General features: G+C 56.9%; 65 protein-coding genes and 1 tRNA gene (1 of these 66 running past the window's edge). 26 read left to right on the forward strand and 40 right to left on the reverse strand.

All coding sequences use genetic code 11. The annotated features are described in order from the left end of the window. Positions 1 to 210, forward strand: a 210-nt coding sequence (locus KDX30_RS19690) for a hypothetical protein (RefSeq protein WP_231677258.1), incomplete at its 5' end; no start/stop codon positions are given. A 49-nt stretch (positions 211 to 259) separates the two neighbouring features. On the opposite strand, the gene KDX30_RS19695 is transcribed toward KDX30_RS19690, so the two are convergent. The 4 genes from KDX30_RS19695 to KDX30_RS19710 are packed head-to-tail and all read right to left on the reverse strand — an operon-like array spanning position 260 to position 4237. Beyond that, a complete protein-coding gene (locus KDX30_RS19695; RefSeq protein WP_122706055.1) occupies positions 260 to 1261 on the reverse strand; it encodes a lysylphosphatidylglycerol synthase domain-containing protein in 1002 nt (333 codons plus the stop codon). Then, a complete protein-coding gene (gene clsB, locus KDX30_RS19700) occupies positions 1258 to 2541 on the reverse strand; it encodes a cardiolipin synthase ClsB (protein WP_099267273.1) in 1284 nt (427 codons plus the stop codon). The genes KDX30_RS19695 and clsB overlap by 4 nt, the downstream gene beginning before the upstream one ends. Then, on the reverse strand, positions 2538 to 3323 hold the full coding sequence (locus KDX30_RS19705) for an endonuclease/exonuclease/phosphatase family protein (protein WP_027898860.1): 786 nt from the start codon (positions 3321 to 3323) through the stop codon (positions 2538 to 2540). Before KDX30_RS19705 ends, clsB begins: the two co-directional genes overlap by 4 nt. Continuing rightward, a complete protein-coding gene (locus KDX30_RS19710) occupies positions 3320 to 4237 on the reverse strand; it encodes a DUF72 domain-containing protein (protein WP_231677259.1) in 918 nt (305 codons plus the stop codon). The genes KDX30_RS19705 and KDX30_RS19710 overlap by 4 nt, the downstream gene beginning before the upstream one ends. Positions 4238 to 4732: 495 nt before the next feature. Between KDX30_RS19710 and KDX30_RS19715 the strand changes: the two genes are divergently transcribed. The 3 genes from KDX30_RS19715 (at position 4733) to KDX30_RS19725 (ending at position 8363) form a co-directional block, all read left to right on the forward strand. After that, entirely contained in the window at positions 4733 to 5272 is a 540-nt protein-coding gene (locus KDX30_RS19715; protein ID WP_231677260.1) for a cytochrome b, read from the forward strand. A 211-nt stretch (positions 5273 to 5483) separates the two neighbouring features. Further along, positions 5484 to 7649, forward strand: coding sequence for an outer membrane assembly lipoprotein YfiO (locus KDX30_RS19720; protein ID WP_231677261.1), 2166 nt, complete (start codon positions 5484 to 5486; stop codon positions 7647 to 7649). A 6-nt stretch (positions 7650 to 7655) separates the two neighbouring features. After that, positions 7656 to 8363 carry a DUF3142 domain-containing protein gene (locus tag KDX30_RS19725; RefSeq protein ID WP_231677262.1) on the forward strand — a complete coding sequence of 236 codons (708 nt, stop codon included), beginning with the start codon at positions 7656 to 7658 and terminating at the stop codon, positions 8361 to 8363. Here KDX30_RS19725 and KDX30_RS19730 read toward each other — a convergent pair whose 3' ends face one another. Both KDX30_RS19730 and KDX30_RS19735 read right to left on the reverse strand, forming a co-directional pair. Then, on the reverse strand, positions 8364 to 8921 hold the full coding sequence (locus KDX30_RS19730) for a cysteine hydrolase family protein (RefSeq protein WP_231677263.1): 558 nt from the start codon (positions 8919 to 8921) through the stop codon (positions 8364 to 8366). It lies immediately after the preceding gene. A gap of 24 nt (positions 8922 to 8945) precedes the next feature. Continuing rightward, the gene (locus KDX30_RS19735; RefSeq protein WP_231677264.1) at positions 8946 to 9869 is read right to left on the reverse strand and encodes a LysR family transcriptional regulator; all 924 of its coding nucleotides are present in this window, start codon (positions 9867 to 9869) and stop codon (positions 8946 to 8948) included. Between the two features lie 119 nt (positions 9870 to 9988). Here KDX30_RS19735 and KDX30_RS19740 point away from each other — a divergent pair, with 119 nt between their 5' ends. Further along, the gene (locus KDX30_RS19740) at positions 9989 to 10738 is read left to right on the forward strand and encodes a 3-oxoacyl-ACP reductase family protein (protein WP_231677265.1); all 750 of its coding nucleotides are present in this window, start codon (positions 9989 to 9991) and stop codon (positions 10736 to 10738) included. Between the two features lie 278 nt (positions 10739 to 11016). On the opposite strand, the gene KDX30_RS19745 is transcribed toward KDX30_RS19740, so the two are convergent. Together KDX30_RS19745 and KDX30_RS19750 are read right to left on the reverse strand one after the other, a co-directional pair. Further along, positions 11017 to 11613, reverse strand: coding sequence for a DUF6338 family protein (locus KDX30_RS19745; RefSeq protein WP_231677266.1), 597 nt, complete (start codon positions 11611 to 11613; stop codon positions 11017 to 11019). 2043 nt (positions 11614 to 13656) lie between these two features. Beyond that, complete coding sequence (locus tag KDX30_RS19750) at positions 13657 to 14364, reverse strand: SOS response-associated peptidase (RefSeq protein WP_231677267.1); 708 nt, start codon at positions 14362 to 14364, stop codon at positions 13657 to 13659. A gap of 98 nt (positions 14365 to 14462) precedes the next feature. On the opposite strand from KDX30_RS19750, the gene KDX30_RS19755 reads away from it, so the two are divergent. Both KDX30_RS19755 and KDX30_RS19760 read left to right on the forward strand, forming a co-directional pair. Next, on the forward strand, positions 14463 to 14894 hold the full coding sequence (locus KDX30_RS19755; RefSeq protein WP_231677268.1) for a LexA family protein: 432 nt from the start codon (positions 14463 to 14465) through the stop codon (positions 14892 to 14894). Then, positions 14881 to 16161, forward strand: a complete 1281-nt coding sequence (locus KDX30_RS19760; protein ID WP_231677269.1) for a Y-family DNA polymerase — start codon at positions 14881 to 14883, stop codon at positions 16159 to 16161. The genes KDX30_RS19755 and KDX30_RS19760 overlap by 14 nt, the downstream gene beginning before the upstream one ends. Positions 16162 to 16221: 60 nt before the next feature. Here KDX30_RS19760 and KDX30_RS19765 read toward each other — a convergent pair whose 3' ends face one another. The 25 genes from KDX30_RS19765 to KDX30_RS19880 form a co-directional block, all read right to left on the reverse strand. Next, entirely contained in the window at positions 16222 to 17571 is a 1350-nt protein-coding gene (locus KDX30_RS19765) for a hypothetical protein (protein ID WP_231677270.1), read from the reverse strand. 42 nt (positions 17572 to 17613) lie between these two features. Beyond that, positions 17614 to 18591: a hypothetical protein gene (locus KDX30_RS19770; protein WP_231677271.1), complete on the reverse strand. Its 978-nt coding sequence runs from the start codon at positions 18589 to 18591 to the stop codon at positions 17614 to 17616. Continuing rightward, positions 18564 to 19274 carry a hypothetical protein gene (locus tag KDX30_RS19775; protein ID WP_231677272.1) on the reverse strand — a complete coding sequence of 237 codons (711 nt, stop codon included), beginning with the start codon at positions 19272 to 19274 and terminating at the stop codon, positions 18564 to 18566. The genes KDX30_RS19770 and KDX30_RS19775 overlap by 28 nt, the downstream gene beginning before the upstream one ends. Then, a complete protein-coding gene (locus KDX30_RS19780) occupies positions 19271 to 19804 on the reverse strand; it encodes a baseplate complex protein (RefSeq protein ID WP_231677273.1) in 534 nt (177 codons plus the stop codon). Before KDX30_RS19780 ends, KDX30_RS19775 begins: the two co-directional genes overlap by 4 nt. Then, on the reverse strand, positions 19801 to 20703 hold the full coding sequence (locus KDX30_RS19785; RefSeq protein ID WP_231677308.1) for a hypothetical protein: 903 nt from the start codon (positions 20701 to 20703) through the stop codon (positions 19801 to 19803). The genes KDX30_RS19780 and KDX30_RS19785 overlap by 4 nt, the downstream gene beginning before the upstream one ends. 20 nt (positions 20704 to 20723) lie before the next feature. Beyond that, positions 20724 to 21296: a DUF4376 domain-containing protein gene (locus tag KDX30_RS19790; RefSeq protein WP_231677274.1), complete on the reverse strand. Its 573-nt coding sequence runs from the start codon at positions 21294 to 21296 to the stop codon at positions 20724 to 20726. A 2-nt stretch (positions 21297 to 21298) separates the two neighbouring features. After that, positions 21299 to 22900, reverse strand: a complete 1602-nt coding sequence (locus KDX30_RS19795; protein ID WP_231677275.1) for a phage tail-collar fiber domain-containing protein — start codon at positions 22898 to 22900, stop codon at positions 21299 to 21301. Positions 22901 to 22908: 8 nt separating this feature from the next. Then, positions 22909 to 23433, reverse strand: a complete 525-nt coding sequence (locus tag KDX30_RS19800) for a phage tail protein (protein WP_231677276.1) — start codon at positions 23431 to 23433, stop codon at positions 22909 to 22911. Next, complete coding sequence (locus KDX30_RS19805; RefSeq protein WP_231677277.1) at positions 23426 to 24601, reverse strand: baseplate J/gp47 family protein; 1176 nt, start codon at positions 24599 to 24601, stop codon at positions 23426 to 23428. Before KDX30_RS19805 ends, KDX30_RS19800 begins: the two co-directional genes overlap by 8 nt. Then, the gene (locus KDX30_RS19810) at positions 24598 to 24915 is read right to left on the reverse strand and encodes a DUF2590 family protein (RefSeq protein WP_231677278.1); all 318 of its coding nucleotides are present in this window, start codon (positions 24913 to 24915) and stop codon (positions 24598 to 24600) included. The genes KDX30_RS19805 and KDX30_RS19810 overlap by 4 nt, the downstream gene beginning before the upstream one ends. Continuing rightward, positions 24912 to 26912: a phage tail tape measure protein gene (locus KDX30_RS19815; RefSeq protein ID WP_231677279.1), complete on the reverse strand. Its 2001-nt coding sequence runs from the start codon at positions 26910 to 26912 to the stop codon at positions 24912 to 24914. The genes KDX30_RS19810 and KDX30_RS19815 overlap by 4 nt, the downstream gene beginning before the upstream one ends. 6 nt (positions 26913 to 26918) lie before the next feature. Beyond that, positions 26919 to 27059 carry a DUF6890 family protein gene (locus KDX30_RS29870; RefSeq protein WP_406643956.1) on the reverse strand — a complete coding sequence of 47 codons (141 nt, stop codon included), beginning with the start codon at positions 27057 to 27059 and terminating at the stop codon, positions 26919 to 26921. Between the two features lie 23 nt (positions 27060 to 27082). Beyond that, the gene (locus KDX30_RS19820) at positions 27083 to 27373 is read right to left on the reverse strand and encodes a putative phage tail assembly chaperone (protein ID WP_231677280.1); all 291 of its coding nucleotides are present in this window, start codon (positions 27371 to 27373) and stop codon (positions 27083 to 27085) included. Between the two features lie 32 nt (positions 27374 to 27405). Next, positions 27406 to 27891, reverse strand: coding sequence for a lysis system i-spanin subunit Rz (locus KDX30_RS19825; RefSeq protein ID WP_231677281.1), 486 nt, complete (start codon positions 27889 to 27891; stop codon positions 27406 to 27408). Next, on the reverse strand, positions 27888 to 28415 hold the full coding sequence (locus tag KDX30_RS19830) for a lysozyme (RefSeq protein WP_231677282.1): 528 nt from the start codon (positions 28413 to 28415) through the stop codon (positions 27888 to 27890). Before KDX30_RS19830 ends, KDX30_RS19825 begins: the two co-directional genes overlap by 4 nt. Beyond that, positions 28412 to 28618, reverse strand: a complete 207-nt coding sequence (locus tag KDX30_RS19835) for a hypothetical protein (protein ID WP_231677283.1) — start codon at positions 28616 to 28618, stop codon at positions 28412 to 28414. The genes KDX30_RS19830 and KDX30_RS19835 overlap by 4 nt, the downstream gene beginning before the upstream one ends. Further along, positions 28615 to 28827, reverse strand: coding sequence for a TraR/DksA family transcriptional regulator (locus KDX30_RS19840; protein WP_231677284.1), 213 nt, complete (start codon positions 28825 to 28827; stop codon positions 28615 to 28617). Before KDX30_RS19840 ends, KDX30_RS19835 begins: the two co-directional genes overlap by 4 nt. Continuing rightward, positions 28827 to 29279, reverse strand: a complete 453-nt coding sequence (locus KDX30_RS19845) for a DUF2597 family protein (protein ID WP_231677285.1) — start codon at positions 29277 to 29279, stop codon at positions 28827 to 28829. Before KDX30_RS19845 ends, KDX30_RS19840 begins: the two co-directional genes overlap by 1 nt. Positions 29280 to 29285: 6 nt before the next feature. Further along, on the reverse strand, positions 29286 to 30395 hold the full coding sequence (locus KDX30_RS19850; protein WP_231677286.1) for a DUF2586 domain-containing protein: 1110 nt from the start codon (positions 30393 to 30395) through the stop codon (positions 29286 to 29288). 11 nt (positions 30396 to 30406) lie between these two features. Beyond that, on the reverse strand, positions 30407 to 31087 hold the full coding sequence (locus tag KDX30_RS19855) for a phage virion morphogenesis protein (protein WP_231677287.1): 681 nt from the start codon (positions 31085 to 31087) through the stop codon (positions 30407 to 30409). Next, on the reverse strand, positions 31077 to 31520 hold the full coding sequence (locus KDX30_RS19860) for a phage tail protein (protein WP_231677288.1): 444 nt from the start codon (positions 31518 to 31520) through the stop codon (positions 31077 to 31079). Before KDX30_RS19860 ends, KDX30_RS19855 begins: the two co-directional genes overlap by 11 nt. Continuing rightward, positions 31517 to 31978, reverse strand: a complete 462-nt coding sequence (locus KDX30_RS19865; protein WP_231677289.1) for a head completion/stabilization protein — start codon at positions 31976 to 31978, stop codon at positions 31517 to 31519. Before KDX30_RS19865 ends, KDX30_RS19860 begins: the two co-directional genes overlap by 4 nt. 98 nt (positions 31979 to 32076) lie before the next feature. Then, complete coding sequence (gpM, locus tag KDX30_RS19870) at positions 32077 to 32802, reverse strand: phage terminase small subunit (RefSeq protein ID WP_231677290.1); 726 nt, start codon at positions 32800 to 32802, stop codon at positions 32077 to 32079. Continuing rightward, positions 32799 to 33821, reverse strand: coding sequence for a phage major capsid protein, P2 family (locus KDX30_RS19875; protein ID WP_231677291.1), 1023 nt, complete (start codon positions 33819 to 33821; stop codon positions 32799 to 32801). The genes gpM and KDX30_RS19875 overlap by 4 nt, the downstream gene beginning before the upstream one ends. A gap of 1 nt (position 33822) precedes the next feature. Continuing rightward, positions 33823 to 34740 carry a GPO family capsid scaffolding protein gene (locus KDX30_RS19880; protein ID WP_231677292.1) on the reverse strand — a complete coding sequence of 306 codons (918 nt, stop codon included), beginning with the start codon at positions 34738 to 34740 and terminating at the stop codon, positions 33823 to 33825. 164 nt (positions 34741 to 34904) lie between these two features. On the opposite strand from KDX30_RS19880, the gene KDX30_RS19885 reads away from it, so the two are divergent. The 3 genes from KDX30_RS19885 to KDX30_RS19895 all read left to right on the forward strand — a co-directional run bounded on the left by KDX30_RS19885 (position 34905) and on the right by KDX30_RS19895 (position 38075). Then, the gene (locus KDX30_RS19885) at positions 34905 to 36968 is read left to right on the forward strand and encodes a terminase large subunit domain-containing protein (RefSeq protein WP_231677293.1); all 2064 of its coding nucleotides are present in this window, start codon (positions 34905 to 34907) and stop codon (positions 36966 to 36968) included. After that, positions 36880 to 37719, forward strand: coding sequence for a phage portal protein (locus tag KDX30_RS19890; protein ID WP_231677309.1), 840 nt, complete (start codon positions 36880 to 36882; stop codon positions 37717 to 37719). The genes KDX30_RS19885 and KDX30_RS19890 overlap by 89 nt, the downstream gene beginning before the upstream one ends. 107 nt (positions 37720 to 37826) lie before the next feature. After that, entirely contained in the window at positions 37827 to 38075 is a 249-nt protein-coding gene (locus KDX30_RS19895) for an ogr/Delta-like zinc finger family protein (protein ID WP_231677294.1), read from the forward strand. Positions 38076 to 38137: 62 nt separating this feature from the next. On the opposite strand, the gene KDX30_RS19900 is transcribed toward KDX30_RS19895, so the two are convergent. Together KDX30_RS19900 and KDX30_RS19905 are read right to left on the reverse strand one after the other, a co-directional pair. Further along, the gene (locus KDX30_RS19900) at positions 38138 to 38314 is read right to left on the reverse strand and encodes a hypothetical protein (RefSeq protein WP_231677295.1); all 177 of its coding nucleotides are present in this window, start codon (positions 38312 to 38314) and stop codon (positions 38138 to 38140) included. 98 nt (positions 38315 to 38412) lie between these two features. Continuing rightward, positions 38413 to 38760 carry a helix-turn-helix domain-containing protein gene (locus KDX30_RS19905; RefSeq protein ID WP_231677310.1) on the reverse strand — a complete coding sequence of 116 codons (348 nt, stop codon included), beginning with the start codon at positions 38758 to 38760 and terminating at the stop codon, positions 38413 to 38415. Positions 38761 to 38852: 92 nt separating this feature from the next. Between KDX30_RS19905 and KDX30_RS19910 the strand changes: the two genes are divergently transcribed. The 9 genes from KDX30_RS19910 (at position 38853) to KDX30_RS19950 (ending at position 45315) form a co-directional block, all read left to right on the forward strand. Beyond that, entirely contained in the window at positions 38853 to 39053 is a 201-nt protein-coding gene (locus KDX30_RS19910; RefSeq protein ID WP_231677296.1) for a DNA-binding protein, read from the forward strand. Positions 39054 to 39082: 29 nt separating this feature from the next. After that, positions 39083 to 39562, forward strand: a complete 480-nt coding sequence (locus tag KDX30_RS19915; protein ID WP_319946092.1) for a YmfL family putative regulatory protein — start codon at positions 39083 to 39085, stop codon at positions 39560 to 39562. Then, on the forward strand, positions 39559 to 39924 hold the full coding sequence (locus tag KDX30_RS19920; RefSeq protein ID WP_231677298.1) for a hypothetical protein: 366 nt from the start codon (positions 39559 to 39561) through the stop codon (positions 39922 to 39924). Before KDX30_RS19915 ends, KDX30_RS19920 begins: the two co-directional genes overlap by 4 nt. 74 nt (positions 39925 to 39998) lie before the next feature. Continuing rightward, on the forward strand, positions 39999 to 40238 hold the full coding sequence (locus KDX30_RS19925) for a hypothetical protein (RefSeq protein WP_231677299.1): 240 nt from the start codon (positions 39999 to 40001) through the stop codon (positions 40236 to 40238). Continuing rightward, the gene (locus tag KDX30_RS19930) at positions 40235 to 42928 is read left to right on the forward strand and encodes a toprim domain-containing protein (RefSeq protein ID WP_231677300.1); all 2694 of its coding nucleotides are present in this window, start codon (positions 40235 to 40237) and stop codon (positions 42926 to 42928) included. Before KDX30_RS19925 ends, KDX30_RS19930 begins: the two co-directional genes overlap by 4 nt. Before the next feature lie 15 nt (positions 42929 to 42943). Next, the gene (locus tag KDX30_RS19935; protein ID WP_231677301.1) at positions 42944 to 43237 is read left to right on the forward strand and encodes a hypothetical protein; all 294 of its coding nucleotides are present in this window, start codon (positions 42944 to 42946) and stop codon (positions 43235 to 43237) included. A 98-nt stretch (positions 43238 to 43335) separates the two neighbouring features. Then, positions 43336 to 43593, forward strand: a complete 258-nt coding sequence (locus tag KDX30_RS19940) for a hypothetical protein (RefSeq protein ID WP_231677302.1) — start codon at positions 43336 to 43338, stop codon at positions 43591 to 43593. Next, the gene (locus KDX30_RS19945) at positions 43586 to 43897 is read left to right on the forward strand and encodes an Arc family DNA-binding protein (RefSeq protein WP_319946093.1); all 312 of its coding nucleotides are present in this window, start codon (positions 43586 to 43588) and stop codon (positions 43895 to 43897) included. The genes KDX30_RS19940 and KDX30_RS19945 overlap by 8 nt, the downstream gene beginning before the upstream one ends. Before the next feature lie 254 nt (positions 43898 to 44151). Then, entirely contained in the window at positions 44152 to 45315 is a 1164-nt protein-coding gene (locus KDX30_RS19950; protein WP_231677303.1) for an Arm DNA-binding domain-containing protein, read from the forward strand. Positions 45316 to 45429: 114 nt separating this feature from the next. Here KDX30_RS19950 and KDX30_RS19955 read toward each other — a convergent pair. Further along, positions 45430 to 45519: transfer RNA gene (locus tag KDX30_RS19955), tRNA-Ser, on the reverse strand. Between the two features lie 225 nt (positions 45520 to 45744). Between KDX30_RS19955 and KDX30_RS19960 the strand changes: the two genes are divergently transcribed. The 5 genes from KDX30_RS19960 (at position 45745) to KDX30_RS19980 (ending at position 48926) form a co-directional block, all read left to right on the forward strand. Then, on the forward strand, positions 45745 to 45933 hold the full coding sequence (locus tag KDX30_RS19960; protein WP_027898867.1) for a hypothetical protein: 189 nt from the start codon (positions 45745 to 45747) through the stop codon (positions 45931 to 45933). Positions 45934 to 46069: 136 nt separating this feature from the next. Beyond that, positions 46070 to 46363 (forward strand): DUF6388 family protein, encoded by a 294-nt coding sequence (locus tag KDX30_RS19965; RefSeq protein WP_027898868.1) that lies wholly within the window; start codon positions 46070 to 46072, stop codon positions 46361 to 46363. Between the two features lie 7 nt (positions 46364 to 46370). Continuing rightward, complete coding sequence (locus KDX30_RS19970; RefSeq protein WP_231677304.1) at positions 46371 to 47033, forward strand: class I SAM-dependent methyltransferase; 663 nt, start codon at positions 46371 to 46373, stop codon at positions 47031 to 47033. A 110-nt stretch (positions 47034 to 47143) separates the two neighbouring features. Continuing rightward, positions 47144 to 47836: a crotonase/enoyl-CoA hydratase family protein gene (locus tag KDX30_RS19975; RefSeq protein WP_122395614.1), complete on the forward strand. Its 693-nt coding sequence runs from the start codon at positions 47144 to 47146 to the stop codon at positions 47834 to 47836. Positions 47837 to 47954: 118 nt separating this feature from the next. Then, positions 47955 to 48926, forward strand: a complete 972-nt coding sequence (locus KDX30_RS19980) for a magnesium and cobalt transport protein CorA (protein WP_099267286.1) — start codon at positions 47955 to 47957, stop codon at positions 48924 to 48926. 402 nt (positions 48927 to 49328) lie between these two features. Here KDX30_RS19980 and KDX30_RS19985 read toward each other — a convergent pair whose 3' ends face one another. Then, entirely contained in the window at positions 49329 to 50048 is a 720-nt protein-coding gene (locus tag KDX30_RS19985; protein WP_231677305.1) for an amidotransferase, read from the reverse strand. Positions 50049 to 50762: 714 nt separating this feature from the next. Here KDX30_RS19985 and KDX30_RS19990 point away from each other — a divergent pair. Together KDX30_RS19990 and KDX30_RS19995 are read left to right on the forward strand one after the other, a co-directional pair. Next, positions 50763 to 51134: a rhodanese-like domain-containing protein gene (locus KDX30_RS19990; protein WP_099267288.1), complete on the forward strand. Its 372-nt coding sequence runs from the start codon at positions 50763 to 50765 to the stop codon at positions 51132 to 51134. Between the two features lie 4 nt (positions 51135 to 51138). Then, positions 51139 to 51954 carry a cytochrome c gene (locus KDX30_RS19995; protein ID WP_231677306.1) on the forward strand — a complete coding sequence of 272 codons (816 nt, stop codon included), beginning with the start codon at positions 51139 to 51141 and terminating at the stop codon, positions 51952 to 51954. Between the two features lie 129 nt (positions 51955 to 52083). Here the strand turns inward: KDX30_RS19995 and KDX30_RS20000 are convergent, their stop codons facing one another. The 3 genes in view from KDX30_RS20000 to KDX30_RS20010 are tightly spaced (at most 12 nt apart) and all read right to left on the reverse strand, a layout consistent with a single transcriptional unit that may run on beyond the window. After that, a complete protein-coding gene (locus KDX30_RS20000; protein ID WP_027898875.1) occupies positions 52084 to 52902 on the reverse strand; it encodes a transglutaminase family protein in 819 nt (272 codons plus the stop codon). Beyond that, on the reverse strand, positions 52899 to 53858 hold the full coding sequence (locus KDX30_RS20005) for an alpha-E domain-containing protein (RefSeq protein ID WP_027898876.1): 960 nt from the start codon (positions 53856 to 53858) through the stop codon (positions 52899 to 52901). Before KDX30_RS20005 ends, KDX30_RS20000 begins: the two co-directional genes overlap by 4 nt. Positions 53859 to 53870: 12 nt before the next feature. Then, positions 53871 to 54779, reverse strand: partial view of a circularly permuted type 2 ATP-grasp protein gene (locus KDX30_RS20010; protein ID WP_231677307.1) — the 3' portion only. It continues 501 nt past the right edge of the window; the window shows 909 of its 1410 coding nt (coding positions 502-1410); its start codon lies off the right edge, out of view; its stop codon occupies positions 53871 to 53873.

The raw sequence follows: 54779 nt of genomic DNA on the forward strand, positions 1-54779 counted from the left end.
TTAAACCACGCCGGCCGGAATTCGACATTGCTGCGTGGGGCAAACCGGCAGGGATGCCGGTTTAGCCGCCTCAGGCCATGGATGGCCGGTGGCGGCGGCACCACGCAGCAATGTCGGATTACGGGTATGCCGAGCGACAGCGAGGCACCCAGTGGTGGGGGCAAGAGCGTTTTGCTTACTTTTGCGCTTCTCAAAAGTGAGGCGCTGTAAAAGCGCAACCAATAGAAGCCGTTACCTAAATAATGGATATGTACACAAATCAGGCCCCACCTTCAGCCTGATTCCTCTCCCCCATCTTCTTGCTACGCTTCTCCAGCACCAGATAAACCACAACCGCAATAACCAGCGGCAGCAGAAAGTAAATCGCCCGGTAGCCAATCAGCGCCGCTAGCAAGGTGCCTTTCGAGAACTCATCCTGCAACAAGGTCATGAAGACCGTTTCCAGCACCCCAAGCCCCGCCGGGATATGCGTGATCACACCAGCGATGCTGCTGATCAACAACACCCCAAGGATGGCTGGATAGAACGCCTTGTCCGGCAGCAGGGTATAAATCACCAACGCCATCAGCGACCAGTTCAGCGCGCCGAGACTGGCCTGCAGCAGCGCCTGCTTCATCGATGGCAGGGTGATCTCCTGCTTGCGAATGGTCCACGAGCGACGCTTTGAAAACCGGCAAGCCAGTAAATAAGCACCCGACACCGCCAACAAAGCAAAGCCGATCAACCGCAGCGTTCCCGTACCTACCGCCCATTCCTTGGGCAGCTCCAGAAAGCCCATGGCAAAAACGCCACCTGCCAGAATCATGTAACCCAACCAATTGGTGATCAGGCTCAGACTCAACACACGAGTAATAGTCGGCACATCCAGTCCAAGCCGGGAATACAGGCGATAACGCAACGCAATCCCGCCGACCCACGAACTGAGGTTCAGGTTGAACGCATAACAGACAAACGCCACCGGTACGATCTGTTTGATCGCCAGCTTGTGCCCGGTATAAAACCGTGCCAACACATCGAAACAGCAGTACGTGAGGTAGCTGCACAGCGCAATCACGACACCTAATGCCAGGGTGCTGAGCTTGTAGGACTGCAACGCCTGCTTCACTTCCTGCCAATCGAGGTTCTTGACCAGCAGGAACAACAACACCGGCACCGCGATAAAGAAGAACAGGTTAAAGGCACGCTTGGCCCACTTCCATTTGTTGCTTTGTTTCTCTTTTTCTTTTGGCTGATCCGAAGACGCCTCATAAGCCTGACTCATAGCGACTTCTCCTGATCCGATTGCAGGCTGGACTTCAATTGCTCTGTGACGCTGCTTTTCTCATTTTCAACAACGCTCGCTTCAGGAATTACATCCGCAGCCCGCAACGGTTTGAGCCTCATGCCATGGGCCGGAAACAAGCCAGCGATCGCCGGGAAGTGACGCAGGAAGTGAAAACTCAGGAAGATCATCGGCGCACGCCACCATTGACCGCGTGCCGCGCCCCTCAGGTTCATTTCTTTACTGTGGGCCGCAGCGAGTCCGGTCAAATGCTCGTGCAGATGCTGATTGAGCTGTTGATCGCGGATGAACAGGTTCACTTCAAGATTCAGCGCAAGGCTCAGCGGGTCCAGGTTACTGGAGCCGACGGTGGACCACTCACGGTCAATCAGAGCCACTTTGCCGTGCAGCGCACGCTGGGTGTATTCGTGGATTTTCACCCCGTCACGCAATAAGTAGGTGTATGTCAGCCGCGAGCAGACACGCACGAACGGCATGTCCGGCTGGCCTTGCAGAATCAGGGTGACCTTGACGCCACGGCGCGCAGCATTTCGCAACTCACGCAGGAAGCGGTAGCTGGGGAAGAAGTAGGCGTTAGCGATGGTGATCCGCTGGGTTGCATTACGAATCGCCAGCAAATACTGCTCTTCAATATCAGTTGTGTGCTCCTCGTTGTCGCGCTCACACAACAGCATTCGCGCACTGCCCGCGTGCTGGGTCGCTACGCGCAGCGCCGGGACTTTGGCTCGCACACCTTCACTCAACAGGCGCATGGCGGACTTGTGAATATCGCCGACGATAGGGCCACGAACCAGGACTGCATAATCCTGCTTGGCAGTCAGACCGGTATCACTCATGTGATCAACGCTGTAGTTAATGCCGCCAATGAAGGCCAGCTCACCGTCGATAACCACGACTTTTCGGTGCAGACGCCGGAACAGGTTGGTGCGCATGCCCATCAGGCGCGGACGTGGATCAAACAGCTGTATATGAACACCCGCAGCCAGCATCCGGCCGACAAATGACTTGCTGAGATCCGAAGTCCCGTAATCGTCCACGGTCACCACGACGTAAGCGCCGTTGCTAGCAGCCTCAATGAGCGCTTGCTGCAGCGCCTCCCCGATCCGGTCTTCGAAAATGATGAAGGTTTCAAGCAGCACTTCTTTGCGCGCCGCGCGAATGCATTCGAAGACGCGAGTGAAATAGTCTTCGCCGTTGATCAGCAACTCAACCGAATTGCCCTCTTGCCACTGCCCGTGGTTATTCGCCTGATCACTCATAAGGTTAACTCCACTGCCAGCGGCGCATGATCTGAAAGGTGTGACCACGGACGATTGGACAAGACTTTGGGTCGATTGCTCGTGGCATTGCGTACGTAAATGCGGTCAAGCCGAAGCAACGGCCAGCGCGCGGGAAAACTTTTAGCGGAGACGCCGAAGTGCTGAACGAAAACTTCGTGCAGCCCGGTGCCATCCAGCGCCGCATCGGCGCGCTGACGCCAGTCGTTGAAATCCCCGGCTACGATCACCGCCTCGCCTTCCGGTAACCGGGCCAGCAATTCGGCGAGCAGCTTCAGTTGCTGCTGCCGATGATTTTCCCGCAAGCCCAGATGCACGCAGATGGCATGCACGTGACCGTGATGGGGAACATCCAGCACGCAGTGCAACAAGCCGCGCTCTTCTGTGCCATGGATCGAGATGTCGAGGTTCTCGTGGTAGCTGATCGGGTACTTGGACAGCAGCGCGTTGCCATGGTGGCCGTGGGGATAGACCGCGTTGCGGCCATAGGCGAAATCACCCCACATGCTGTCCGCCAGGAATTCGTACTGCGAGGTCGTTGGCCAATCCTTCACGCGCTGGGCGTGATTTTGATGTTCGCCGTGAACCTCCTGCAAAAACACCACATCGGCAGACACTGAGCGCACCGCGTCTCGCAACTCGGGCAAAATAAATCGGCGATTCAGAAAACCGAATCCCATGTGCATGTTCATGGTCAGCACGTTCAGGGAAACGCTGGCAGATGTAGCCGTTCGCACGCCAACCGGCGTTGTGGCACTGGTCAAAACTCAACTCCTTGCAGGTCGCCCGGCGCAACGTCCAGCCCTTTGGCGAGATCGAAGCGCTCCAGCAATTGACGGGCGTCATACGGCGCACGGACTTTAAGGTCGTTATCGAAGTAGCAATAAATGTCCCGGGATTTGCGTTTAAGCCCTTTTCCAGTAATCAACACCTGGGCGTCGGATGGCTGTGAGCCTTTGCGCCAGGCATCAATACGATCGCCCCAATACTGGATGGCCTTGTCGGTATAGCCACTGGCATAAAGTTTTTTATCGCCGTGCAGCCTCAAGTAGACAAAGTCACTGGTCAGGTCTTCGATGTACGGCCACTTGCCTGCGGTGTCCGCCATCACCAACGCCACTTTGTACTTGCGTAACAAGGTAATGAACTCAGGCACCTTGAAACTTGCGTGACGGATCTCCACCGCATGGCGTAGCCGACCGGTTTTGGGAAGGTCCAGGTAGCCGGGTTTGTGCATTTTTTCGTCGCACCCCGCAGCGCAACGCCTGGCCTGCTTCATGTCATGAGGCAGCAGCGTGAGGAAGTGTTCAAATTGCTCCGCATCGAATTTGAAGCTCGGCGGAAACTGCCAGAGGATCGGTCCCAGTTTCTGTTTGAGCTGAAAAATACCCGACGCAAAAAAGTTGGCGACGGGTTTCTCAACCTCATTCAGGCGCCGCACATGGGTAATGAAACGTGGGGCTTTGACACTGAACACAAAATCATCAGGCGTATCGGCATACCAGCGCGCATATAAGTCCGGCGATTGCAGAGCGTAAAAAGAGCCATTGATCTCGATACTGTTGACCGCACGAGACGCAAACTTGAGCTCGTTTTTCTGTGTCAGCCCTTCCGGATAAAAGTCGCCCCGCCACGGGACGTAGCGCCAGCCGGAGATGCCAATGCGGATATCGCTCATGATGAGAGGCCCAGTGCAATACGCGGCGCCCGGGAGCTGCGGACCTCCAGACGCGATCCTGGCCGAGGTCCACGCCCGCTTTCAGGCATGAATGTTCACGTCATATGAAGCCTTGCACTGGCACAGGTTCCATACCGTTTTTTCAGCTCAGTAAACTCACCCGTGTCGTCCAGGTTATCGACCCAACAGGTGAGTCGGTGCTGCGCATCGCAGGCCGGGCCCCAGAAAGATGCGCCACCAACCGGACCTGAACGCTCTCAGCGTTGGCGCATGGCTAGCATGTCCTGGCGAAAAACAGGGGTTCCGGCATGGGTATTGCTGCAACGATATAAGCGATCCTCGGTCAAGAAAGTGACTGCACTGCAAGCACCCATCGACCCGCCATCGCCGAGCAAGCTAGAGCATTGAGCGGTCGAAACACGGCAAGCCAGAAATCGGCCTGCGGCAATCTGCATCTGTGCCTAAAATGCCAAAAAACAATCAAGGGAAAACACCGTGAATACACCTTCAGCAATACGCTATAGCTATAGAGCCCGTTGGCTTCACTGGGTAATGGCCATCCTGATCGTGCTGGCGTACGCCCTTATCCTGAGCCGCACACAATTTGCGCGTGGTTCTGAGTTGCGTGCTTTCGCGGTACAAAGCCATTTCTGGGTAGGCATTCTCGTGCTGACCCTGGCATTCTTCCGCGTTGCTGAACGGCGCCGTCATACGCCACCGGATATAACACCACCACTTGAGGGTTTTCTGCGACTCGCGGCAACCGCTTCCCACTATCTGCTTTATGCGTTCCTGTTTGCACAGCCACTACTGGGGCTGTTTACAGTGCTGATAGAAAAAGGCTCGCTGCCAATTCCTTTGACGGATATTTTGATCCCGTCACCCTTCCCCGTCTCCGAGCGCTTCGCCGAATCACTGGAAGACCTGCACAAACTGTTGGGCTCCATTTTTTACTACGTCATTGGCCTGCATGTCGTTGCCGCAATCTGGCATCACTTCGTGCGCAAGGACAACACGCTCAAACGTATGGTGTAGGGCCTCCCTTCGCCATGATGATCTGCAGGGGGTGGGTGTTGCCTCGTGCCAAATGGTAGACCGGTAGGAGCGCACGAGTACCGCGATGGCTTTGTGTCAGAATAAGTGCTTTCGCAGCCTTCGGCAGCTACTACGAAGTGCATTTCAAACCCGAAAGGAATGCAAGAGCCAGCGCTCACATCCCTCGCCCTAGCCCTCTCAAGGACGTTCCATGCAAAGCCGCCTGCTGACTTCTCTGGCCATCGCCGTGTGTGCATCGGCTTCCTCCCTCGCCCAAGCCAGCAGTGATGACTCCTGCTATCCGACCTGGTCGATACTCAGCGAACAGCTGGACCCTTGCAGTAACTTGCCTTTCCTCAGCCCCGGCAATGACAGCTCGGTTAATCTGCGGCTGCTCCTGGCCAATGCCGGCAAGTTGCAATTGAGCCCCGCAGCACTGAACAAGGATGACCTTGCTGAAGGTTACGGAGAAGTACCTTTTGCTCATTACCGCCTGCTGCCGGTGCAAGGCGAGATCGATGAAGAGGTTGCGAAAGACGGTCATACACTCGGGCTGAATGAGATGCTTGCCACGCTGGGCATCAAACGCGAACCCGCAGAAGTGGCTGGCGATATGTTGATCGACGGCGAAGGCAGCCGCTGCCGCAGCAACAATGAAACCACCGCCACGGATTTCATTCGCGAATTGATCAAGACGCCGGAACTCTCACCTGCTGAACGCGCTGCGCTGGCGAACAGCCGGATGCAGATGCTCCCGGCCTGCGGGTGGGAGCCCGAGCAACTGACCAGTCTGTTGCCTGGCGAAATAACCTCGAGCACAGGCAAGGCCTTCACCACTTATCTGCAAGCGGCCGCCGACTTCTACAGCGGACGTTTCGTCGACGCGAGCAAGGGCTTCACCTTGCTGGCTGATAATCCAAACGAATGGTTGAAAGATACGGCGCTGTACATGATTGGCCGAACCGAGCTGAACCTGGCTCAGGAGAAAGCCTTTGAATACGGCGAACTGAGGCCGGATCGCGTTGATCTGGCTGCGGCCAGACGAGCTGAAAGTGCCTTCAAGAACTACGTCGACAACTACCCCTACGGCGTCTATTCCAGCACCGCCACGGGCTTGCTGCGCCGGGTGCACTGGCTGACTCAGGACAAAGACAAGCTTGCTGCTGATTATGAAGCGCTGCTATTTGGCCCAGGCGAAGACAACCCGGCTTACGAAGCGCTGGTGCGCGAGGCGGATCTCAAGCTCATCACACCGAACACGACCGCGATCAAGTCGCCCATGATCTCCGCCGTCAATGACCTGATGTGGATGCGTGAAGACTCCAGCAACAAGCTGACCAAAGCCGGTTTAATGGCGCAAAAGGACGCCTTCGCTGAACATCCAGAGCTCTTCACTTATTTGCAGGCCGCGTTCGCCCTGTACGTCGAGAACAATCCGGCCAGCGCCCTGCAACTGCTACCCAATACCATACCCTCCGAACTCAACTACCTGGCGTTCAGCCAACAGATGCTGCGTGGGTTGGCTCTGGAAGCCAATCAGGACTGGAAGGGGGCACAGAATTTATGGCTTCAGCTATTACCATTGGCCAAATTGCCGTTGCAAAACGAGCAACTGCAACTGGCACTGGCCATGAGTTACGAGCGAGACGAACAACTGGCCAAAGTGTTTGCCGCAGACTCGCCAATCAAAGCGGCAAAGTTGCGCTATATCCTGCTCAGCAAGACCGCAGATGCGGACCTCTTGATCCAGCAGACGACACATGGGGCCAGCGAAACAGAACGCAATACTGCGTTATTCGTACTGCTCTACAAAGACTTGATGCGCAGTCAGTTCGCCAGGTTCGGGGAGGACCTCAAGCGACTGCCGGATGCACCGTCGCCAGAGAAACTCGGCTACAGCCTTGGCTATGTACACAACCAAGGCCCGTCCTTGAGTCTGTTTCGCTGGAAGGGCAGCGAGGCTGACTCCGGCTACGCCTGCCCTGGCATCGCCGACATCGCAGCCGTATTGGCCAACGATGCAATCAACCCCCCAGGTTTAAACTGCATGGGCGAATTCATCCGGGGCAATAACCTGGACGGCATGCCGCTGGACGAAAAGCGCAACCCCGATGTACTTGGTGGTACACCTCCTGGTTACGTAAAGAGGGTATTCGCCCGGCATACGGCCTATCAGGCGGTGATCGTCAATCCGAAAGCAGGTCACGAAGACAAAGCCTACGCACTGTATCGCGCCATCAACTGCTACGCCCCGTCGGGCAACAATGGCTGCGGCGGCAAGGCAGTAGAGCCCTCGGTACGCAAGGCGTGGTTCAAACAGCTCAAAAGTGGCTTTGCCGATACACCCTGGGGTAAGTCTTTGCAGTATTACTGGTAATCCTGGATGCGCGGCTGGCTAATGCTGCTGTGCTTATTACAGCTGGGCTCGGCCAAGGCAGCGGTCAATGCCGAGGATCATGATGCCTTTTGGCTGTGGGGAGGTGTCGCTGCACAGCCGGTGCTGACCAAGGCAAAAACCCTGTACCTCTTGCAAGGGCAGATCAGTAGCTCGCGCAGTGAACAACACCGTCGAGTCAACTTCGTGGCGCAGGGCATGCAAGTGGCGAAGCTGCCTCAGCGCGAAGTCTGGATCGTCTATCGCGCTCATACTCTACGCTGGCCTGAGACGGTCTATAACCAGCTGTTTGGCCAGATCAAACGCTGGCGTCAGGCAGGTAACCTGGTGGTGGGCATCCAGATCGACTTTGATGCCCGCACCCGCTACCTCGACGAATACGTGACGTTTCTGCGCGACCTTCGCCAACGCCTGCCCGCCGACTATCGCCTGAGCATTACCGGCCTGCTGGATTGGAGTAGCAATGCAGACGCTTCCGTTATCGGAAAACTCAAAGGCGTGGTCGATGAAGTTGTGGTGCAAACCTATCAGGGCCGCCACAGCATTCCGGACTACAGTGCTTACCTGCCACGAATCAGTCGGCTGGGTTTGCCGTTTAAAATTGGACTGATTCAGGGCGGCGAATGGCAAGCGCCTGACTATCTGCAAGACAACCCATGGTTCAAGGGTTATGTGGTGTTCTTGCAGAATCGGTGATCACAGACGCTGCAGTATCTCTTCGCTGCCCACTACCGTGGCGTATTCCCCATGCAGATTACCCAACGACATGGCGTGCACGTCTTCAGCACTGCGCGGTGTGCCGAAAAAATCCGGCTTGTCGAAGGTAAAACATCCGTCATGGGGCACGATCACGTCAAACCCCAGATTGCCACCCGTGCGGGCAGTGGCTTCGACTGAGTTGTTGGTGGCAACACCCACGGTGATGACCTGGGTGATGGAATCGCTTTTTAACCACTGCGCGAGGGGTGAATTGCAGAAGGCATCGGGCACCTGCTTGCACAACTCACGCTCACCTTCCAAGGGCAGAAAGTCCGACTGATATTCCACGCCGGCCTGCTCCGGCCAAAACACCGACTCAGGCTCGCGGGAAAAATGCCGGATATGGATCACGGGTCTTTGGGTGTCGCGCCAGGCCTGGAGTAGCGCGAGCATTTGCCCTTCAGCCTGAGGATTATTGCGGCGGCCCAGTTTGGGATGTTGAATGCCCTGTTGCATATCAATGATCAGTAGTGCGGCGTTGGCGTGAATCTTCATCTGAACTGGCTCTATCAAAGGCTTTTAGAGGGCGCTGAAGGCTGCAGACAGACCCTGCTGGGCAAACTGTTCAAGGACAAAATCCACGAACTCCCGAGTCTTGCCAGGCAACAATTTGTGCTCCGTGTAATAGAGCGAAATATTACCGTCGTCAACGTACCAATCGGGCAACACACGCAGCAGTTGCCCGCTGCGTAAATACGGCACAGCAAACGGCATACTGACCAGCGCGATGCCCAATCCCTGCTCGGCAGCAGAACACGCGGCCTCCGAATCACTCATGGTCATGCGCGGCTTCAGGTCCAGCGGGCTGTACTGGTGATCGCGACTGGTCAGCGGCCAGGAGCGGATTCGTCCGGTCTGCGGCGAACGGATCAGAATTCCCGGATGGTTCTGCAGATCCTCCGGCTGATCAATAGCCGGCTGCCCGGCCAGATAGCCCGGCGACGCCACCAGCACCCGGTGCGCAGGCGCTAACTTGCGCGCCACGACCCCTTGAGGCAGATCAAACCCACCACCAATGGCTGCGTCAAATCCCTGCCCAATCAAGTCCACCTGTCGGTTATCAAAATGCCAATCCGGTGTAATGGCCGGGTAACGACGTAGAAACTCAGCCAGCAGTGGCACGATGTAAAGCCGTCCGAAGATCGTCCCCATGCTGACCTTCAGCGTGCCCGCCGGCTGCCCTTCCGCACTGGCCAGATTGGCAACGGCATTTTGAATGGTGGTGAAGCTGGCAGCGACTTCCGTCAGAAAACGCTGCCCGGCTTCTGTCAGTCTCAGGCTGCGGGTACTACGCTGGAACAGGCGCACACCCAGCCGCGCTTCCAGCCTGGCGACACTCTTACCCACGGCCGCTGGCGTCAGGCTTAGACGTCGTGCCGCTTCGGCAAAGCTGCCTACCTCGGCGCTGCGGACAAAGCATTCGATGCTGCTGAAGTTTTCCATGAGTCGGATTCTAAACTTTTGGTTTACTCAGACTATCGCAATTACCGTCTACTCAGGATGCAATCTGCGCCGGATACTGCCCCCCAACAACTCACTTAACAACTGCTCAGGAGAATCTCATGACTCAGCACACACCACTCAGCGGCAAAATAGCGCTCGTTCAAGGCGGCTCACGGGGTATCGGCGCCGCCATCGTCAAACGTCTGGCCGAAGAAGGCGCGTCTATCGCTTTTACCTACGTCAGCTCCGAGGCCAAGGCGCAGGAACTGCAGGAAAGCATCACGGGCAATGGCGGCAAGGCCCTGGCAATCAAAGCCGACAGCGCAGACGCAGAAGCCATTCGTAACGCAGTTGCCCTTACAGTTGAAAAATTCGGTCGCGTCGACATCCTGGTCAACAATGCAGGCGTACTCGCCATCGGTCCGCTGGATGAGTTCAGCCTGGAAGATTTCGACCGCACGCTGGCTATCAACGTGCGCAGCGTATTCATCGCCTCACAGGCCGCAGCAAAACACATGGGCGATGGCGGCCGCATCATCAACATCGGCAGCACCAACGCCGACCGCATGCCCTTCGCCGGTGGCGGTGTCTACGCCATGAGCAAATCAGCGCTGGTCGGCCTGACCAAAGGCCTCGCCCGCGACCTCGGCCCACGGGGCATCACCATCAACAACGTACAGCCCGGCCCGGTCGACACCGACATGAACCCGGCGAGCGGCGACTTCGCCGAATCACTGATCCCGCTGATGGCGATCGGACGTTACGGCCACGCCGAAGAGATCGCCAGCTTCGTTGCCTATCTTGCGGGCCCGGAAGCGGGTTATATCACCGGCGCGAGTTTGACGATTGATGGCGGGTTTGGGGCTTGATGAATCGCCGGGCCTATCTGTTGAAGCGGTTTTGATGAACTGCTGAAAGGACAAATAGCCAGAAACGAAAAACCCCCGACTTCTCAAAGAAATCAGGGGTTTCGTTTGTAGCGAATTTGGCAGTGCGTGAGACTCAAGATTTTTTTGCCGGAGGCGCAGCAGGGGCTGGCGGCCGGACGCTCGTAGGACTCGGAGGGTTAGCGTTGTGAGTGTTACCGGGGCTACCTGGACGCACTACGAGCGGCGGCATCGGAGTCGGAGCTTTGCTAGACATATCGTCACCATGTTTTTCGTGTGAATTCGACCCACTGGACCCTTGAAGCATCTATCACAAAGAGATCAGCCGCAAGTGGCATCTCACTTCCATCATCATCCAGCCAGCTCGGGTCCTCAATGACAAATTGTCCTTGAGTAGGCTCTGAAGGCCACTCAGAAGGCCAGCCATAAATACGGCGCTCATCAACTAAATGAAGTACCACAAATCTCTGCTTTTTTGAAAAAGCACTAAACCACTCACTTGGGTGCGAGGTTTGCTTTGTGATCTTCTTTTTTCTGAGCCATGCATGCAAACTGTCGTTGTTCGCAAAATAACATGACAGTGAACCAATCAGGACGGCGAAAATTCCAGCCCAGGAAGCCTGGGCCTTCTCATCCCATATTCCGATTGAGAATCCTCGCTGACCAATCTCAACCAATCCGGCCCCCATCAGAAATACAAAACCATGGATAACAAATGTAAAGATAAGTGCCTGAACAATTTGTCCAAATGTATCCGGTCGCTTAAAGGCGGTGAGAGAATAAAAAATCCAAGCCGTGAAAAAACCAGGAATCAAATACTGCAAAAGAGGAATTACTTCTTTTACTAAATCATCCATTTGATACTCGCTCTATAGATACTACCGCCTGTACGAACGCCCTTCCCGTCTGCTCGCTCTCCCGCGCACGACCATCGAGTGAATAAACGACAACTGCTTCGATTCTAGTTTCAAAAGCCGATTTGTCACGACGACAACTGAGCTGATATGTAACCTGTTCGATCAAGAATTCGCGGTCCAGCCATTAAAAATTAGTCAGCAACGCTGAAAGTTAACAACCCGCAGATGCCCCCCACTATCCGTAACTTGCGTGGTTTTATCGTACATGAACAAGCCGAAATTCAAGATTACCACCCCGAAAAAGAAGTTCTCACACATCCAGTTTAGAAAAAATGAGCACCAATCATCACCCGTTGTGTGCCACCGCGGATGAGCTGGCAGGGTAGACATTCTCTACCTAGGCTAAAAAACAGCCTGGAATAAACAGCCAGAAACGAAAAACCCCTGACTTCTCAAGGAAATCAGGGGTTTCGTTTGTAGCGAATTTGGCGGTGAAGGAGAGATTCGAAAGCACCCGATCGAGCATTTCCCATGCTTACCCCACGGTTTACAAGGGCTGCAGCTAGGGAGTGATCCAGAAATACGTCCCATGGCTGTCCCGCGAGGTATAGCCGCACCGTGAGTGGGTCAGGCGTGGGACAGGCCTATATGGGCTGAAAATGGATTTTCAGGTTGGTGGTTTGAAGTAGGTAATAAAAGTCAGGATTCTTATCTATATCTATAAAACTCGTTAAATACGTAGCTTTCAGCATAATTTCCACTGGTCAGCTCTAGGTCAGCTTGAGTATTTTCTGGAACATCGGGAAGGGTTATATCGACATCCGTCAAGCCATTGATTTATAAGGGTTTATTTTTCATGACCACTTTAAATACCTTACCCGACCTACATACAGTCAGGTACTGAAAGCCACGGCCCACAAGGGTTAGACAGTCACTGACCGCCCTGCCTGACCTTCCTGACCACGTTTTCTACCCCTTCCTGAAAATCGTCTTTTTCAAGGCGTTTATCTCACACCTGAAAGGTGCTGATCTGCCCTCCTTTCCAGCGCAGTGCTGTGAAATGCCCAGATCACGCTGTAAGCCCCGTATTACCTGAGCTGTGGGGACATTTGCCTTTAACCGCATACGTGTTTTTCCCCGCTGAAATTGATCAGGCACGTTTTCGAAAATCCGTCGTAACCCACGTTTTCTAATTTTTCGCCCCAATGAATCCGGGGGTGTCAGCTTTTGTCCGCTTGCGCCTGGTCATCGCGCTGCTGTGCAAACACGCTTCATTCCTTTGCAAAACCTTTCACAAAATGAAATGGGTGATTGGCTGTGGAGGCCCACGGGCCGCGCGGGCTGGAGCTTGCTTTGCACTGCTCGCGGATTTGCACAAAAAAGGAACACAAAGCCCGTCGGCGGGAGGGGGATAAGTGCTTTTTCTGGCGTTTTTTTTTCACCACCAGCTTTTTGGCACGGTTAGCATGCAGCTAGGACTGGTGCTGGGGTGATTTGATGGAAACGATTACTATTTGGGGTTACAACGTGAAAATAAGTGACGCAATCGCGTTAATGGCGCTGTTGGTCGCTTTGGGAGCATGGTGGCTGTCGTGGAAGGCATTCAGGCTGAATCGTAATTCGTTAAGTCTTTACGAAGGACAGGACCAGTCAGGGAAAGCCCTATACATCGTCAATAACAGTCCCCACGCCGTCACTGTCTTGGGCTTTGGATACGTGGGGCCAGATGGCCACCGCAGCTCTCTACTTGGGGAAGACGGCTTAAGGTTACGTATCGATCCGAGGGACGAAATAACTCTTCCTGTTCGTACAAGCCAAGCATTTAGAATTGATTGTGCAAAGGGCGATTATCCCAGGCACTGCCTCTATGTCTCTCTCGCCACCGGAGACAGGTTCTACAATGCGAGCCAGCCAACTAGATGGTGGTGGTGGATTCTAGGATGGTTTGACGGCAGTCGCCGCCATCGGATTAAACGCTCGTTGCTGTAAGTCTCATTGGCTCCCTGCCGGTCACTCGCCTCCTAGCCGCATCGCTGGATGCGTCTACCCTTTAAAATTGCATTCCGATAACGGAACTATGAGGTCTGGCCCTTGATTTCGTACATTCCCAATCGCTCGGTCAACCGGGAACCACTCGAAGTCCTCCGTCGGTCTGCAGAGCGTCTCGGCAATTTCCCTGGCTCGGTCAGGGTCTAGCTCAGGATCCAACCACTCGTTGGCATGTTCCGGGGTGAGCACCAACGGCCGGCGGTCATGAATATCAACCATCCCTTGATCGCTCTCAGCGGTGATGACGACAAAGCCATCGTCTTCGCGCGGCTCCAGCCCGGGCGTCACCTGAGCCAGTCCCCCGTAAAACATCGGGGCTTGGTTTTTCAACCTGATGAAGTAGGGCTGTTTCTTCTTAGGGTCATCAGGATCTTTGACCCACTCAAACCAACCATTGGCTGGCACCAGCACTCGGCCGTTCGGCCACAGCTGCTTGAAGAATTTGCCCGTGGTTACTGTCTCAACCCTGGCGTTGATCGGGTCGGGCCTTTTCCCCTTCGCCCAGAACGGTGACCAGCCCCAGCGGACCTTATCCACGCTCAGACCGTCCTCCAATCCCCTGATGACCTCCACGCGAGTGCTGGGCGCGACGTTGTATCGCTCAATCGGCCACTCGTCGTAACCGTTGATCACGATCTGTTCTGACCCCAGTTCTCTCAGGTAGTGGGCCATAGGTTCGTAAATCGAGTAGCGTCCGCACATGATGTCACCCGTCGAAATGTCCTACATATGAGATTGACCACAGGCAGCCGAAATCGTTAACTGTACGTTCATACAGTAATTAGCGTTAGGTTAGCATCATGACCGTTACCGTCCTTGGGCCAGTGTCAACTGGGGGCGAAAAGCTCCCGCTCTATTCTTTCCACGTACCTGCGGGATTTCCGTCGCCAGCCGCCGATCACATTGAAAAGCATCTTTCCCTGGACGAGCTTTTCGACATCCGTGCGCCACATGTGTACCTGGTTAAGATCGAGGGAGACAGCATGCAGGGGGCGGGGATCTATAGCGGTGACATCGTGATCGTTGACCGTAGTCTGTACGCGGAACACGGCGATATCGTCATCGCGGCACTCAACTCAGAGCCGGTGTGCAAACGTCTGCATATGCGTGACAACGTGTGCATGCTCACCTCTGAAAATCCCAAATACCCGCCACGCCATGTGATGGAATCCGACGAGTTAGTGATCTGGGGCGTTGTGAAATACAGCGTGCGCGATCATGACAATTCGTGAGCAGATCTTTGCGCTGGTGGACTGCAACAGCTTCTACGCCAGTTGCGAGAGGGTCTTTCGGCCCGACCTGGCGAAAACGCCGATAGTGGTGCTGAGCAATAACGACGGCTGCGTTATCGCACGCAGCTACGACGCTAAACGATTCGTGAAGATGGGCGCGCCTTACTTTCAGATCAAGGATGCTCTACGGCAAAACGGTATCCAAGCCTTCAGCAGTAACTACGCGCTGTATGGCGATATCAGCGAGCGGGTGATGACCGTCATCGAATCAATGGTGCCAGCCGTCGAGGTCTACAGCATCGACGAGGCGTTCTGTGATCTCACCGGCATGTCTGGTGACCTGACGGCGTTTGGCCGCACGATCCGCACCGCAGTGCACCGATCAACGGGCATTCCGGTAGGAGTAGGTATCGGCCCGACCAAAACCCTGGCCAAGCTGGCCAACCACACGGCAAAGCGCCTGCAGTCCAACACCGGCGGGGTGGTAGACATCTGTGATCCATTCAAGCGTGACTGGGTGCTCCGAAACACTGCTGTATCAGAGGTTTGGGGCGTAGGCCGCAAGATGAAAGCCCACTTGGAAGCAATGAATATCCTTACCGCAATGGACCTGGCCAAAGCCGACCCTACCATGCTCGGGAAGAAATTCAGCGTCGTGATCGAGAAGACGGTCCGTGAGCTTTCAGGAGTCAGCTGCCTGGAGCTGGGCGAAGCCGAACCGCCAAAGCAGGAGATCTGCAGCAGCCGAATGTTCGGTAAGCGCCTGACCACCATTGAGCCTATAAAAGAGGCGGTGGCGACATACGTTCAGCGCGCAGCGGAAAAGCTGCGGGCGCAGAACTCGCTTTGTAAGAAGATCAGGGTGAGCATCCGAACCGGCATGTTTAACCCGGACGAGGCGAAGTATGCGAACGGCGCATTGGTCGAACTGCCATATCCCACGAACGACGTGCGGCTGATGACGAAGGCTGCAACCGAGGCGGTCAATCGGCTGTTCCGCCCCGGCTTCAAGTACAGCAAGGCCGAAGTTCTGTTGATGGATCTGCGGCAGCCTGGCGAATTCACTGACGACCTTTTTGCACCAAGCCAGCCAGAAACGGCAGAGAAAGTGATGAACGTCCTGGACGAAATCAACCAAAGGTGGGGGCGCGGAACACTGCGCACCGGGAATGTGCCCTCGGATCCGGACTGGGGAATGCGACGGGAAATGATGAGTCAGAGCTTCACAACTAGACTTGATCAGCTTTGGACTGTCAAATCTAACTAAGAAAAGGGGCATCGGCCCCTGTTGTACAAAAATTAAAACGGTTGAACGATTCTAGTCAGTCTAAAACAAAAGAAGCTGCTTTTCTGCCATACTCTTTGAGTCGGCAGGAGATAGCAGATCATCATTAATAACACGCCCGTCGTACCCGACGCTCAGTCCAATAAGATGATAGAAAAGGTCAAGACAGTTGTTAACATCTTCAACAAATATACTTAGGGCTGCCGAATCAGACTCCATATTCCCAGCATGCGCAAGAGAGTGCCTTAGATTGTTCCAACTTTTTACATGCTCCTCCAAGATCTCCCCCTCGCTAACTAGCTCTCTAAGAATGTTAGGAGCTGTTAATGTCTTCATCCCTCCCAAGGTATTTTTTAAACGCGACTTGGTACTAGGCGGCAACTTTAAAGTATTGATTACCTTCTTACTTAGATTAATTTCAGCCAATAACACTGACGATGGAGCCCGGCCTTTTCTGAAATAGTTATTTATCAACCCCTCAATATTCACGGTAAGAATTAGCGCAGCGACATCCGTGACATTGCCAGGTATATAGTAAAGTCGCTTCCAGTAATAGACAATATAATCATGCTCTTCTTGGCGATGTTTTATGTAACAATTCACGAAGGTTATCAGCCCGGCAGTTTTATATACAAAGACATCAACAAGAGGCCTCACCACTCCCTTTCCACCAACATCGGAATTGCCATTTACAAAAGAGGAAATCACTCCATTCTTATAGACTCGATAATATAATGGCCAAGCTTCCATGCCGATAGCGATACTTAATGCCTCAGAAACTCTGATTATGAAATCGTGATCTATCTCCACGGAACTGCTCACGATATCTAGAGTAAGGTGCTTTGCCTTCTGAGATAGAGTGATTTCTGCATTTTCAATCCTAAACTCTAATCCTGTCACCGAAGAGGACCCATCCGCCTGATCTTCAAACTTATTGAAGGGCAGTTGATAACGCCCTGACACAACTACATTTGCAATACTCACTCCGTCGGAATCGGTACGCAGATGCGCGCGTTCGGCACGTATTTCAGGGATATTGAATTGGATAATTGTTCCGTATGGAGTGTTTTGCATCCCATCTTTTATGTAAACCCTTGGAGCAATCCAGAGGTTTCCGTTGGAATCTCTTGCTTCTAAAGAAAAATATTCTGAATCAGAAACGACGCCAGTACATCTGTCGAAAAAAAATTGCATCATCTGACTCATTGAACTTTTCTTGTTCGAGTCATACATTTTTAGCGAAAGCCCCCCGTTCGACTCTGCCGAAATACTACCCGGCCCCGTGAAAGATAGAGGCGATTCTTCTTTGTTTTGTGTTAACTTTACTTCAAAGCATTCTATTATTAGATTTCTGCTTACAAGCTGTTCGATTTCAGCATTAGTGAATCGCATGTAACTACCCTTGTCTTTCGGTCATAGCATCCAGTGCTAGCTTCAGAGAGTTATATGCTTAAGCTCCGAAGAAAGCAAAGTGGCATCAATGGCCATTTTCTGGAACCCCGCAGCGTCGGCCGGACTTGGAGTCGGCCCTGGTACGTGAGTGTGGACAGCCAGCTGGGTGTTCATCTGCTGCACCAGGTCAATCAGATCGCCCAGCACCTGCAGCACGTTCACGCTCTCGGATCCCAGCCACGTCTTGGGGGCCTGCAGGCGCTGACTGGTCCCGGCCACGCTACGGCGCAGCCCCTCGATCCGCTCCTGCATATCGCCACCCACCGTGGCGTTGTGCTTCTGCCCCACCACCAGGTTGAGGTCGCGGCCGGTAGCCTGGTGCAAATCGTCGACCGCTGCCAGGCTCGCGGATCCGCCCGTCAACAACTTGAGCGCGCCCAGCGCCTCGATCTTCTTGATGCCTCCCACTGATTCGGTGGAATGGTCATCCACCGTGCTGGTGTGGCTCTGGAACGTCTCGTTGTTCTGCAGCGCTTCCACTTCCCGCTCGATCGCCTTGTCCTGGATCTTCCCATCCGTTTGACGCAGCCAGTTACCGTCCGCGTCGACGCGCTGCTGGCAGGCTTCGCTGTGCTGCCAGACCTGATCACCCTTCGGCACCCGGGGCAGGCTCAGGCCGTGCGGCAGGATCTGCGTGATAAAGGGCTTGGTCGGCAGGCCGTAGGCAAAGCTGATCACCACGGTGGTGCCCTCCTCCGGAAAGCCGAACATGCCCGCCTCCTGACCGCCCATGGGTGCAGGCAACGGGACGCTGGTCAGTACCGGCAGATCCGGATCCGGTTCGCCACTGGGCAACAGCACTTCAACGTCGACGCCAAAGCGGGGGCGGAAGTCGTCGCACAGGCCTTGCGCTGCAGGAGCGTCCGGCACCGCGACCACCCGGCCAAAACGCGGCAGGTGGTAACCACCCGTCAATTCAGGGAACAGGCGCTCTACAGCGCGACCGATTGCTTCTTCCATTTGATTGCCATCTGACTACCGGCAAGCGTCACACTGGTGATCCGCTCGCCCTGGTTGAATGATGCGCCCGGACGCAGGCCTGGTATGGCTGCGATCATTGCGCTCTGATTGCCCTGGTAACCGTCGAACAGTTCGGCGGGCAGCTGCAGTGCCGATCGGGCACCAAAGAAGCTGTCGGCCCAACTGCCCACGAACACCTCACCATCACCCTGCTGCTGCCAGATGAAGTCGGAGATCCCGAACACCCCGGCCATGCTTTGCATCGCCTGGTAACCGGCAGCCAGGCTGTAGAAGTACGGCACCTTTACCCGGGCGTAGGCCTGATCTGGAACACGAAAGAGCAGACCCGTCTTGGTGCTGATCTCTTTGAGCACGGCCTGCAGGTCGACGTGACGCAGGTTCATGGGCAGAGGCTTGGCCAGAATCGCGGCCAGCTCCCTACAGAACAGCACCTGCTCGGTGCTATTGGCGGCGGTCGAGGTTTCCACGTAGCCGATGAAGTGGCGCTGCAGCAGACCTTCGTTGTAGCCCACGTCCAAGGTGACCAGCCCCTTCACTGCTGCAGGCGCTTGAATGGTGAACGTCGCTCGCCCTGGGCCAGCCAGCTCCAGACGCACGTCGTCTTTCACGATCGCATGCGTCACGCCGCCGATGGTCAGTACCTTGTGCAGTTTCATGCTCATTGGCTGCCACCCAGCCAATCGTCCACATTCTTCAACACACCTTCGAAGCCGGTCAGCGGCTTGCCAGTACCGGTGCCGTCTTCGCCTGCAACGCCGGTACCGTCCGCCGATTGCGCCTTGGTGCCGTTGGCCGCTCGACGTTGCTCGACCTTCTCCGGGTTCGATTGCTTCTCGGTCAGGGTGAACTGCACCGACCAGGAGGCGAGCGTGTCGTCTTCCCGGGCGCTGACGCCTTCGGTGAACTGCACCTGGCGCATGCCGAACGCCGACGCCGTGTCGTTCACGATCCGATAGGTTTTCAGTTGCCCGCCGCCCTCAGTCGCTTCGGCCAGGCGCATCAGCGTTTTCAGCTGCACCTGGTCAACGAAAGCAATCTGCAGGGTGACGGTAAGCGTCTTGGGTTTAAATCCCTTGTGGGCCTTCTCGCTGCCGCTGGTTTGCCCGGACAGATCCTCGCTTTCAATGCGCAGGTTTGCCGTGACTTTCATCCGTTTGCCCAGCACTTGCTGGCCATCGAGCAGCAGTGTCATAGGCCCACCAGTTCACGGACAAAGCTCAAGCCCTGCAGCGAGCCGACCAACATGGTCCCGGCCGACAGCACCCACTCGTGGCCCGGGGCGTCATCCTGCAGCAGGGCCTTGCGCAGATCTGCAGGCGTACCAGGGCCGAGCAGGCGCGCACGCATGGTCGTGTCCTCGTCACCGCTGGCCAACAGCGCCTTGAGGTCGTCCAGTTTCTGGTCGCTGCTCTGCTGCTGCGCGGCTTTGCGTGCCGCCAGTGCGGCCAGATCACCCATTGGCGAGCTGTCGGCCGCATAGCTCTCAAGCGTGGCCAACTGACCCGACATCGCCTGTTTGGCAGCTTTGAGCACGGTGCAGCGCTCCAAAGGCAGACTGCCCCACCGTGGGAGCGGTCCAGCGCTGGGCATCACCCACTTCTCCGCCTCGAGCGTGGACAGGTGTTGCGCCCGTCGCTCGGCTCGCACCAGGTCAGGCACCGGCATCAGCGCATTGAACCTGGACAAGGTGTTGGCCAACTGGCCGTAGTTGGTGGCCAGGAACAGGATCAGCAGCGCGTATTGAGGCTCGGTCGGACGGGCATCGTCCGAACTGTCCGTGAGCTTGTCGGCCATCACCTGCAGCAGGTTGGGCGCGGATAGGAAACGTTGGTTGCCCTGCCCTTGGCCAATGCCCGACTGAAAAGGCGTCACGGTGATGCAGGCAGGCACTTCACCCAGTTGACTGGCCATCGCCGCACGGCCTGCAGCGATCGCGCTTTCAGCAGCTGCACCGACCGGCCCCGGGTTGGTGGTGGCCATGCCTTCAAGTCCGGCCAGCCGTTCCGCGGTGCTGGCCAGCTCGCCTCCGGCCAGATCCTTGGCAGCGGTCAGATCGCCCATCCACTCGGTGGCCTGTTCAGGCCAGCGCATCGTCACCGGTGCCCAGAGGTTCACTGCTCGCTCTCCCAGCTCACCGCGTTGATAGCGTCCAGGTCGCCCGCAGCCAGTGCCTGGTCAATGCGCTGCTTTAGTTCGAAGGCGCGCTGCAGTAACTGCAGCGTGTATTGAGTGAAGTCGTCACGCACCTGGCGCAGCTGATCGGCTGTGTGCAGCCGAAAGGCCTTGATGCCCTGCTCGTCGCGGCAGGCGTAAAGCATTTCGGTACCGCTCAACACAGCCCCCGTCAGGTTCATCTGATCGTCCAACTGGCTGGTGTAGTAGTGCATCGCGCCCAGAGCGGCCGAGTCGAAGCCCGCAGTGATAGCGGATTCGCAGGCAAGGTTGATGGTTTCTACCTGGCGCGAGTGAGCGGCTGCAGCTAGCTCCTCCAGCGTCGGTTGGGGCGTATCGCTCAGAAACGGCAGGCCATTGGCATCATGGCTGCGGGTCTTGCCCAGCGGTGGGTTGGCGATAACCTCAAGGTAACGAGCCTCGGAGATCTCAACCGCATCGGCCGGCATCGCCTGCGAGTTAATGCCGACGAGATAGGTGTTTTGTGTGCTCGGGCTATAAAAGCGTTTCATGGTCAGTTACCCACCGCAAACCAGTTGATGAATCCGTTCGGGATTGATGTCAGCGTTCCTATGTCCTCTCGAATGCCGACGAAGCCGGTTTTGGTAATGTTTCGGACCTGCGCAGTGACGCCGCTGTTGATCCGCGTCGTGTCTGGATAACCAAAGGTGTCCACGACGCTGAACACGTTGTTAGGGAAATAAAGGGGAAAAGGGATCTGTACATCCCCATCCCCGACTGAGGCTGCCGATTTCCCCCACTGAGCAATCAGGCCGCCTAACCAGCTGGGAAACACGATGTACCCATTCACGGTCAGGCTAATCGCGAACCCCCACCGCAATTTATTTGGAGTCACATAGGCCGTGTCATCCGTCCCGGCATTCACCTGGGCCAGAGTCGCCACCTTGGCACCTCCCGCCGTCGCCTCAGTAGCCTGGGAAGGAGTCGCCGCGATGGTGATGTTCTGAGAGCCATCGAACGTGGTCGACCCCGTGACAGCCCCGGTCAACTCAATGGTGCGCGCGGTAGATAACTGCTTGGCTTTACCGACGGCAGTGGCACCCGAAATGATCTTGTTGATTGTTTCCCAGATCAGCACGCCGACAGACTTCACTGCTTTGGTGGTGGCCAGAATCTCGCTGCTGTTGGTCTCTGAGTCATCGCTGATCGCGTTTGGAATGTTGCCCAGCTTCACGTCGTCCTTCGTCGTAGCCCGTGCTCGCAGGTTGGGGTAGTCACCCACCCGGGCGGCAAAGTGCTGCACCAGCGGCCCGCCGATCGCCTCTACCGAACGACGATCGACAATGGCATTGGCGCTTGTCAGGTCAGCCAGCGGCACGCAGTAGTGTTTAACGCCCAGGCTGTCGCTGTAGTCCGGGCGATCGGCACCGAACACCACCTGCCAGCTCGCAACAACATCGCTCAGCTCGCGCTGCAGCGAGACGTCCAGCCAGGCAGTGGTAGGAAACGCTGGCGGCACGATCACCAAAGCAGTCGAGCGCTGCAGACGGATGCCCTCCACGTAGGCCGTCCCGGGTTTGACCTGGTACGTCGCGCCGGCCTTTTCTACCTGCAGGGAGCTGCCGAAGAAACAGGCCCGACCAAACACGTCGCGGTTGCTTTGGCGTTCGCGCTCATCGATGCCCGCCAGGCGCACCGTGAAGTCGTGCTGCCAGGTGTTTGCGTCAATCGTGATGCCGGTCAGCGCCTGGGCCCCGTCAAACACGACGAGGAAGTTACGGGTCACGTTGTTGCCGATCTGCAGCGGCGGGATATTGCGGCGCTTTTGCTGGATTGGCACATAGGCCACGGCGAACAGTGTGCCCTCGGCGCTTTCAAGGCCAATCCAGTTGAAGTCCCAATCTCCTACGTCAGAACCGATCTGCGCGCTGTACACGACCTGATTAGGGTTTACGTAACCGGCGTTCTCGTCCGGAATCAGGTAACTAAGGACGATCTGCGCCGCTGGTGGTTTGCTGGCAGCGCGATCGACCGGGGCACTGGTGTCGAGTCCTGGAACGTTGGCAAAAATGAAGCGGGCCACTTTCAGGCCCGCGTTTGCGGCTTGTTTCTGAGCAATCAGGTTTTCACCTGCAAGGGTAATGCTGGCTGCCATGGGAACTCCTACAGGCTGGCCACCAGCGTCTGCTGGTCGTCATTGAAGTGAACGATGCCAACGGTCAGCTGGATCGGGGTGATGGTCGTGAAGTCGTAGCGGCGGCAGGTGCGGCCGTATTGCTGGATCAGCACACGCAGCAGCTCGGGGTTCTGGGAAAGTTGAGAGTCGGAGAAACGCAGTAACACCACGTCCCAGTCACGGTCGGGCTGACGCTCCTCGATCTCGACATAGCCAACGCCCAAGCGCACCAGGATGCGTTTCATCCCGGCCGTGCTCCCGGCGTCGACCGCGTTGATGAAGGCGTGCTTTACGCGCAGGCGATACAGGCTTTCGGGTTCACCCTTGAAGCGCGTGATGTCCCGCTGCCAGGCGAGCAGATCGAGCATGACCGGGTGACAGGTCTCGGCATCGAGCTGCAGCAGTGGCCAGCCCAGCCACTGTTCGACCCGCTCCCACCAGGACTGGGCGGCGTCCTTGATCTTGGTCAGCTCGGTACCGGCCAGCCAGAACTTCAAATTGAGCTTAATCATTGAGCACCACCTGCAGCGACTCGATGCGGGGAATGCTCAGCTCCGACACGATGTCCGCCGTGGTGAAGTGCAGCGACTCAATGCCAGGGAATTGCTGGTGCAGTTCTTCACCCAGGCGGCTGAACGAGAAGCGCGACTGCGGGTAGGTCAGCGTCGGCTGATAATCGGCGGCGGTGCTTTCGCGGAAGGCGGCGCGAATGAACTGCTCGGCGTTGGCCTGCAGGGTTTCGCGCTGGACGTCCGTGAGCGTCGACAGCGGCCAGATCTGCAGCTGCAGCGTGTGGAAGGTTTCCGGCATAGTCATCACCAGCAGATCATCACCATGCCCATGGTTGCCCTGGTCACGAATGTGCGCGTTGATCTGCTCCAGGTAAGTCGCGGCGGGCACGTCGGCCTCGAACAAGACATAGGCATTGGCGCTGCCCGGGCCACGCGGGGCACCGTGCTCGAAGTACACGCCATCCGGACGTACGCCCGGGAAGGCCGAGATCATGGCCTTGTACACCGAGTCGGTGTGCCACTGATTGACCGCCGAAAACTGGTTACGGGTGCGCAGGCGCAGCTCGTCGTCCGGCTCCGGATCCGCACCTGGTACCGACAACCAGCCGTCGTTGTTTACCACCTGGGCAATGCCCGGTACCGGTACCGGCAAAATCGCGTAGTAACCCGGGGCCAGGTTAAATCCGGATCCGCTTTCCACCGCCTCGACCGGGATCTGCAGTTGCATCAGGCCATCGGCAAACACGCCTTGGGCGGTGGTCACCAACTGGTAGACGTGTCCGTTGATCGAGGCGGACTGCACCACGGTACCGGCCTCGACCACCAGTGCGCCGCCTGCAGCAGTGCGAGTGAACAGCAACAGGCCGCTGGCCTTGGTCGCGCCTTTGCGCTCGACGTTCACCGCCCAGGCCAGCATTTCCAGCCAGGTGCCGGTCGCGGTTTTGACGAAGAAGTTCGGCAGCACCGTCGTGATCAGGAACTGCAGGATCCACATCACCGGCTTGGTGATGAGCGCCGTCACCACCCGCCAGAACGGCGAATACGCACTGGTGTTCGCCACTTTTGCGCCTTGGGCGACTACTTCAGCCTCCCACGCAGCGCGCAGGCCTGCCTCGGTGGTTGGGATACCGGCGTCAGTGAGCGCCTGCTTAAAATCAACGTCACTCACAGGTTCACCTCAAGGGTTCCGAATTTCAGGGTGGTGGCCGTGACCAGGAACAATCCCGGTTCGACCTGGGTGATTTGCGCCGTGCCCGGTACCAGGCGTTCGTCGTCTTCCACCAGCAGCTCCATTTGCTGGATGCAGTCGCGCTGACGCAGCGTTGAGCGCTCAGCCACCAGCGTGACCAGCAACCCGCTGTCGCGGATCATGTGGGCGATGTCCTGGGCGATGCAGGCGCGGTCGTCCACCAGAGTGGGTTGCTGCGACAGATCCAGTACCAGGTCGTTGTCGGCGATCAGCAAATCGATGTATTCGCTCATCCGCCAACCCCCATCGCCATCATGTTTTCCAGCTCCAGAGGGGTCATAGGCTTGGCTGTGTTGATGTTCATGTTTTCGATGTGCGTGCCCTTGGTCTGGCTGCTGTTGTTGTTCTGAATGCTGGTCAGCAGCCCGCCAGGCGGTACCGCGTTCGGCCGCGCAGGCGACAGACCGCCCCCGGTACCGGCGTTCATGTTTTTGCGGGCTTGCTCGGTCTGTTCAGCGAGTGAAGGTGTGGTGACCAGAGGCGCGGTCATACCCGGCAGTTGCGGTGGCTGCGGCAGATCCCCGAAGCTCGCATCGATCTGCACGCCTGGGATCTTGTTGATCATGTCGATCAACCCCTTGATGGCGTTGCGAAAGATCCCGACGATGCCGTCCCATGCGGATTTGGCCATGCCGGTCCAGCCGCCGATCGTGCCGAACCAGCTTTTCAGCCCATCAAGTTGCTTCTGGATCCACTGAAATGCGGCGGTGTTCATCAGCGCGCTGGTCCACTGGTCCCAGTACACAACCGCCGCGATCACAACAGCGACCAGGGCGAGAATCCCCGCAACGATCAGGATGATCGGGTTGGCCATCAGCGCGGCGTTGACCAGCCAGATCGCACCCTGCCAAAGCATCATTCCGACCCTGACGGTGGCCATCCAGGTGTACATGGCAATCAGGGCGACCACGAATCCGGCGACCATGACTGTGTGAAAGATGAACATGGCAATGGACTTGTAGCCCTGCCAGTTGAGCAGCTTCCAGACGGTGAGCGCGCCCAGCCATGCCATCTTGCTGATACCCACCACCAGGGTGACGGCGGACATCGCCGCGACCAGGCCGAGGATGATCAACACCGTGGCACCGATCACCCGGGTAATGTTCGGGAAGATCTGCGTCCAGCGGGTCAGCGTAGAGGCAATGCTGACCAGCTTGTCCATCAACGGCGTGAGCATCGGAATCAACGCCTGACCAAACGACACACGCAGCGCGACAACAGCGGCGCCGAACTGCTGCCACGGATCCACCATCGCCTTGGCCATCTTCTCGGCGTTTTCCAGTCCGCGGACTTTGCCCAACTGATCCAGACTGCTCTTGAACCGGTCGGTGTCTTTGGCCAGCGCGGTGATGACGCGTGCGCCCTCCCCGCCGAATGCCTCGGTCAGCTTCGCGCCTGCTGCGGCACTGTTCAGATCACCGAATTTGCCTTCCAGCTTCGCCAGAATGTCGGCCATGGGCATCAGCTGGCCGTTCTGTTCGGTGAATTTCAGCTTGAGCTTTTCCGATGCCGAGCCGATGTTCTCGAAGAACGACTTGTACAGGCCGCCCGCATCGCCGCCTTCCATGGTGCTGCTCAGCGTGCCGATCACCGCGAACTGCTCGGCGATATCGACACCCGCCGTATTGGCGATCTGGCCGACTTCCTTGAAGGCGTCCTTGAGCTGCGCGCCGTCGGTGCGGAACAGCTGGGCGGCCAACGCCGTTTGCCCGCCCAGCTTCTCGACCCACTGGCTTTTGCCCATGGAATCGGCCGAGGTCTTGAACAGGTTGTACATGGTGCCGACGTACGCGCCCATGGTATCGGCGTCGGACTTGGTCGCCTTGGCCAACAGGTTGCTGGTGTTGGTGAAGGTGGCCAGCTGAGTGCCTACCAGTCCCTTGATCGCGCCCGAAATGCTGTAGGCCGAAGCGGCAAAATCCCGGGCGTTGGTCCCGTAGTTCGTGGAGAACTCCAGGGCTTTTTGATTCAGGGAGGTCAGCGCGTCCTCGGCAACGCCCAGCGATCGGACTTCGCCCAGGGCGCGGTTCATTTCCAGCGCCGGTTCCAGGGACTCACTGATGCCCTTGGCTGCACCGATCATCCCGCCCAAGCCAAGCCCCATCTGCCTGATGTTGGCTTCGCCCTGGGTGGCCAGGTCGGAGAAGCTGGTTTTGACCTTGCCCAATGGAGCACTGACCTTGTCGGTCAGACTCAGGATGAAGGCCAAGCGGGCACTGCGGTCAGCCATGGGGTTTTATCCGTTCAGCGCATGGGCGATGCCGTTGGCAACGGCAATCTCCATGCGTCTCCAGTGTTCGTCCTCCAGCCACTTGGCCACCCCCATGTTCTCGATGGTCGGTTCAGTACCAGGTAGCCAGCGGTTGGTCAGGGCCAGTAACTGGCCCAGAGCGTCGTCGTTTAAGCGCTCAGCGTGCTCGAGGACTTTTTTACGACCAGACCGATATCAGGCGAGTACTCCTCGAGCAGCGCACCGGCCAGCTCCATCACGGTCACCGGGTTAGCCAGGAACGGTTTCAGGTCGGCCTTCTGTTCCTGCTTGATGGTGCCCGACAGCAAGTTGTTGGCCGGTGCGACCTTGTTGGCCTGGGTGGTGGCGTTGAAGTACTTGGTCACGTCCTGAGGGGTCAGGTGGAATACGAAGTCGGTGCCTTTGATTTCCAGGGTGATGTCGCGGTTTACGTCGGTCATGGTGTTATCCGTTAACAGTGGTTTGAGAAAAATCAGGGTTTTGCCGGTGCGCGCAGCGCGACCTGGCGGATGTAGTCCTGCAGCCCGAGAATCATTTGCTTGCTGAGGGCGAGCTGGTCTCGGAGGGTGAAATAATCCGGTCGAGCGTCTGCTGCGAGTTCGGCGGATCCAGCATTAGCCAGGCTGGCGGTTCCGGCGGCAGCGGGCAGTCCTGGGGCGGGACAACGGGCTTTGACGAGCAGCCGCTGACTGCCATCGTCAACATCGCGGCGCAGAGACTGGTTTTGATCGAGCGCATCTTTAAGTTCCTGGGTACGTTTCAGGTCGATCGCATCACGAGCTGCGAGCCTTTGAGCCATCAAATTCGCGTGGTTGAGCAAGGTGTTCACATCGGCCTTGGCCTGCTGCAGCTCGTGGACGGCCGTGTTCCGTTCCTTCACCACCTGGACGAAGAAGAACAGCGGGATCAGCGCCGTGAGCAGGACTGCGAATACAAAGCGCATTGGGGTGATCGTCATTTCAGGCACAGCTCCATTTCGGCCAAGCGCCTGGCGTGCAGGCCACGCACAAACGATTTCTTGCCCTGGGCATCGGTGACGTAGGCCCACACGGGTGTCTTGCCGTCCGGTGCCCAGGCCAATGCCCTGCAGCCCTCTGCAATCCGTCCGGCATTGATCAGGCCCACGGCACGACTGGCGCACGTGGTCGGGTTGCCGAAGTTGTGGCCATGGCTGGACAGCGCGTCGAAGGTGTTCTGCCCGATCGCCTGATTGGTCAGGCAGTCGGCCAGGGTCAACTGGCCCTTTTCGATCACCAGGTGTTCCACCTCGGCGCAGCGCTCATCCGACCAGAAGTCACCCACCACCACGGGATACGGGCTGGTGTGTCGGGTAATCCCTTTGCACACCGTAGGCAGTCCACGGGCCAGCTGGTCCGGGTAAACGACGTTCTGGCCGTTGCCTTCCCACGTGCCCAGAAACAGCACCAGGCTGGAACTGCAGAGCACCAGTGCGCCCCTCATAATTTGTCCGCGCAGGCTCATGGCTTTTGCTTCCAATCGCGCAGCATCTGGCGGTACTTGGGAACCAGCAACACGATCTGCAGGACCATGTACAACGCAGTCAGCATGTAGGCCACCGACGTCCAGTCGACTGTGCCCGTGGCACCCGTGGCGGCTACACCGATGGCGGGCGCGACCTTGATGACCGCAATCGTGGTGTCTTGAGCAACCTGATTCGCGCTCATCGATGAGCCTCTTTCTCGCAAATGGTCTGGCACGGCACGCAACGAGTCATGCCGCCCAGCGCCTGACGCGCTGCCGGAATGGGTTTGTCGCAATCTTCGCAATGGGTCAGGCTTGGCCCGCTGGATCGCGAGCGGGCAAGCTGGGCCGCTATGGCCTGGTCGCGTTGCCGCTGTTCCAGGGCTTGGGCGCGATCGAACGGGCACACCATCAGGTCAGCCCTTCGATTTCAGACGAGGCCAGGTACGGCACGCCGTTGATCTTCACGAAGTCCGGACTGGTGACGTCGTACGGGATCTTGTGGGTGTTCTTGGTCGCACCCTTGGGATCGATGCTCAGCAGGCTGGACAGGCGCAACTTGCAGCCGAACGCCTCAATGCGCAGTTCCTCTTCGCCTGCTTTGGCGAAAAAAACGTTATCGAACAGCGGCAACTCCCGGAAACTGCCGGCCGTTTTCGCCGCCTCGATCAGGAGATTGAAGTTGGTGGTGTCCAGCTCCATTTCGCCTGCAGCAGCCACGTCGCCATCCACATGGCCATTGGGTACGCCCCGGGTTTGCGCCACGGCGGTGTTATCGGTGATATCGAGGGTGCAGGCTTCGACATGAATGGCGAGATCGCCCAAGGTAATGTCGAAGTTCTTGCCGCCAATCTTTGCAGACATGGGGGTTTACTCCGGAGTGGAAAGATCGAGCGCGATGTTCGCGGTCAGGTCTTTCGGGCAGTTGAGAGGACGGACGCTGATGTAAGCCTCGACCGCTGTTTTGCTCTTCCAGGTGAGGACAATTGCGTCATCAGACGGCGTCTCGATCTCGCCCGGGAACACGCGACCGGCAAAGCTGGTGGACTTGGCCATCGCACGCAGCGGGGTCATCAGGTACGTTTTGTTGCTGGCCATGCTCGCGGCGCTGCTGTTCAGGCTGCGGTCACCCACACGACGGATCAGCAGCGGGCGAACCTGGCGGGCGGCCTTGTCGACAATCCGTAGGTACTCGATCACCAGGAAGTCGCTGCCCGGGGTGTCCAGCATGTTGCCGTCACCCCAGTACACGCCCTCGTAGTCCGGGTAGGTCTGGCTGACCGAGAAGCGCGACTTGTCCAGCTCGAAGCGAACGGCAGACGTCAGCGGTACGCCCTCGGAGTCCACCGGAATGTCACCCAGCCCCATCACAGCGCCGGTGGCCACGCGCATCGGACTGTCAGCGATGCTGACAGCCGCGTTAGCCAGGCGACCGGCCAGCACCCCCAGATCATTGCCGTGCAACAGCGGCACGCAGAGAACTCGCGGCGCGGCGATGCCGTCGGTGATTGCCTTCTGGGCGGTGGTGTACTGCGACCAGGTCATGGTCGGTTCGATGCCCACCGACGAGGCCATGACGAACGCACGACGCCCGTAAGTGTTCTGCAGGCCGATCGCTGCTTCGTGCATGTCCTCCAGCTCGTCACCAGCGGTCACTGGCGTGCAGATCACAATGGCTTCAAACGAATAGTTGTGCTGCAGCGCAGAGGTGAGCGCGTCCTGCCAGGTCTTGTCAGCACCCGTCGGGATGGCCAGGCATGCCCAGCGATCGCCACCGTTGAGGCGCGCCGCCGTCACCTGCGTTTTCAACGCGCTGGCCGGAACGCCGAGCATCACGTCCAGATCGCTGTCGGTGTTGAGTGCGATCACCTGGCCCTGGCTCTTGGGGCCGGGACCGATGAAAATGAAATAGTTCTCGACCTGGGTGACAGCGCCCTGACTGAGGTTGAGATTGTTGACGCTGACTTTGCCGAGTGCCATGCAGTGCCTCGTTAACGTTGAGAATTAAGGATTTTTTCCAGCACCAGGTTCACCAGTGCGGTGGTTTCCGCTTCGGTACCGGGGCCGAGGAACTGGCGTTTGGGCAGGGTTATTTCCCAGCTCTGCGCGCCAGAAGATTCGGATTGTTCGTCGTCCAGGATGCGGATCAGCAGACCCGCCTTGGCGTAGTTCACATGCTCTTGAATCCACGCCACGGACGGACGTGTAAGGGTTTTCTTGCCTGCCTGGCGGACATTGAAACCGAGACGGCGCAGACGCTTGGCCTGCTTTTCGGTCGCAGCCAGGCCTTCGGGAACCTTGTTCCACTGGCGCATCTGGGCGGCGGTACGACGCTCGGAAACGCCGTTGTGCTGCTGGGTCGCAACCCAGCGGGTCAGCGCGTTGCGCCAGCCCAGTTCGGCCTCGTCAGCGTCCAGCCGGGTGACCTCCAGCAGCTTGGCCAGCCCGGACTCCATTTTCTTTTTGCCCTTGGACGAGCCTTTGCGCGCCTCGAACGGCGTGCCGTCCAGGTTCTGCTGATCACGGACCCGCTTGCGGCTGGCACTGCGCACGCGCTTGCTGACGTTGTTGAGCAAACGGCGGCGCAACTGGGGGCGCAGCTCTAGCAAGGCCAGTTGCTTGTCGACATCGAGCATGCCGCGTACATCGCGTTCAAACGTGCTACGCGCCACGGCTGGTCACCTCGCCTTCTTCGGCAACCCACAGCTCGTAGGGCTTGAAGGAATAGGACTTATCGCCGACCTTGATCTCGCCGTCATCGTCCTCGCTCAGGTACTGCGCCTCGGTGAACTGCAGCTTGATGTCGACGTCCGCCAGATCGTTGTCCAACATGGTCACGTCAAACACGACTTGAGGCAGGCCGTCACGGTCCTGGTCGTAGGTTTCCAACCAACTGCCGACCAGGGCAAAGAGCCGGGCCGGGTTATCGGCAAAACGCTCCAGCACGATGGTCGCGCCGTAGTTCATGTCGCCCATGCGCATGCCGTTCTCGTCCGGCTTCCAGATCAACTCAACCTGCACCTGGTCAGTCCAGCTATCGAGCTGTTCGGGAGTAACGAGGGCGCATTCGATCAGGTAGGCGGTCAACGCCTTCAACTTGATCACAGCAGCGCCGCCGTAATCCGGCCACGGCCCTGCAGCGATCGCACAGCGGCCTGACTGAATGCCAGAAAGGTCTCCGATCGCTCGGGCAGTTCTTTACCGATGTTTTCGGCGCTTTCACGACGGTTCACAGTTGCGAACTGGGTCAGCAGGCTGGCCTTGGCGCGGCAATACACGGCCCGTTTGTAGGTCGCCGTTTGATGGGTGCGCTCTGGCAGGATGGTGGTGTCTGCGGATTCAACGTTTGACACGCCAGCGCCCTGCCAGCGCGCTTTTAGCGTGGCCAGGTCGGTATTCACCTCGACCATGGCCATGGACAAATCAGCGGCCAGCATCTCGCCCAGGTATTCCGCCGGGAGGCGGTAACCCTTCTGGAACTCGAGCACGGAGAGGTTCGGCCAGAAGCCGTCGTTCTCGATGATCTGTTCCACAAGGGTGGTGGGTTTACCTGAAAAGCTCATTGCTGGGCGCTCGAATAGGGGCGAGGAAACTGTTTCAGTGGGTCAGGGCCACAAGTGGCTGGCTCACATCCACAGTTTCTCGCCGGGGGGGTAGTCGGTTATTCGGTTGGTGGGGTTTCTACTGCGGCCAGCTCGGCTTTCTTCAACGCTTTACGTGCAGCGTCCAGGCGAACTCCGACGCCGATCTCGGGATACAGCTCAACCGCTCGTTCAAAGTGATCGATGGCCTGAGACCATTCCTCCAGATCGAGGGAAATGATCCCCAGCAACTTGTGGTAGCGAGCAGGAATTCGCTCGAACAGCTGCCATTCACCGTCGACCAGGTGCAGCAGATCCGAGACGTAAGGTTCAGGACTACGACCGGCCTTGTATTCGGCCTCGGCCCAGTCGATCACCTGGTCGCCAACGAATGTCTGCACGTTGCGCTTGAAGCGCTCCGGCATTTCCTGCTCCTGCAGCATCGCCACGTCGGCCAGCTGCAGGCCCGAGGTGAATTGCTGGGTGTCGAATAGCCAGACCAGGACTTGCATCATTACCGGGTTCGGAAAAATCAATTTCGAATCGAGGTAACGCTGTACGTAGTCCAGGTATTTGGGCAGCAGCTCGTCGCGCTTGAGCTGCTGACGCAGTTCCAGGCTGTCGATCGAACTCAACCGGTCCAAATCGACATTCAAGGCATCAACCATCAGTTGCAGATGTTTCTTGGCGTTGGCCGGACTGTTGAGAGCTGTTTCCGCCGAGTAGACGGTCGCGACGGCACCGGCGACAGCTGCCGCTGGACCTAGAGCTTTCAAGCGGCGCTTGTGCGCCAGTGCCAGGCTCACGCGGTCACCAGTTCGACGTTTTCGGTCATCGCGAACTTCTCGAGCTGCTCGATCACATAGCCTTCGTTACGGCTGTTGTAATCCTCGACGCGAGAGCGTTTCGGGTTGTCGATTGTTTGTTTGCGCCAGCTGGACTCCTGGAAGTAGATCGACAAGTTGTCGAAGCTGGTGACGACCACACCATTGACCGGGAAAAACGGCACGCTAAAGCTTGGCAAGCCGCCATAAGTCGCAATGACCTGGGCTTCTTCAATACGCTCTTTCTCGGTGGGCACATCGCCTTGCTTGGAGTACAGCTTGGCCTTGTCAGCTGCCAGCAGGTCAGAGCCGATGATCGCGATCAGGTCACCGCCATCACGCAGACGCTCGTCCACCATTTGCTTGGTGTCATGCACCAAAGCGTCAAGATTCGCGTAGTCACCGCCAACGCCGAGAGTGACTTTGCCAGCAACCTTGCCTTCTTTAAGCACCTGTTCAGGGATCTGCTCACGAGCGATCTGCAGCCAGCCCTTGTTCACGTCCTGCAGCATCGGGAATGCATCAATATCCGTCTGAGCTGCGGCGTGGGTACCGTGGAAACCGACCATGATGCGGTCAAGCGCGATCTGTTTCTGAACGGCAGCGGAGTACTTCTGGTGGAAGTCCGGGAATTTCGCCCACGCATCGATTTTCGCGTAAGGCAGACCAACATCCGATTCCGTGGACGAAAGCTCGTACATGTCGGAGTCGAGAGCCGAGGCGTCCTTGGCTTCGCGATCCTTGGTTTTGGTGTTGGTGCGACCGGTGACAGGTCCGGAAACGCCGAGAAACACCTTCTGGCCTTTGATCTCGGTGACTGGAACGACGTTGATGCGCTGCAGGAAGTCCGACTTGGCGGTGATCGCCTCGTTCAGCTCCTGGGCAATCGAGGGTTCGACGCTGAACATCCTGCTGGAGAGGTCCACGCCGTAGCTTTCAGCGATGGCAAGCTGCAGCTGCGCATACATTTTCGCGCCATAGGCGCTAAGAGACTGAGCCATGTCAGAGCACCCGCTTTTTCTGGTCGCCAGCGCCTGTCGTTTTAGACAGGTTACGGCCGGTGGGCGAGTCCTTCAGGGCGCTGAATTCTTTCTGCAGCGCAGCGAGACTGGCGGCCAATGACTGGTTGCCTTTGGCCTGCTGCTTGCGGTTGAACTCGGTTTCGGCGTTGGTCACAACCTCATCGACCGCCGCCTGCACGTCATCGGTCAGCGCCGCATCGGGTTCAGGGGCTGCGGCTGCAGCCGCTTCGATCACGGTGTCCAGACCTGCAACGATGATCAGGATTTGGTCGCGCAGCGCCTTGAGCGCCGTGCCGGTGGTTTCATCCATTGGGGTTTTCTCTTCGGGATTTTTCGGGGTGGTTTCGTCAGGCACTTCGTCAATACCGAAGCTTTTGAACAGGCTTCTGAACATGCCAAACAGCTTTGCCATCTCGCCGGTTGGCTCCTCTTCTTTCAACGCGCCAAGAGGCACAGCAGCGGCGTAATGCACTGGCTTGCCGGTCTTGCGGGAGAAGTAGAGTTCTTGAGTGCCCAGGCTTGCGGGTTCGTCTGTAACAGCCAGGCCGGTCAGGTAGGCCTTGCCCGTGTTGGCAAAATCCGGGGTGATTTCGATGCTGGTAAACAGCTTTTCGCCTTGGTCGTTGAGCCACAACAACTTGTCGTTGGGCTTCAGTTGCGCTTCCAGTGCGACCTGACCAGGCTCCAGACCTTCGACGCCCTCAAGCAGGCGCACCGCAAACACGGAGCCGTGCGAGCCATACCAGCGTTCGTGGTCACACCAGATCACGGCGGTGTAAGTAGAGGTGCTGTACGTCTCAGCGATATCGCGCAGTTCCTGGGGAAGGATTACGCGACCATCAACGGTCGGGCCGCTGGTGGCGACACGTTTCCAGAACGAAACAAGGGAACGGGGCATGGGCGTTAACTGCGCTCAATCGGTGGGTTTGAGCCGCCAAGATAGGGAGCCTCAGACCCTCCAACAATCAGTTAACTTTTGCCTTGGTCCTATTTTCAGGATCTAGGAGAAACACGGATTTTAACCCCGCGTTTCCAGCGTTTTCGCCGCATAGACTGCGGCCCATGTACTACTCAACCGAAGTTAAAGAAGCCGCCAAACGCCTGTTTTTACGACGCTGCAAAGCGAAGGAAATTCAGGCGCAGCTCAACCTGCCCAGCGTTCGGATCGTCTACTACTGGATCCGCCAGGGCTGTTGGGAGGACATGCTGACCGACGAGGAACCACTAACCGCAGTCAGCCGGCGCATCACCCTGCTCCTGGACAAACCCGGGAGCCTGACCAAGGGCGAACTGGACGAACTGGGGCAACTGACGACCATTCGTGAGCGCCTGGCCAAGCAATGCGCAAAGCCCACGCCTGTACCGGCGAATGATCCGATTGAGGACGGTGGCCACCGTCGTGACGAGCGACGCAGCGAGCGGCGGGACAAAGGCGATCGGGGCGACAAAGGCGGGAAAAAGAAACAGAAAGCGGCTAAGAACGACGTAAGCGAACTAACCGAGGTGGACTTTTTAGACAAGTTCATCAGCAAGATGTACGGCTATCAGAAAGAGCTGTTCGCCGCGAAGATCAACCCGTTTATATCGCGGACCCGCAACATCCTGAAAAGCCGCCAGGTGGGCCTGACCTACTACTTCGCTGGCGAAGCATTCATGGATGCAGTGTTAACCGGTGACAACCAGATTTTCCTGTCGGCCAGCCGCGCCCAGTCGGAAATCTTCCGCAGCTACATCATCGCGTTCGCCCAGGAGTGGTTCGGCCTTGAGTTGACCGGCAACCCGATCGTGCTGAGCAAAGACGGTAAGCCATGGGCAGAGTTACGCTTTCTCAGCACCAACAGCAGCACCGCCCAGGGCCACCACGGCCATGTCTACGTGGACGAGTATTTCTGGATCCGCGACTTCGACAAACTGAACACCGTGGCCAGCGCCATGGCGACCCACAAGAAATGGCGCAAAACCTACTTCTCTACACCCAGCGCGGTCAGCCACCAGGCTTATCCGCATTGGACCGGCGAGAAATTCCGCAACAGCAAGAAGAAAACCGCAAAGGATCCATGGCCAAGTGACGGACAGATCGCGGCCGGGGCACTGTGTCCGGACGGGCAATGGCGCAAGGTCATCACCATCCTGGACGCGATCGCAGGCGGTTGCGATCGGTTCGACCTCGAGCAGCTGCAGCTGGAGTACGACGACGATCGATTTGAACAGCTGTTCATGTGCAAATTCATCGACAGCACCCAAAGCGTGTTCGCACTTAAAGATCTGGAACGCTGCTACTCCGATCTGGCGCTGTGGACCGACTACGATCCCGACGACCCGCGCCCATTCGGCAACAGCCCGGTGTGGATCGGCTACGACCCCAGCCGAACCCGGGACGATGCGACCTGTGTGGTTATCGCACCGCCGCTCGAGGACGGGGGCAAGTTTCGGATCCTGGAGAAACACAGCTGGCGTGGGCAGTCGTTCAAGTACCAGGCCGAGCAGGTCAAGCGCCTTACGGAGCGCTTCAACGTCCAGCACATCGGAATCGATACCACCGGCATTGGGTATGGCGTGTTTGACATGGTGCGCGACTTCTATCCGCGTGCGACCTCGATCCACTACAGCCTTGAGACCAAGAACGCCTTGGTACTCAAGGCCCAGGACACGATCGTCGGCAGCCGGATCGAGTGGGACGCAGGCTGGAACGATGTCGCCCAGGCGTTCCTGACGATCAAGCGTGGCACTACCGGCAGCGGACAGATCACCTACAGCGCATCGCGCACCGACGCCACAGGTCACGCAGATGTGGCTTGGGCAATCATGCATGCCCTGGCCCATGAACCCCTCAATACCAACAAGCAGCGGACCAGCCGCTACACACTCAGTGGATCAGCAAACAATGGCTCGTCAAACAGCAAAGCACCAGGCAAAACCGGCAACCGGGCCAATGCGGGCCTTTTCATTCGGAGCACCGGAACAGGTGCTGACCGACAACATCGGGCAGTACTTGGGCGTGTTCGCCAGTCACGACGGTCGTCTGTACACCCCGCCGGTGTCGCGCCAAGGCCTGGCCAAACTGTTACGGGCCAATGCACACCACGGAGCCATTCCCGGGTTCAAGCGCAACCTGCTGCTGCGTGAATTTATTCCGTCGCTGGGCGTGTCGACACGGACGATGAGCTGTGCGGCGCTGGATTACATGGTGTTCGGGGAGATGTACCTGTACCGCCACCGCAATGCATTTGGCGAAGTCATCGAGATGGAGCACTTGCCAGCCATCAACATGCGGATCAAGCGCGATGGCGGTTTCTTAAGGCTTCTGGCCGATGGCAAGGAAGAGGAATTCGAGCAGTACGAGGTTGAGCACGTTTTCAACTACGACGTGGAACAGAACGTCTACGGCGTTCCGGACTACCTCGGCGGTATGCAGGCGTTGTTGCTCAACGAAGCAGCCACATTGTTCCGCCGACGCTACTACAGCAACGGTGCCCACGCCGGTTACATCTTCTACACCAACGATCCCAACATGAGTGAGGCAGACGAAAACGAGCTGCGCGCCCAGATGGCCGCAAGCAAGGGCGTCGGTAACTTCCGTTCAATGTTCGTGAACATCCCCGGAGGGACGGAGAAAGCCATTCAGATCATCCCAGTGGGTGATTTCCAGGCCAAAGACGAATTGGAGAAGGTGAAGAACATCACCCGTAACGACGTGATCGCAGCTTGGCGCATGAACCCCGCACTGGCGGGGATCATCCCGGAAAACAGCGCTGGATTTGGCGATATCGAAAAGATAGATCGCGTGTACACGAGCAATGAAATTCGACCCATCTGTCAACTTTTCACCCAGGTGAACGATACCTTGCGGGAAGACAGGCGGTTCGGCTGGAGATAAGCGCCAGATGTAGTGGAAAACACTACCAAAGGCGTCTAGCGGAGAGAAAGCCACTACATATTGTGGCAAAATAGTGGCTATTGGATGGCCCTGGGGAGGGACACGAGATGCGGATTAATTGTAAGTGCGGGCATAAGGGGCGGATCGCATCGCGTGATCAGCTATCGATCGACTTTGCAAAGCTGTACTGCCAGTGCCTGGACGCAAAGTGCGGTCATACGTGGGTCGCGAACCTTTCGTTTTCGCACACGCTCAGCCCGTCCGCACAGGCCGTGGACCGGTTGATCTTCGATAGCCTCAAGAATTTGTCACGGTCCCAGCAGCGGGAGCTGTTCGATCAGTTGGGAGCTGCGTGACGAGGCTGAACGCCAGCCGCTAAAGCCAGCGCTCAGTGCCGCGCATGACGACTTGTCCGGACTTACTCAGCGTCGCTCGGGTCAGCGAGACATCCGGCAATGCGGCGAATTTGCTTTTGATTATGTTGAGACATCTGCCGATAGAGCTGAATTAGAGAAACTTCTAGATCAGTCAGTACGGCGCATTCAGAAACAACTGATTCACGATAACTGCCTTCAATTTTAGTGCGATCCAACATGCGTATTTCTCCATTAAATGCATTGCTGAATCGACGTTATCGGGGCAAATCGTCCTTTGGAAATTGCAACGAAGGTGTTTTACATGAGTTACCGAACCTTACTTCAACACCTCTACCGCCTCGGCGGCCATCGACTTAACAATGCGTCGAACCGTTTTTTGATCATCAGCAGGCAACTGCCTGAATTGGTGAATCAACTCGGCTTCCTCAGCATTAAACCCTTCTCCTGCAGGCAGCGACCTAGCACCAGTGAGCACATAGCCCGCGTCAACCTTGCATTCTGCTAGTGCCGACACATAGCGCAGGTCCAAGGAATTAGCTCCCAACTCGTAATTTTTTTGAGTCCCCCTGCTGACGCCTAATAGCGTTCCAAACTCAGTTTGATTCAATCCCAGGCGCTCACGCTCTTCCCTAAGGCGGTCACCGACTCCATCTGCTATGAGCATTTTTTTATTCAACCCTATTGACCTGATCATTTTTTTGACCAAGAATCACCACAGACAAACAGAAACCACCACAAACAAACAGAGTACACATCATGCCCGCCACCGTTACGCCCGAGCAAGCCCGGGCCGCTCTAGATCACAAGGGGGTCAGCATCGCGGAATTCAGTCGCAAACATGGACTGAACAAAAATTTAGTCAGCGACCTTTTGAACGGAAGGCTCAAGGGTCGCCGCGGGGAGGCACATCGCGCCGCAGTATTGCTAGGCATTAAAGACGGCGTAATCGCACAGTAATGGCACAGGTCAGCAGGGAAAAGCAGAACATGAAAAGCCCAGTTCTAAGGACCCGTCGCGAAGTTGTAAGCGCAATCATCTGCAGCTATCCAGGCGGACGCGAATGCGCTGCAGCACGCATCGGCTTGGCGTTGAAGAAGTTCGACAACCACGCTTATGAAAACAACAACAGCCGCCCATTGAGTGACGCACAGCTATATCAGCTGGAGCTGGAAGCGGGCACGCAGCATTTCCCCAACTACGTAGCCTGCATGTACGGCGGCTTGTTTGTTCCGGTCCCGGATCCGGACGAGCTGGATAACGTCGAGATGTACGCCCTGTCAGTTCAAGTCGCGGCGAAGCGTGGATGTGTCGACCAAGAGATTGCCAAAGCACTGGCAGACGGTGTGATCAACGAGGCCGAGGCCGAGCACATCCTCAACGCACACAACCTGCACATGGCAGCACGTCACGCCGAAGTGCTTTCTGCCATCGATCTGTACCGCGCCAAATCGGGGAAAGCCCAATGAACAATGAGCCTGCAGTACAGGAATATCAGGACCTGCTGAAAGCCGCCGCATTGGCATTCTTGGAGCGTCACCAGTGCGAGCACCTGGGCAACGATCAGCAGTTGTTCGCCCGCGCAGTTCAACACCTGGTTGCTGACTACGACGCTCTGACTCAGATGGCCGAACGAATGGTCCACTTGGCCTGCAGCGACATGACGGTGATTCGCGATCGGCAACGTCTGGACGTCCTCAACAGCTCAGCAACCCATTCGGTGATTGTCGACCCAACAACCGGCCACGCCTGGGCAATCCCGGTCAGCCTGATCTACGAACGAATCATCAACGCACCGGATAACGGGCGTTACCGCTTAGCCAACTCGTAACACCCAACCCAACACATTGCCTGCCCCACACCCCGTGGGTTTGGGTGAGCTGCGCCCAAATTCGAGGTTTCACGATGGGAAACGCCTTAACTGTCACCACCCAACTGCCACCAGCAGAAGCTCAAGCGCTGCTGGAAGCGCTGCGTGAACAGTACCGTCTGAGCCTCAACGAACACTGGTACGCCGACCAATTCCGTTTTGTTGCGGACGGCCTACGTCACGGCGCAATCCTCGCTCACGTCCCGGCAATGGCAGCGCAAAAGCGCCTTATGGCGGCTCTGTCCTACAGCCTTAAAGCAGTGAAGCAATCATGAAAGCAGCTCTACGCGAAGATATCTTGCGGCACCTCGAGCAGGATTACGGACTCAAGCACCGACCTGGAACCAAGTACATGCGGGGCGGAACCTGCCCGCAATGCCATCACAAGGACCGGCTGCTGTACGCACGCCATGACGAGCCTTGGATGATCATTTGCGGTAGGCCAGCAAACTGCGGTTTCAGCATGCCAGTTCAAGAGATCTATAAGGACCTGTTTTCCAATTGGAGCAAACGGGCCCCATCAACCTCCGACAATCCCAACGCAACAGCTCGTGCCTACTTGGAGTTCGGACGCGGCTTTCTGATTGAGCGGATCACTGGTTGGTTTACCCAAGAGACGTTTTACTCGGACAAGCTCGGAGCTGGAACAGCCACCGTGCGCTTCGCCCTGGACAAGGGCGTTTACTGGGAACGTCTGATCGACAGACCTGAGCGTTTCGGCAAGATGAAGGCTCGGTTTAAGAAAGGCGAAAGCCCGTCTGGCGGCTGGTGGTGCCCTCCATCCGTGGACTTGATTACGACCAAGGAGCTTTGGATTGTCGAAGGAATCTTCGACGCAATCGCGTTGGAGCACAACGGCATTGATGCCGTGTCCGCTATGTCTAGCAATAACTTCCCGATCGACGCCTTAAAGGAACTGTCGCGCCAGCGCGGCGGCAAATTGCCGACGCTCGTTTGGGCACTAGATAACGAGCCTCAGGCAAGAAGCTACACGAAGCAATGGGTCAGGCAAGCCCGTGAAATGGGCTACAGCTGCAGGGCCGCACTCATTCCGCAGCCAGGTCGCAAAGTCGACTGGAACAATCTGCACCAGCGCTGGCACTTTGAAGACGACAAACAGAAGCGAGATCTGCGCCGTACCAATGATCTGAAAATCGCACGTCACCATGGCGACCTGCTGCTTGCTGAATCGCCCCGGGAAAAGGCGATACTCCTCCACGAAGCGGATAAGAAATCGGAGTTTTCTTTCGAATTTGGCAACCGTATGTACTGGGCCAAAATCGATCAGCACAAGCTGGACGAGGAACAGAGAAAAATCGTCAACAGCGAGGACAGCGATGACCAGTTGCTCAACGACAAAGCAGCCAAGCGCAAGGCACTGGATAGCGTTCTTTCGTTGCGCCTCTTGGCCAACTGTAACTTCGAGGCGCTGTACAAGCAGGTTAATGAATCAACCGGAGAAGCCTGGTACTACGTGCGGATCGATCCACCCAACGACGGCCCTTCTGAAAAAATCACCTTCACGCTGAAACAGTTCTCTTCCAGCAGTGAGTTCAAAGCACGACTTTTGTATTCGAGCGCGTCCTGGCTCGGCGCTCAAAAACATCTTGATCAAATCGTCATGCAGCAGACCGAGGGAATCAAATCTGTTGAGACCATCGACTTTGTTGGATACAGCAAGGAACACCAAGCCTACATTTTCAATGACATCGCCTGCCACAAGGGCGTGATTTACAAGGCCAACGCGGAGGATTATTTCGAGTTCGGCAGGAGCCGTGTGAAGTGCCTGATCAAGAACGTCAAAATCAACCCCAACCCAGACGCGAAAAGCTACAGCAACGACTGGTTGCCGCGCCTATGGCTGTGCTTTGGTGCAAAAGGTCTGGTTGCTTTGTCCTTCTGGTTCGGCTCACTTTTCGCCGAGCAGATCCGGGCTCAGTACGAGACGTTTCCCTTTCTAGAAGCCTCTGGTGAATCAGACGCTGGTAAATCGACTCTGCTGATGTTCCTTTGGAAACTCTTCGGTCGCACCTACGAGGGGTTTGACCCGTCGAAGGGCACAGCCTCTGGCCGGAACCGTGCGATGGGCCAAGTGGCTGGCATGCCGATCGTGCTGCTAGAGGGCGACCGGAACAGCGAAAAATCTTTCGACACCAACGAATTGAAGGATCTCTTCGGGGGCGGCCTGCTTGGAACGCGTGGCGTTAAGAACAATACCAACGAGACATACGAGCCAGAATTCCGGGCGACGATCGCAATGGCTCAAAACGCGGCGGTAACCGGTGAAGAGCAGATCCTGAGCCGCTTCATCAAGCTGCACTTCACCAAACCAAACATCACCCCTGAGAGCAGTACAGCTGCTGACGCGCTCAATCACGCGGAAATGAGGGATGTCAGTAACTTTCTGGTTCAAGCCATCCAGGCAGAGCCCAAGGTTATGGAGAAGTTCGCCGAGCGCTACCCCCACCACCGCGACCATCTGCGTGCAAAACGAACTTTGGCTTCCGCTCGGGTGATCAAGAACCACAGCATGATGCTCGCCCTCCTCGACTCTTTGACCCTGGTGTTGCCGCTGGAGGCCCACATGATCGAGACCACTCAGAAAGAGCTGATCAGCATGGCGCACGAACGCCAGTCAGCAATCAGCCTCGACCTGCCCGAGGTGATTGAGTTCTGGAATGTCTACGAGTACCTGGAGTCGCTCAGCAGCGAGCCCATCGTCAATCACAGCAAGAAGTCCGACGTCATTGCTATCAACCTCAACGAGTTCGCCCGAGTCGCATCCGAACACCGCCAGAAACTGGCCGACGTCGGCACACTACGCCAACTGCTGCGCGATTGCCGTTCACGAAAATTGATCGATGCGAACCGAACCACGGACAGTGCGATTCGCAGCATTCAGCGTCGGAACAACCTGGTGAATCCGCCGCCAGAGTCGGTGAAGTGCTGGCAGTTCAAGGCCTGAACAGGAGAGATCCACATGCATATCAAAGTGATTGCTGATCCGGCCAGCGATGCCTCACTGGCGGAAATCAAGCGATTGGGCAGCGTTATGGAAGCGATGGGTTACGCAAGCAACACAGTGTTCGCCGAAGCATATGGTGCTGCCGGGCTGGTAACGATTCTCGAAGTCCGAGCAGACCGGGGGCAGACAGAGATCCTGGTCATCGACTGCACGCGTGACCAAGTACAGGCCGTGCTTGAGTGGCAAGCCTGTGACGACGACCAAGGGATGTATGAGGATTTAGTTATTCACCTGGTGCGCAAGGCTTGAGCCAAACCACCAGTCACTGACGCCGGCAAATGCCGGTAACCGAAAGGCGTCGAGGAGTTCGTACCTCCCCGACACCGACCACCACCAGGAGCAACACCATGCAAGCACAACACCAAAGCGGCAGCGATGCGAAGGCTAACACACCCGCCAAACACCTGCTGTTCACCGCAATGATCGGTGCCGCATTGATTGGCTACCAAGTACACAAAACACCGGACGCAAGGACCCGGCTTGAAAGTCTGGCCACGATGGCCAGAAGCCTGGGCGAACTGACCGAAAGGGACGCTGCAGTAGTGGACAACCTGCTGGCCAAGCCTCCTGTTCCGCGCTCCCACAGCCAACTTTCCCATGTTTGAAGAGAACGAAGTCATGAACTCCATCGCTCATGAAGCACTTGAACAACAACTTTCGGCAATCCCAAGTACGAAACCAATCAAGTCTGCGCCGTCCCGCGAGGCAGACAAGTTCGTAGTGCGCCTACCTGATGACTTGCGCCCGCGCGTAAAGGCCGCGGCTGAGGAAAATGTCTGCAGTATGAATAGCCTGGTCGTCCTTGCTCTACGTCAATACCTTGATGGCCAGCAGCGGCAGCAGTTATTGCTGGACGCTCTTGCTGCAGCAGTTACCAGAACATCCGCAGGAGACTTGGCCGATGTCTGAAAACGGCAGGCGCTTTCCTTGGAACATCGACCACACCAGCGTTTGTGACCAGTGTGGAAAATGGCGGGCCCAGGGAAGCCACGCAAAATGTAGCAAGCGACGGCAGGAGATGAATGCCCACCTGCGTGAGCAGCGCCAGAAACATTGATTGAAGTCCACCAGAAGACCAGTCTTACCCTACTAGGCCCGGAAACGGGCCTTTCTTTTTTTCAGCGTCACAATGTCGCTATACAGTTTGCAGAGTAAGGATACATATGAGCGGCGTCGAAGCTCGGGGTAACTCAGTGCGGATCTACTTCAACCATGAAGGATCCAGATGCAGGGAGTCCCTACCAGGTGGCAACACACCCGCCAATGTGGCGCATGCCAAGCGTTTGGTGGAAATTATCAACTTCGAAATACAGTCCGGCACGTTCGACTATTCGCGTCACTTCCCCAACTCGTCCAGGTTGGTCGAAAGTACTTTTGGTCACTATCTGGATCTTTGGCTAAATATCAAAAAGAACAACGTCGCGGCAACGTCGTATCGCGGCTACCTGAACAAGGCTGAAGTCCATGTTCGCCCTCGTTGGGGGGACGTGCAGATCGATCAGATTGATCACCTTGATTTACAAGAGTGGGTTCAGGTGACCCTCTCGGCCAGGCTGAGCAACAAGACCATTCGCGACATCATCAGCAATGTGCGCCAAGTCTTCAAGCTGTACCGCACCCGCAAGAAAGTGGCCCATGATCCCACGGAGGGGCTTCATGTGCGCCTTCCTGATCCGACCCTACCGGATCCGTTCACACGCGCTGAGATTGCCCAGATCCTGGCTACACCGACCAATCGTACCTACGAGTTGCTGATGGTCCAGTTCATGATGTGGGCTGGGCCACGCGTTTCCGAAACCATTGCATTGGCTTGGGAAGACGTCGACCTGCAGTCGGGCACAGTAACTTTCAAGCGGTCCAAGGTCCGTGGTGCGTATCGAGTCACTAAAACACGTAGATCGAACAGAAGGGTCAGATTGCTGGCGCCCGCACTCGATGCACTGCAGAAGCTCCAGGTACTGACGAAGGGCGGCAAGTCGCATACGGTCGATATCGTCGAGCGAGACAACAGGACTGTCAGGAAGCACAAGCTGCACTTCGTGTTTCTGAACACGTCCAGTGGTGAACCGCATGTCAGTGACTTCACCATTCGCGATCGCTTCTTCAAGACCCACCTGGAGCATGCGGGCGTTCGATATCGCGGACCAGGGCAGTGTCGGCACACCTATGCCAGTCAACTGCTCAGTAGTGGTGTTGCTTCGATTGATTGGATCGCAGAACAGATGGGACATACCGACGGCGGCATGATCCGCAAGCACTACGGCACCTGGATAAATGAGGACGGGCCGGACGTCATTGGCATGCTCGAGCACGCCCTCAAAATATAGCGTCTGTCCCATATCTGTCCCATGGAGCGTCCCGTGGGCCTTTTTTCACATGACGAAAACCACGAAGCCCCTGATATTCGTCAATGAATTCAGGGGCTTCGTGCGTTTCTAATTTGGCGGTGAAGGAGAGATTCGAACTCTCGATACAATTTCTTGTATACACACTTTCCAGGCGTGCTCCTTAAGCCACTCGGACACTTCACCGTATCTCGTCACACCGTTGGTCTGTCGAGGCGCGCTAATGTAGTCGAAAGCTTTTGCGAACGCAAAGGTTTTTTCAGATTTTTCATGCGGTTAAGCAAATCCCCCTCTGCGCGCATGGCGCCAGCTCATGATCACAGGGTTTCACCTCGTGCAGATACTGGCCGGGGTGATTTCCTGTGGAGCATTGCTTTATATTCGAATCCTGCAAGGCGGAGATCGAAAGCGATGGCACATTCACCCAGGTATCAAATCTCGGAATCCGTGCGCAATATTGAAACAGAGGTGGGCAAATTGCTGGATCTGGTTGTCATGCTCAAGGAGGCTGGTGACGAAGGATTGTCGGCAAACGTTGCGCTTCAGGCACACAAACTGTTGGAGGCTGCAGTGGCGCTGAGGATGGCGATGGCTGGCTGATAGCTGCTGCCCCATTCCACGTGACAGGCCCGGTGGCACTGGCAGCTCACCCCCCAATCACGCACAATCGCGTTCCCGTCTCTTTGGCGCGTTGTGCTGGAGATACTGACTTGGCTGCAAACCTGCGGAGAACCCGATGAATCTGCTCGAATGGAACGACGTTACTCAAGCTAAATACCTTGAGACCAATCCTCTTCTGCGCGATGAAATTCAGAGCCTGAGCGCCAAGGATCAACAAGATCAGATCAAGTGGGCCTTTGAAGATGAAGCGGAAGCACAAGGCATCGAACCCTGGGAGCTGGCAGCGCAATTGATCGCTGAAACGCCTGAGCAACTCAAGGCAATGCGCCTTGACACCCATCAGCAGGTGGCAGAGGCGCTGGGTATGGATTGGGCGGAATATTGCGAGCTGAACGACATTCAGGAGTAGCGCACTGATGAGTACATCCTCCGAAGCAGGGGCTGCCGTTTACTCGCCCCTGACGCTGAAGCTTTACGACGCCTGGGTACTGGGCATTTCCAACCAGTTCGCCTGGCACTGCCCTACCCGGCAAGTATTACAGCCATTCTTCGATCGTCATGTGGGCGCACGCCATCTGGATGTGGGTGTCGGCACCGGTTATTACCTGGCCAAAGCCCGCCTGCCGGACACCACTCACGTCACCTTGCTGGACTTGAACCCCAGCAGCCTTCAGGCCGCCAAAGACCGCTTCGGTCGCGCTGACACGCAAGTCCTGCAGCATGATGTGTTCAAACCGCTGGATGCCTCGCAGCATGGTCGCTACGACTCGATCTCTCTGTTCTATCTCCTGCATTGCCTGCCCGGCACCATGGCCGAAAAGGCCCAGGTGTTCGCCAGCCTCAAACCCTGCCTGAAAAACAATGGCGTGTTGTTCGGCGCCACCATCCTCGGAGATGCAGCTGACCACAATGGCTTTGGCCGCAAGCTGATGGACATCTACAACAAGAAAGGGATTTTCGGTAACCGCAGCGACACCGCGGCCGGGTTGCGCAGTGCGCTTGAACTGCACTTCGCTCAGGTAAGCATTGAAGTGGTAGGCAAAGTGGCATTGTTCAGCGCCCGATCAGCGATTCTATAAGCTGCCACTGACAGCAGACGTTCAAAGAAAAAATGACCCGGTAGTCATCGCTTTACCTGCCCCTTGCGGGTGGGTAACGTCTGCTCACGTCAATAACAAGGAACATTGTCATGAGTGATTTGATCTCTTACCAACTGGAAGACGGCATCGCCACGCTGACCCTGAGCAACGGCAAGGTCAACGCTATTTCCCCTGAGGTGGTAGCTGCTTTCAATAGCGCGCTCGATCAAGCCGTGAAAGATCGCGCGGTGGTGATCATCACCGGCCAGCCCGGCATTCTTTCCGGTGGTTACGACCTGAAAGTCATGACCTCAAGCGCTGAAGCCGCCATCAGTCTGGTCAAGGAAGGTTCGACACTAGCCCGACGCATGTTGGCCCACCCCTTCCCTATCGTCATCGCCTGCCCAGGTCATGCGGTCGCCAAAGGCGCGTTCCTGCTGCTGTCCGCTGACTATCGAATCGGTGTCGAGGGGCCGTTCAGCATTGGTTTGAATGAAGTGCAGATCGGCATGACCATGCACCACGTCGGCATCGAACTGGCCAGGGATCGCCTGCGCAAATCGGCTTTCCACCGTTCGGTCATCAACGGCGAAATGTTCGATCCCAAAGGTGCAATGGATGCAGGCTTCCTCGACAAGCTGGTCAGCGTCGAAGAGCTCACTGAAGCCGCACGCACAGCCGCGCTGCAACTGAAAAAGATCAACATGAACGCCCACAAGCACACCAAGCTGAAAGTGCGCAAAGCGCTGCTGGATACGCTGGATGCGGCCATTGAAGCCGATCAGCAGCATTCGTTGAGCTGACTTCAGGCGCCTGTCAAACCAGACGTTAGACAGCCCGCGAACTCGGCGGGCTTTGCCGACTCTTATTCGTGAGCCCGTTGCCGGGCATCCCCTGCCACTTTCAGGATGCAAAACCAAAATGGGTCGAGTCGTTGCCGCTGCGGTGTACAGTGCAGGCAAGAAAGTCACCGATATCAGTCTCGAAGAAGGCGCAGCCTGGGCCGCAAAACCCGGTCATTTTGTCTGGATCGGTCTGGAGCAACCGACTGCCACTGAGCTCTGCAGCCTCAAGGAGCAGTTCAAACTGCATGAACTGGCACTAGAGGACGCCCTTGAAGTACACAGCCGCCCCAAGCTGGAAACCTTCGGCGACGCGCTGTTTATCGTCACCTACGCGCCGGTCAGAGAGAACGGCAAACTGACGTTTGTTGAAACTCATATATTTGCCGGCAAGGGCTACATCATCACCTCGCGCAATGGTCACTCCAAGTCCTATGGACTGGTGCGCCAACGCTGTGAAGCGCGACCGTTGCTGCTGGAGCATGGCGAAGACTTTGTGCTCTATGCCCTGCTGGATTTCGTGACGGAAAATTATCAGCCAGTCACAGAGTCTATCCACTGCGAACTGGAAGAGCTGGAGCACAGCGTGCTGACCGGGGCGTTGAAAGAGAGCGATATCCAGCGCATCCATAGTCTGCGTCGCGACCTGTTGCGCCTGTGGCGTTACGTAGCGCCGATGGTGGAGGTCGGCGAAGAACTACAGAAACTCAGCTTTCCCTTCATCGACAAAAATATGCGACCGTACTTCCGCGATGTGGAAATTCACGTCAAGCGGCAAATGGAAGATTTGGGCAACCTGCGTGATATCGCCAGTCAGACCATCGAGATTGGCCTGCTGCTGGAGTCGTCACGACAGAGCATCGTGCAGCGCAAGTTTGCGGCCTACGCTGCGATCCTTGCCGTACCAACAGCCATCGCGGGCATTTACGGGATGAACTTCGAGAACATGCCGGAGCTGACCTGGCACTACGGCTATTACGTGGTGCTGGGCACGATTGCGACGGTGTGTGGCGGACTGTTCGCAAGCTTCAAGCGTTCAGGCTGGCTTTGAAGCCGCGCATATCCGTAGGGGCATCGCGCCAACCGGTGGAGCTGTGGAGCGCCCGCCTCGCGCAGCAAACACGAATACTGTAGGAGCTCCGGTGTCGATGGCACTGCGCCGTCTCGAGGCAAACATAGGACCTGTAGGAGCTGCCGAAGGCTGCGATCGCGATGTTTCAGGAGAAATGCTTCGCAGCCTTCGGCAGATCCTACAGAAAATGCATTTCAATCCAGTGGTTTGCATGTGGCTTGATGAGAGTGAGCTTGCTCGCGATTCGGTCTGTCATTCGGTGCATATATCGCCTGTGCTGACGCGATCGCGGGCAAGCGCGCTCCTACAAAATGCATTTCAATTCAGCGATATACATGTAGTTTGACAGGAGCGGCTTCAGCCGCGAGGGCGCAACACACTTTAAACCGCAGCTTTATGCTGCACGAACCGCATCATCCATTCGGCTACCGTCTGGCCGTGATGGTCATGCTCGAGGCTGGCGATACCGTTCTGGTAAACCTTCTCGCCCAGACAGGCCTGGCGAATATCCAGCAAGGTCCGGGAGTAATCGTGAATAAATTCCGGATGTCCCTGGAAGCACAACACCTGATCATTGATGTGGTACGCCGCAAACGGGCAGAACTCGCTCGAAGCAATGACCGTAGCGTTTTCCGGTAACGCGGTGACCTGATCCTGATGACTGATCAGCAGGGTCAGTTTGTCCATGGCCGGCGTCATCCATGGCGTGGCAGGTGCCAGCTCGTAGTGATGGATACCGACGCCCCAGCCTTTGCTCGCCCGCTCACTTTTACCCCCCAGCAGCAACGCCAGTAACTGGTGACCGAAGCAGATACCGAGCAGTTTGTCGCCGCGCTGATAAAGCTCCAGCAAATAGACTTTCAGGATTTGAATCCACGGATCAGTGCCAAACGAGTCAGCTTTGCTGCCGGTCACCAGATACGCGTCAAAGCGCTCGCCTTCCGGTGGGTATACGCCCTGCATCACGTTGTAGACCTCGAACTCGGCGGCAATGGGTTGCCGTGCGAAGAGCCGTTCGAACATCCGCCCATACCCCTGATATTGATCCACCAGCTCAGGGCGAAGGACGTCGGTTTCCAGAATGCAGATGCGTAGCGGCATAAAAAGTACCTGAAACGGTCAAGGCGATAGTGCGCGGCCCAAGCCTGCCTTGAACGGGTATGCCAAGGCAAGCGCCGGTTGCCGGGTCTGTGCATCATTACCTGAACCATCGCTGTACCGCGTGCATTTTTAGCAACCGGTATTTTGTAAGGTTGGTACAACAGTAATGACCGACGTAGGAATATTCCGACACCGACGAACGGTAGGTCGGCACTAATCAGGCTGAAAAAATGCCCGACCTGTCTAGCAAGGGAACATGCGCCCCGTTAACCGCAGTTCCTATAACTGGTTATTCGTATGAGTTGGCCATACATACGAAATGGTTCTAAACAACAACGACCTTGGACTCTAAGGTTAATTTTGTAGCAACAGTAGCGCGATAAAAACTATATGCGGCGCTCGGGTTGTCGGCGGATTTGCCGGACCGGTTGCTCAAAGAAACACCTTTGCCAGCTGCCCGAACATTATCAATACATTCGGTGAGCTTTTGTCGCTCAGGAATAACAAAAAAAGGCAGATAGCCATGTTTAAGCATTCGAAAGTACGTCAAGCCGGGCTTATCTTGTTCGCCACTACCCTGCTGTTGATCTTGCCAAATATGACTCGTCTATTCGGCTGACAGGCTTTGCAGCAGTAAACCCAGACGACTGCGCCCTACCGGGCGACGATTATCTGTGCCAGTCTTTGCTCATCTATGAAAGGAGGCATTTGGTGATGGGTAAATGGATAGCGCTTGGGCTCTTACTCTGCACCGGTAGCGCCGCCGCAGGTGATGTCGAACAAGCGGTTGCCGTAGCAGCGCTCAAGGAAGGGAAACTGGCCGTCGATGTGCGCAGCCAGACTGACTACGACGCGGGCACTGTACTCAACGCGGTACGCGTAGAGGAGCGACGTCTGGTCAATCAAATGAAGCAGGTGCTCAATGACCGCAACGTGGTGTTTGTGGTGTTCAGCAGCAGCAACGAAAAAGCCAGCAAAGCTCAGGACAAACTGAACAGGGCCGGTTATTACAGCGTTATCAATGGTGGCAACTATGAAGAGCTGCACAACGCTCTTTACGACACCAGCGACGACCCGGCGGAGTAATGGTTTGCGTTTTATTCTTTCCCTCGCAGCGCTGACACTCGTCCCGCAACTCTCCCTGCAAGCTGCACAGCTCAGAATCGAACGATCTCATGGAGTCGAAACCTGGGAGACCCGTCAGTTGCTCGTACACCCACAGATTCAGACCATCCAGATCAGCGAGGATGTCGCCTACAAACGTGACATGAGCTATCGCGCCATTCCTCTTGGAGCGCTGCTGGAGGGTGTTACAGCACAGGATCACCTGCAGGCGGTTGCGACCGACGGATTCGCCGCGGAAATACCCGCAGCACCGGTGATACAACCCAAAGGTTCGAAGGCATGGCTGGCCATTGAGGACCCGGCTCATCCCTGGCCAGCGCTGAGCAACGGTTCGCAAAGCGCTGGACCGTTCTATCTGGTGTGGACAGCCCCCTCGGCCGACAATATTGGCCGCGAAGAATGGCCGTATGCGATGAGCACCCTGCGAGTGCTGGCGTCCGTCAGCGAGCGCTTTCCCGCGTTGCTACCCGACCCGACACTGGCGGCTGAAGATCCGGTAAACAAAGGTTTCGCGCTTTTCCAGAAGAATTGCCTGGCCTGTCATCGCCTCAACGCTGCCGGGGATTCACAACTGGGCCCTGACCTGAACCTGCCGCACAGCCCAACCGAATACTTCAGCGCCGGGTACCTGCGCCAATACATTCGCAACCCGCAAAGCCTGCGCGAATGGCCGCAAGGCAAGATGCCTTCCATCCCGAAGGAAGTCTTGTCCGATACAGAACTGGATCAGGTGATTGCTTATCTGGAGCACATGGTGGCGCGGCGTAAGGCGGGAGAATAACGATAAGCGCGGTATGGGTCTAGCCCGCCTCGCGAACAAGTTCGCTCCTACCGGTTCAGCACCGTGTCAGGTAGGAGGCAACTTGTTGGCGAGGGGGCTTGCATCAATGGCTGATGCCGCCCCTCGCGATTACTGATGCTGGGCTTGCATCATGACCTTCGGTGCGCCAACCATCGGCGACACCAGTACCTTGGCGTGCATCTGTTCACTACCACCGCCGCGGCGCATACCGCGAACCGGGCAGGCATCGAGATAATCCAGACCTACCGCCAGTTTCAGGTGACGCTCCGGGATCGCCAGCTGGTTGGTCACGTCAAAGCTGTACCAGGCGTCGTCGATCCAGGCTTCAGCCCAGGCATGACTGGCAAGATGTTCGCTGTCTTCGCTGTACAAATAACCGGACACATACCGTGACGGAATCCCGAGGCTGCGTGTGCAGGCCAGAAACGCATGGGTGTGGTCCTGACAAACGCCTGTCCGGCCCGCAAAGGCCTGCGCTGCGCAAGTATCGACCTCGGTAGACCCCGGCGTGTAGGTAATGTACTGATTCAACGCGTGCATCAGATCAATCAATGCCGTGCGGTCCTTGCGCGTTTTGCACTGCTGACTGGCAAAGGCACGAATGGCTTCATCAGGCTCCGTCAGACGCGTGAAACGCAGGAACGGCAGCGGAGACTGACTTTCATGTTCGGCTTCACGCTTCTCGTCGATTTCAACCTGGCCGCGCGCGCCGATAATGATCGCCTCGTGGGGCTCATCCATGCTCAACACATGCAGGATGTTGCCAAACGGATCGATCTGCGCGCGCACCGGGCGCGGCAGGGTCAGTTGCCAGCTGAGCACTTGCTGGCGCTCGCTGTCGTGCGGTGTCAGACGTAAATACTGGATGCTTGCGCGGACCTGATCCTCATAGTGATAGGTGGTCTCGTGGCTAATTGAGAGTCTCATGCAGCCTCCAGGTAAGAAGTGTGAATAGCGTTACCCAATTGGGCCAGCAAAGGGATGAATTCGTTCAACCACTCGTGCAAGCCTTCCTCCAGTATTTCGTCGATCCCGGTGTAGCGCAGACGTGCATCCAGCTCAGCGGCCAGACGTTGCGCAGGTCGGCCATTGGCGCCCGGCAGGCTGGCAAGGATCTGATCCAGCTCTTCAAGACAGGCACTCAGCGAACGGGGTACGTCGGGGCGCAACAAAAGCAGCTCTGCAACATGCCTCGCGGCTGGCGCATCGCGATACAGCTCCGTGTAGGCTTCGAAGGACGACAATGCCCTCAGCAGCGCGCTCCACTGGTAATAACCATGAGCCGAGCTGTCGGCGTCCACATTGGTGTCAGTCCCACGCAGCTCGAGCATTTCATAGCGCGCATCGAGCATGCGCATGGTGTTGTCGGCGCGCTCGATGAATATGCCCAGCCGGATGAAACGGAATGCGTCATGACGCATGATCGTGCCATATGTGGCACCACGAAACAGGTGCGAACGCTCCTTGACCCACTCGCAGAAACGACTCATGCCATAACGGGTCAGGCCTTGTTCGGCGATGCCGCGAATCTCCAGCCAGGTGGAGTTGATGTTCTCCCACATGTCCGCGGTGATTCGGCCACGTACCGCATGAGCACTGGCACGTGCGGCGCCCAGACAGCTGTAAATACTGGCCGGGTTGCTCGCGTCCAGCGCGAAAAAATGCAACAGGCGTTCTGCGTGCAGCTCACCGTGACGCTCCAGATAATGATCCAGCGTGCCGGTGATCAGCAGTGGCATGGCCAGCTCATCGAGCCCGTCACCCCGCCCATCCTGAGGCATCAAAGACAGCGAGTAACTGACGTCAAGCATCCGCGCGAGGTTTTCCGCTCGCTCCAGATAACGCGACATCCAATACAAATCCGAGGCAGTTCTACTTAGCATTGGCAGGCATCCTTAATCCTCGACCACCCAGGTGTCTTTTGTTCCGCCACCTTGAGACGAGTTCACCACCAGCGAGCCTTCACGCAGCGCGACTCGGGTAAGCCCGCCGGGTACGACGCGGGTTTCACGACCAGAAAGGACAAACGGGCGCAAATCGATATGGCGCGGTGCGATGCCGTTCTCGACAAATGTCGGACAGGTCGACAGGCACAACGTCGGTTGCGCGATGTAAGCGTGTGGCTTGGCTTTGATGCGGGCGCGGAACGACTCGATTTCCGCCGCCGTCGAAGCTGGCCCCACCAGCATGCCGTAACCGCCCGACCCTTGAGTCTCTTTGACCACCAGTTCCGACAGATTGGCCAGCACATGGGACAGGTCAGCAGGCTTGCGGCATTGCCAGGTCGGCACATTCTGCAAGATCGGTTCTTCATCCAGATAGAAACGGATCATATCCGTGACATAGGGATAAACCGACTTATCGTCCGCGACACCTGTACCGATTGCGTTTGCCAACACCACATTTCCTGAGCGATAGGCCGACAGCAGGCCAGGCACACCCAGCATCGAATCAGGGTTGAACGCCAATGGATCAAGGAATGCGTCGTCTAGACGACGGTAGATAACATCCACCGCTTTCGGTCCATCTGTGGTGCGCATGAATACTCGATCATCACGCACGAACAGATCCGCCCCCTCGACCAGCTCAACACCCATTTCCCGTGCAAGGAACGCATGCTCGAAGAACGCACTGTTGAAGCGGCCCGGTGTGAGTACAACCACGCTCGGATTATCCAGCGGACTGGAGCTCTTCAGCGTGTCGAGGAGCAGATTCGGGTAGTGATCGATAGGCGCAATGCGCTGCGCGGCGAACAGCTCGGGGAACAGACGCATCATCATCTTGCGGTCTTCGAGCATATAACT

The sequence above is a fragment of the Pseudomonas quasicaspiana genome, assembly GCF_021147825.1.
Lineage (GTDB): Bacteria > Pseudomonadota > Gammaproteobacteria > Pseudomonadales > Pseudomonadaceae > Aquipseudomonas > Aquipseudomonas quasicaspiana.

Bases quoted from the DNA above. Each gene is read 5' to 3' on its own strand.
- KDX30_RS19730 (WP_231677263.1), bottom strand. From the start codon at position 8,921: ATGAAGATTCACGCCAACGCCGCACTACTGATCATTGATATGCAACAG.
- KDX30_RS19740 (WP_231677265.1), top strand. From the start codon at position 9,989: ATGACTCAGCACACACCACTCAGCGGCAAAATAGCGCTCGTTCAAGGC.
- KDX30_RS19920 (WP_231677298.1), top strand. From the start codon at position 39,559: ATGAACAATGAGCCTGCAGTACAGGAATATCAGGACCTGCTGAAAGCC.
- KDX30_RS19720 (WP_231677261.1), top strand. From the start codon at position 5,484: ATGCAAAGCCGCCTGCTGACTTCTCTGGCCATCGCCGTGTGTGCATCG.
- KDX30_RS19840 (WP_231677284.1), bottom strand. From the start codon at position 28,827: ATGGTGTGCCCGTTCGATCGCGCCCAAGCCCTGGAACAGCGGCAACGC.
- KDX30_RS19825 (WP_231677281.1), bottom strand. From the start codon at position 27,891: ATGACGATCACCCCAATGCGCTTTGTATTCGCAGTCCTGCTCACGGCG.
- KDX30_RS19770 (WP_231677271.1), bottom strand. From the start codon at position 18,591: ATGGAAGAAGCAATCGGTCGCGCTGTAGAGCGCCTGTTCCCTGAATTG.
- KDX30_RS19765 (WP_231677270.1), bottom strand. From the start codon at position 17,571: ATGCGATTCACTAATGCTGAAATCGAACAGCTTGTAAGCAGAAATCTA.
- KDX30_RS19970 (WP_231677304.1), top strand. From the start codon at position 46,371: ATGAGTACATCCTCCGAAGCAGGGGCTGCCGTTTACTCGCCCCTGACG.
- clsB (WP_099267273.1), bottom strand. From the start codon at position 2,541: ATGAGTGATCAGGCGAATAACCACGGGCAGTGGCAAGAGGGCAATTCG.
- KDX30_RS19710 (WP_231677259.1), bottom strand. From the start codon at position 4,237: ATGAGCGATATCCGCATTGGCATCTCCGGCTGGCGCTACGTCCCGTGG.
- KDX30_RS19880 (WP_231677292.1), bottom strand. From the start codon at position 34,740: ATGCCCCGTTCCCTTGTTTCGTTCTGGAAACGTGTCGCCACCAGCGGC.
- KDX30_RS19950 (WP_231677303.1), top strand. From the start codon at position 44,152: ATGAGCGGCGTCGAAGCTCGGGGTAACTCAGTGCGGATCTACTTCAAC.
- KDX30_RS19745 (WP_231677266.1), bottom strand. From the start codon at position 11,613: ATGGATGATTTAGTAAAAGAAGTAATTCCTCTTTTGCAGTATTTGATT.
- KDX30_RS19985 (WP_231677305.1), bottom strand. From the start codon at position 50,048: ATGCCGCTACGCATCTGCATTCTGGAAACCGACGTCCTTCGCCCTGAG.
- KDX30_RS19965 (WP_027898868.1), top strand. From the start codon at position 46,070: ATGAATCTGCTCGAATGGAACGACGTTACTCAAGCTAAATACCTTGAG.
- KDX30_RS19760 (WP_231677269.1), top strand. From the start codon at position 14,881: ATGACAATTCGTGAGCAGATCTTTGCGCTGGTGGACTGCAACAGCTTC.
- KDX30_RS19875 (WP_231677291.1), bottom strand. From the start codon at position 33,821: ATGGCTCAGTCTCTTAGCGCCTATGGCGCGAAAATGTATGCGCAGCTG.
- KDX30_RS19810 (WP_231677278.1), bottom strand. From the start codon at position 24,915: ATGAGCGAATACATCGATTTGCTGATCGCCGACAACGACCTGGTACTG.
- KDX30_RS19900 (WP_231677295.1), bottom strand. From the start codon at position 38,314: ATGTTGGATCGCACTAAAATTGAAGGCAGTTATCGTGAATCAGTTGTT.
- KDX30_RS19935 (WP_231677301.1), top strand. From the start codon at position 42,944: ATGCATATCAAAGTGATTGCTGATCCGGCCAGCGATGCCTCACTGGCG.
- KDX30_RS19795 (WP_231677275.1), bottom strand. From the start codon at position 22,900: ATGGCAGCCAGCATTACCCTTGCAGGTGAAAACCTGATTGCTCAGAAA.
- KDX30_RS19785 (WP_231677308.1), bottom strand. From the start codon at position 20,703: ATGCGCTGGCCTGAACAGGCCACCGAGTGGATGGGCGATCTGACCGCT.
- KDX30_RS19790 (WP_231677274.1), bottom strand. From the start codon at position 21,296: ATGAAACGCTTTTATAGCCCGAGCACACAAAACACCTATCTCGTCGGC.
- KDX30_RS19910 (WP_231677296.1), top strand. From the start codon at position 38,853: ATGCCCGCCACCGTTACGCCCGAGCAAGCCCGGGCCGCTCTAGATCAC.
- KDX30_RS19830 (WP_231677282.1), bottom strand. From the start codon at position 28,415: ATGAGCCTGCGCGGACAAATTATGAGGGGCGCACTGGTGCTCTGCAGT.
- KDX30_RS19800 (WP_231677276.1), bottom strand. From the start codon at position 23,433: ATGATTAAGCTCAATTTGAAGTTCTGGCTGGCCGGTACCGAGCTGACC.
- KDX30_RS19895 (WP_231677294.1), top strand. From the start codon at position 37,827: ATGCGGATTAATTGTAAGTGCGGGCATAAGGGGCGGATCGCATCGCGT.
- KDX30_RS19695 (WP_122706055.1), bottom strand. From the start codon at position 1,261: ATGAGTCAGGCTTATGAGGCGTCTTCGGATCAGCCAAAAGAAAAAGAG.
- KDX30_RS19940 (WP_231677302.1), top strand. From the start codon at position 43,336: ATGCAAGCACAACACCAAAGCGGCAGCGATGCGAAGGCTAACACACCC.
- KDX30_RS20000 (WP_027898875.1), bottom strand. From the start codon at position 52,902: ATGAGACTCTCAATTAGCCACGAGACCACCTATCACTATGAGGATCAG.
- KDX30_RS19960 (WP_027898867.1), top strand. From the start codon at position 45,745: ATGGCACATTCACCCAGGTATCAAATCTCGGAATCCGTGCGCAATATT.
- KDX30_RS19725 (WP_231677262.1), top strand. From the start codon at position 7,656: ATGCGCGGCTGGCTAATGCTGCTGTGCTTATTACAGCTGGGCTCGGCC.
- KDX30_RS19845 (WP_231677285.1), bottom strand. From the start codon at position 29,279: ATGTCTGCAAAGATTGGCGGCAAGAACTTCGACATTACCTTGGGCGAT.
- KDX30_RS19930 (WP_231677300.1), top strand. From the start codon at position 40,235: ATGAAAGCAGCTCTACGCGAAGATATCTTGCGGCACCTCGAGCAGGAT.
- KDX30_RS19915 (WP_319946092.1), top strand. From the start codon at position 39,083: ATGAAAAGCCCAGTTCTAAGGACCCGTCGCGAAGTTGTAAGCGCAATC.
- KDX30_RS19850 (WP_231677286.1), bottom strand. From the start codon at position 30,395: ATGGCACTCGGCAAAGTCAGCGTCAACAATCTCAACCTCAGTCAGGGC.
- KDX30_RS19975 (WP_122395614.1), top strand. From the start codon at position 47,144: ATGAGTGATTTGATCTCTTACCAACTGGAAGACGGCATCGCCACGCTG.
- KDX30_RS19925 (WP_231677299.1), top strand. From the start codon at position 39,999: ATGGGAAACGCCTTAACTGTCACCACCCAACTGCCACCAGCAGAAGCT.
- KDX30_RS19735 (WP_231677264.1), bottom strand. From the start codon at position 9,869: ATGGAAAACTTCAGCAGCATCGAATGCTTTGTCCGCAGCGCCGAGGTA.
- KDX30_RS19885 (WP_231677293.1), top strand. From the start codon at position 34,905: ATGTACTACTCAACCGAAGTTAAAGAAGCCGCCAAACGCCTGTTTTTA.
- KDX30_RS19815 (WP_231677279.1), bottom strand. From the start codon at position 26,912: ATGGCTGACCGCAGTGCCCGCTTGGCCTTCATCCTGAGTCTGACCGAC.
- KDX30_RS19750 (WP_231677267.1), bottom strand. From the start codon at position 14,364: ATGTGCGGACGCTACTCGATTTACGAACCTATGGCCCACTACCTGAGA.
- KDX30_RS20005 (WP_027898876.1), bottom strand. From the start codon at position 53,858: ATGCTAAGTAGAACTGCCTCGGATTTGTATTGGATGTCGCGTTATCTG.
- KDX30_RS19755 (WP_231677268.1), top strand. From the start codon at position 14,463: ATGACCGTTACCGTCCTTGGGCCAGTGTCAACTGGGGGCGAAAAGCTC.
- KDX30_RS19775 (WP_231677272.1), bottom strand. From the start codon at position 19,274: ATGAGCATGAAACTGCACAAGGTACTGACCATCGGCGGCGTGACGCAT.
- KDX30_RS19945 (WP_319946093.1), top strand. From the start codon at position 43,586: ATGTTTGAAGAGAACGAAGTCATGAACTCCATCGCTCATGAAGCACTT.
- KDX30_RS19835 (WP_231677283.1), bottom strand. From the start codon at position 28,618: ATGAGCGCGAATCAGGTTGCTCAAGACACCACGATTGCGGTCATCAAG.
- KDX30_RS19990 (WP_099267288.1), top strand. From the start codon at position 50,763: ATGGGTAAATGGATAGCGCTTGGGCTCTTACTCTGCACCGGTAGCGCC.
- KDX30_RS19905 (WP_231677310.1), bottom strand. From the start codon at position 38,760: ATGCTCATAGCAGATGGAGTCGGTGACCGCCTTAGGGAAGAGCGTGAG.
- KDX30_RS19865 (WP_231677289.1), bottom strand. From the start codon at position 31,978: ATGAGCTTTTCAGGTAAACCCACCACCCTTGTGGAACAGATCATCGAG.
- KDX30_RS19820 (WP_231677280.1), bottom strand. From the start codon at position 27,373: ATGACCGACGTAAACCGCGACATCACCCTGGAAATCAAAGGCACCGAC.
- KDX30_RS19780 (WP_231677273.1), bottom strand. From the start codon at position 19,804: ATGACACTGCTGCTCGATGGCCAGCAAGTGCTGGGCAAACGGATGAAA.
- KDX30_RS19980 (WP_099267286.1), top strand. From the start codon at position 47,955: ATGGGTCGAGTCGTTGCCGCTGCGGTGTACAGTGCAGGCAAGAAAGTC.